General features: G+C 69.7%; 44 protein-coding genes, 1 pseudogene and 1 riboswitch (1 of these 46 running past the window's edge). Of the genes and pseudogenes, 28 read left to right on the top strand and 17 right to left on the bottom strand.

Annotated elements, in window-relative coordinates; all coding sequences use genetic code 11:
* From LBC97_04765 to LBC97_04755, 3 genes are all read right to left on the bottom strand, one after another.
* Window positions 1–707 carry the 5' portion of a hypothetical protein gene (locus LBC97_04765; protein ID MDR2565364.1) on the bottom strand. The gene continues 487 nt to the left of window position 1, outside the view, so the window shows 707 of its 1194 coding nt (coding positions 1–707); it begins with the start codon at window positions 705–707; its stop codon lies off the left edge, out of view.
* A gap of 2 nt (window positions 708–709) precedes the next feature.
* Window positions 710–1774 carry a trypsin-like peptidase domain-containing protein gene (locus LBC97_04760; GenBank protein ID MDR2565363.1) on the bottom strand — a complete coding sequence of 355 codons (1065 nt, stop codon included), beginning with the start codon at window positions 1772–1774 and terminating at the stop codon, window positions 710–712.
* Window positions 1775–1959: 185 nt separating this feature from the next.
* Entirely contained in the window at window positions 1960–2649 is a 690-nt protein-coding gene (locus tag LBC97_04755; GenBank protein MDR2565362.1) for a hypothetical protein, read from the bottom strand.
* 152 nt (window positions 2650–2801) lie between these two features.
* Between LBC97_04755 and LBC97_04750 the strand changes: the two genes are divergently transcribed.
* Both LBC97_04750 and LBC97_04745 read left to right on the top strand, forming a co-directional pair.
* The gene (locus tag LBC97_04750; GenBank protein ID MDR2565361.1) at window positions 2802–3269 is read left to right on the top strand and encodes a DUF2975 domain-containing protein; all 468 of its coding nucleotides are present in this window, start codon (window positions 2802–2804) and stop codon (window positions 3267–3269) included.
* Window positions 3269–3481, top strand: a complete 213-nt coding sequence (locus LBC97_04745; protein ID MDR2565360.1) for a helix-turn-helix transcriptional regulator — start codon at window positions 3269–3271, stop codon at window positions 3479–3481. Before LBC97_04750 ends, LBC97_04745 begins: the two co-directional genes overlap by 1 nt.
* Window positions 3482–3522: 41 nt before the next feature.
* Here LBC97_04745 and LBC97_04740 read toward each other — a convergent pair whose 3' ends face one another.
* Window positions 3523–4071 carry a pyridoxamine 5'-phosphate oxidase family protein gene (locus LBC97_04740; protein MDR2565359.1) on the bottom strand — a complete coding sequence of 183 codons (549 nt, stop codon included), beginning with the start codon at window positions 4069–4071 and terminating at the stop codon, window positions 3523–3525.
* A gap of 386 nt (window positions 4072–4457) precedes the next feature.
* Window positions 4458–4599: riboswitch (cobalamin riboswitch) on the top strand.
* Between the two features lie 119 nt (window positions 4600–4718).
* Between LBC97_04740 and LBC97_04735 the strand changes: the two genes are divergently transcribed.
* From LBC97_04735 to nrdF, 4 genes are all read left to right on the top strand, one after another.
* Window positions 4719–5009 carry a glutaredoxin family protein gene (locus tag LBC97_04735; protein ID MDR2565358.1) on the top strand — a complete coding sequence of 97 codons (291 nt, stop codon included), beginning with the start codon at window positions 4719–4721 and terminating at the stop codon, window positions 5007–5009.
* A gap of 307 nt (window positions 5010–5316) precedes the next feature.
* On the top strand, window positions 5317–5727 hold the full coding sequence (nrdI, locus tag LBC97_04730) for a class Ib ribonucleoside-diphosphate reductase assembly flavoprotein NrdI (protein ID MDR2565357.1): 411 nt from the start codon (window positions 5317–5319) through the stop codon (window positions 5725–5727).
* Window positions 5724–7886 carry a class 1b ribonucleoside-diphosphate reductase subunit alpha gene (gene nrdE, locus LBC97_04725; GenBank protein ID MDR2565356.1) on the top strand — a complete coding sequence of 721 codons (2163 nt, stop codon included), beginning with the start codon at window positions 5724–5726 and terminating at the stop codon, window positions 7884–7886. The genes nrdI and nrdE overlap by 4 nt, the downstream gene beginning before the upstream one ends.
* A 30-nt stretch (window positions 7887–7916) precedes the next feature.
* The gene (gene nrdF / locus LBC97_04720) at window positions 7917–8909 is read left to right on the top strand and encodes a class 1b ribonucleoside-diphosphate reductase subunit beta (GenBank protein MDR2565355.1); all 993 of its coding nucleotides are present in this window, start codon (window positions 7917–7919) and stop codon (window positions 8907–8909) included.
* A 100-nt stretch (window positions 8910–9009) separates the two neighbouring features.
* Here the strand turns inward: nrdF and LBC97_04715 are convergent, their stop codons facing one another.
* The 8 genes from LBC97_04715 to LBC97_04680 all read right to left on the bottom strand — a co-directional run bounded on the left by LBC97_04715 (window position 9010) and on the right by LBC97_04680 (window position 15960).
* Window positions 9010–9414 carry a PIN domain-containing protein gene (locus LBC97_04715; protein ID MDR2565354.1) on the bottom strand — a complete coding sequence of 135 codons (405 nt, stop codon included), beginning with the start codon at window positions 9412–9414 and terminating at the stop codon, window positions 9010–9012.
* Window positions 9411–9656, bottom strand: coding sequence for a ribbon-helix-helix domain-containing protein (locus LBC97_04710; GenBank protein ID MDR2565353.1), 246 nt, complete (start codon window positions 9654–9656; stop codon window positions 9411–9413). The genes LBC97_04715 and LBC97_04710 overlap by 4 nt, the downstream gene beginning before the upstream one ends.
* A gap of 535 nt (window positions 9657–10191) precedes the next feature.
* Window positions 10192–11505: a YibE/F family protein gene (locus LBC97_04705; protein MDR2565352.1), complete on the bottom strand. Its 1314-nt coding sequence runs from the start codon at window positions 11503–11505 to the stop codon at window positions 10192–10194.
* Between the two features lie 10 nt (window positions 11506–11515).
* On the bottom strand, window positions 11516–12061 hold the full coding sequence (locus LBC97_04700; protein ID MDR2565351.1) for a DNA-3-methyladenine glycosylase: 546 nt from the start codon (window positions 12059–12061) through the stop codon (window positions 11516–11518).
* A 492-nt stretch (window positions 12062–12553) separates the two neighbouring features.
* Complete coding sequence (locus LBC97_04695; GenBank protein MDR2565350.1) at window positions 12554–12793, bottom strand: hypothetical protein; 240 nt, start codon at window positions 12791–12793, stop codon at window positions 12554–12556.
* Window positions 12794–12910: 117 nt separating this feature from the next.
* The gene (locus LBC97_04690) at window positions 12911–14152 is read right to left on the bottom strand and encodes an FAD-dependent oxidoreductase (protein ID MDR2565349.1); all 1242 of its coding nucleotides are present in this window, start codon (window positions 14150–14152) and stop codon (window positions 12911–12913) included.
* A complete protein-coding gene (locus LBC97_04685; protein ID MDR2565348.1) occupies window positions 14109–15086 on the bottom strand; it encodes an ABC transporter ATP-binding protein in 978 nt (325 codons plus the stop codon). Before LBC97_04685 ends, LBC97_04690 begins: the two co-directional genes overlap by 44 nt.
* Window positions 15073–15960 (bottom strand): ABC transporter permease, encoded by an 888-nt coding sequence (locus tag LBC97_04680; GenBank protein ID MDR2565347.1) that lies wholly within the window; start codon window positions 15958–15960, stop codon window positions 15073–15075. Before LBC97_04680 ends, LBC97_04685 begins: the two co-directional genes overlap by 14 nt.
* A 55-nt stretch (window positions 15961–16015) precedes the next feature.
* Here LBC97_04680 and manA point away from each other — a divergent pair, with 55 nt between their 5' ends.
* The 4 genes and pseudogenes from manA (at window position 16016) to LBC97_04660 (ending at window position 22618) form a co-directional block, all read left to right on the top strand.
* Complete coding sequence (gene manA / locus LBC97_04675) at window positions 16016–17233, top strand: mannose-6-phosphate isomerase, class I (protein ID MDR2565346.1); 1218 nt, start codon at window positions 16016–16018, stop codon at window positions 17231–17233.
* A gap of 119 nt (window positions 17234–17352) precedes the next feature.
* The gene (locus LBC97_04670; GenBank protein ID MDR2565345.1) at window positions 17353–17610 is read left to right on the top strand and encodes a WhiB family transcriptional regulator; all 258 of its coding nucleotides are present in this window, start codon (window positions 17353–17355) and stop codon (window positions 17608–17610) included.
* Between the two features lie 47 nt (window positions 17611–17657).
* Window positions 17658–18344 (top strand): annotated as a pseudogene (locus tag LBC97_04665) (glycosyltransferase).
* A gap of 2756 nt (window positions 18345–21100) precedes the next feature.
* Window positions 21101–22618 (top strand): DUF5719 family protein, encoded by a 1518-nt coding sequence (locus LBC97_04660; protein ID MDR2565344.1) that lies wholly within the window; start codon window positions 21101–21103, stop codon window positions 22616–22618.
* A 44-nt stretch (window positions 22619–22662) separates the two neighbouring features.
* Here LBC97_04660 and LBC97_04655 read toward each other — a convergent pair whose 3' ends face one another.
* The 3 genes from LBC97_04655 to LBC97_04645 all read right to left on the bottom strand — a co-directional run bounded on the left by LBC97_04655 (window position 22663) and on the right by LBC97_04645 (window position 26245).
* Window positions 22663–24909: a beta-propeller domain-containing protein gene (locus LBC97_04655; protein MDR2565343.1), complete on the bottom strand. Its 2247-nt coding sequence runs from the start codon at window positions 24907–24909 to the stop codon at window positions 22663–22665.
* Window positions 24902–25597 carry a sigma-70 family RNA polymerase sigma factor gene (locus tag LBC97_04650; GenBank protein ID MDR2565342.1) on the bottom strand — a complete coding sequence of 232 codons (696 nt, stop codon included), beginning with the start codon at window positions 25595–25597 and terminating at the stop codon, window positions 24902–24904. The genes LBC97_04655 and LBC97_04650 overlap by 8 nt, the downstream gene beginning before the upstream one ends.
* Before the next feature lie 165 nt (window positions 25598–25762).
* On the bottom strand, window positions 25763–26245 hold the full coding sequence (locus LBC97_04645) for a metallopeptidase family protein (protein MDR2565341.1): 483 nt from the start codon (window positions 26243–26245) through the stop codon (window positions 25763–25765).
* A gap of 81 nt (window positions 26246–26326) precedes the next feature.
* On the opposite strand from LBC97_04645, the gene LBC97_04640 reads away from it, so the two are divergent.
* The 4 genes from LBC97_04640 to ahcY all read left to right on the top strand — a co-directional run bounded on the left by LBC97_04640 (window position 26327) and on the right by ahcY (window position 29993).
* On the top strand, window positions 26327–26683 hold the full coding sequence (locus LBC97_04640; protein MDR2565340.1) for a DUF3499 domain-containing protein: 357 nt from the start codon (window positions 26327–26329) through the stop codon (window positions 26681–26683).
* A gap of 122 nt (window positions 26684–26805) precedes the next feature.
* Window positions 26806–28215 carry a hypothetical protein gene (locus LBC97_04635; protein MDR2565339.1) on the top strand — a complete coding sequence of 470 codons (1410 nt, stop codon included), beginning with the start codon at window positions 26806–26808 and terminating at the stop codon, window positions 28213–28215.
* Between the two features lie 60 nt (window positions 28216–28275).
* Entirely contained in the window at window positions 28276–28443 is a 168-nt protein-coding gene (locus tag LBC97_04630) for a Trm112 family protein (protein ID MDR2565338.1), read from the top strand.
* Window positions 28440–29993: an adenosylhomocysteinase gene (ahcY, locus tag LBC97_04625; GenBank protein MDR2565337.1), complete on the top strand. Its 1554-nt coding sequence runs from the start codon at window positions 28440–28442 to the stop codon at window positions 29991–29993. The genes LBC97_04630 and ahcY overlap by 4 nt, the downstream gene beginning before the upstream one ends.
* Before the next feature lie 254 nt (window positions 29994–30247).
* Here the strand turns inward: ahcY and LBC97_04620 are convergent, their stop codons facing one another.
* Window positions 30248–30577 carry a hypothetical protein gene (locus LBC97_04620; GenBank protein ID MDR2565336.1) on the bottom strand — a complete coding sequence of 110 codons (330 nt, stop codon included), beginning with the start codon at window positions 30575–30577 and terminating at the stop codon, window positions 30248–30250.
* A 1916-nt stretch (window positions 30578–32493) separates the two neighbouring features.
* On the opposite strand from LBC97_04620, the gene LBC97_04615 reads away from it, so the two are divergent.
* From LBC97_04615 to raiA, 11 genes are all read left to right on the top strand, one after another.
* Window positions 32494–32895 (top strand): hypothetical protein, encoded by a 402-nt coding sequence (locus tag LBC97_04615; GenBank protein MDR2565335.1) that lies wholly within the window; start codon window positions 32494–32496, stop codon window positions 32893–32895.
* A gap of 53 nt (window positions 32896–32948) precedes the next feature.
* Window positions 32949–39182, top strand: a complete 6234-nt coding sequence (locus LBC97_04610; protein ID MDR2565334.1) for a hypothetical protein — start codon at window positions 32949–32951, stop codon at window positions 39180–39182.
* 9 nt (window positions 39183–39191) lie between these two features.
* Complete coding sequence (locus LBC97_04605; GenBank protein MDR2565333.1) at window positions 39192–40175, top strand: MoxR family ATPase; 984 nt, start codon at window positions 39192–39194, stop codon at window positions 40173–40175.
* Window positions 40176–40190: 15 nt separating this feature from the next.
* The gene (locus tag LBC97_04600) at window positions 40191–41447 is read left to right on the top strand and encodes a DUF58 domain-containing protein (protein ID MDR2565332.1); all 1257 of its coding nucleotides are present in this window, start codon (window positions 40191–40193) and stop codon (window positions 41445–41447) included.
* A complete protein-coding gene (locus LBC97_04595; protein MDR2565331.1) occupies window positions 41444–41620 on the top strand; it encodes a hypothetical protein in 177 nt (58 codons plus the stop codon). Before LBC97_04600 ends, LBC97_04595 begins: the two co-directional genes overlap by 4 nt.
* Complete coding sequence (locus LBC97_04590; protein ID MDR2565330.1) at window positions 41617–44298, top strand: hypothetical protein; 2682 nt, start codon at window positions 41617–41619, stop codon at window positions 44296–44298. Before LBC97_04595 ends, LBC97_04590 begins: the two co-directional genes overlap by 4 nt.
* 304 nt (window positions 44299–44602) lie before the next feature.
* Window positions 44603–45292 carry a response regulator transcription factor gene (locus LBC97_04585; GenBank protein ID MDR2565329.1) on the top strand — a complete coding sequence of 230 codons (690 nt, stop codon included), beginning with the start codon at window positions 44603–44605 and terminating at the stop codon, window positions 45290–45292.
* The gene (locus LBC97_04580) at window positions 45289–46863 is read left to right on the top strand and encodes a HAMP domain-containing histidine kinase (GenBank protein MDR2565328.1); all 1575 of its coding nucleotides are present in this window, start codon (window positions 45289–45291) and stop codon (window positions 46861–46863) included. The genes LBC97_04585 and LBC97_04580 overlap by 4 nt, the downstream gene beginning before the upstream one ends.
* The gene (locus tag LBC97_04575; protein ID MDR2565327.1) at window positions 46860–48572 is read left to right on the top strand and encodes an LpqB family beta-propeller domain-containing protein; all 1713 of its coding nucleotides are present in this window, start codon (window positions 46860–46862) and stop codon (window positions 48570–48572) included. The genes LBC97_04580 and LBC97_04575 overlap by 4 nt, the downstream gene beginning before the upstream one ends.
* Complete coding sequence (locus LBC97_04570) at window positions 48569–49285, top strand: hypothetical protein (protein MDR2565326.1); 717 nt, start codon at window positions 48569–48571, stop codon at window positions 49283–49285. The genes LBC97_04575 and LBC97_04570 overlap by 4 nt, the downstream gene beginning before the upstream one ends.
* 569 nt (window positions 49286–49854) lie before the next feature.
* Window positions 49855–50547: a ribosome-associated translation inhibitor RaiA gene (gene raiA / locus LBC97_04565; protein ID MDR2565325.1), complete on the top strand. Its 693-nt coding sequence runs from the start codon at window positions 49855–49857 to the stop codon at window positions 50545–50547.
* A gap of 226 nt (window positions 50548–50773) precedes the next feature.
* Here raiA and LBC97_04560 read toward each other — a convergent pair whose 3' ends face one another.
* A complete protein-coding gene (locus LBC97_04560) occupies window positions 50774–52774 on the bottom strand; it encodes a DUF222 domain-containing protein (protein ID MDR2565324.1) in 2001 nt (666 codons plus the stop codon).
* A 738-nt stretch (window positions 52775–53512) separates the two neighbouring features.
* Here LBC97_04560 and LBC97_04555 point away from each other — a divergent pair.
* The 3 genes from LBC97_04555 to LBC97_04545 all read left to right on the top strand — a co-directional run bounded on the left by LBC97_04555 (window position 53513) and on the right by LBC97_04545 (window position 57368).
* The gene (locus LBC97_04555) at window positions 53513–55393 is read left to right on the top strand and encodes a hypothetical protein (GenBank protein ID MDR2565323.1); all 1881 of its coding nucleotides are present in this window, start codon (window positions 53513–53515) and stop codon (window positions 55391–55393) included.
* Window positions 55394–55572: 179 nt separating this feature from the next.
* Window positions 55573–56409, top strand: a complete 837-nt coding sequence (locus LBC97_04550; protein ID MDR2565322.1) for a SipW-dependent-type signal peptide-containing protein — start codon at window positions 55573–55575, stop codon at window positions 56407–56409.
* A 113-nt stretch (window positions 56410–56522) separates the two neighbouring features.
* The gene (locus LBC97_04545) at window positions 56523–57368 is read left to right on the top strand and encodes a hypothetical protein (GenBank protein ID MDR2565321.1); all 846 of its coding nucleotides are present in this window, start codon (window positions 56523–56525) and stop codon (window positions 57366–57368) included.
* Window positions 57369–57671 lie beyond the last annotated feature (303 nt).

The raw sequence follows: 57671 nt of genomic DNA, 5'->3' as shown, positions 1-57671 counted from the left end.
TGCTCGGAGCCCCCCGCGGCCTCTTCCAAGTTCGCGTTCAGCAACGCCCAGAAGATGGTGCCGCGGACGCCGCACAGCAAGGCGTAGGAGGACGCCGCGCAGAATGGCATCCCATACGGTTCGCGGTCGGCGTCTTGATCGGTCGGCAGGTCGTAGTAGAGGGCGGGCTCGGCGACCCAGGGCGTCGGCGCGAGGTCCCGTAGCTGCTCGCCCAGAAGGTTGTAGTCAAAATCAGACCCCGCCGGATGGAAGGTGAACAGTGTGGAGCCTTCGATCCCGTTGTCCGGTTGCATTGCCACTTCGGCCGGGTTGCCCCTCATCGCCAGTTTCGCCATCACCCCGCTGGCCGGTTCGCCGTTGACGGTCACCAGCGTGTACATGTTTGAGGCGACGGACCACTCGCCTCCCAGCATCCAGTTGTGGTCCGCCATGAACGCGTCGAGCGCCGCCAGCCGCTCGTGGACGCGCTCACCTTCCACGCGGAGCTGGCCTTGGCCGTCCGCGAACCCGTCCGCCTGGGCCGTCAGCGCGCATCCGCCAGCCATGGCGACGGCCAACAGACCGGCGACCGCTTTGGGCCACTTCCAAGCGCCCGATGCCGCCGCCGCAGCCCCCGAATCACCGCACTTGGCACCCGCTCGCTTCGCCGCGGATCCGGTCAGCGTCCCTAGCGCGGGGCCCCTGAGCCAACTCCGGAACCAGCCCATGGTCAGCCGCCTCCCTCGAACAGCCCGTCGTTGACGGCGCCCGCGTACTCGTACAGCTCCAAAGCGGCGGAGCCCAACGCGTTGGCGTTGAGAGACCAACTGTCGCCGGTGGAGGAGACGCCCACCAGGTAGCCGGCACCCCGGTCCGGGTCCCACCTGGTGAACCATCCCCCGCCGGAGCAGCCTGGGGTCATGGTGCAGTCGATGGAATAGCCGCCCATCTGGTAGCGGAACCAGCTGGAGGCGGCGCAGAACCTCTCGCTCCGGCCGTCGAATGGCGCGGCGGTGGGATAGCCAATCACCACCAAGGTTTCGGTTGGCACGCCGAATGCGATGCCCTGGGCGCCCACAACGTCTTGGATTTTCGCGCCTTCGCTGTTCGGGGCCAGGCGGACGAACGCGTAGTCGTAAGCCCATCCTTCGCCCCACACGCCGTCATCCCCCGAAAACGCGCCGTCGGAGAATTCTGTGCGCAAGAACACCTCTGCGGCGGTCCAAGTTCCGTACGGGGCGACCTCGGCGTTGCCCTCGTCGCCGGGGATGAAAATCATGTGTTCCATCAGGCCCCCGTTCTCTGTGTCCCAAACGCAGTGACCGGCGGTGGCGATGATGTCGTGGGTGGCGGAGGAGACAACTGTGGCTGAGCACACCCCGTAGCGATGCCAGGTGTTGTCGTGACTTAGGTAGAGGCGCCCGGTGGTGCCGTGGTTCATGCCAGTCTGCGGAGCCAGTCCGCCGGAATCATCGTCGCCCAGGCCAACCCCGTCCTCGCCCAAGATGGGCCCCAGCCCGTCGGTGGGCAAAGCGAACGCGCCTGTGGCCGCGTCGTTGGGCGCCTCGTAGCCGGGGTTGATGTCTCCGCCCCAAGGATCCTCCAAGGATCCTCGCTCCTGCCAATGGTCGTTGGCCGCCTCCGGGTCCAACTCGAACTTCGCCATCAGGTCCACCCTGGGCGACTGGGACGGCCTGGGGACGAGCACCGGCGCTGCCGTGTTGGCCGTTCCTTCGGCGTTCACAGTTGTCGCGCAAGCGGCCAGGGAGACCGTGGCGGCCAGCGCGAACCCCACTGCCGCAAAGCCTCGGCGGCGTGGTGCGGACATATCGCCTTTCGGGGCCGGAAACAGTTCACCCGTGTTAGCGGGCTGTCACCACAAACTCTACCTTGTGGTGGAACTACTGGGCTCTTGCCTGTGCGAAAGCGTTGCCAGCCGCCTTTCGGGCGACGGCGGTTTGCGCCCCCGGACCGGGACCCTCAGACGTTGATTCTGAGTGAGTCGAGGATGGTCTCATAGACCGGGCTGAACGCGTCCGACCAATACCCGAAAACGGCGATGCTTGTGATCGGCTCGCCCTCCAATGAGAACTGGCCTTCGGGAATGAACAGCACGTAGAAGCGCATTGGCAGCCCGTAGAGAACCTCCACGGTGGCGGTGATGGCGTCGAAACCGTCGATCTTGGTGTGCTCGCTGGCTGCAAGAACGCCGACGTCGCCGCTGGTGAACAAGTCCATCCACTCTTCTTCGGTGTCCGGAGACGAGGAGACGCCAATCGTGACGGCGGTCAGAGAATCCCCAGACGGGGAGTTGACCACCGTGAAGCAGTTGCGCGATTTCTCCTCGAGCTCATAACCGCTGGGCAACCGGTACGCGAAGCACTCGGACCGCACCGTCCGGCCATCAGATTCGGCTTTGGTGCCGTCGATCGGGACGCCTAACGTCTCGGCCGCCCCAGCGCCCGATGCCGTCCGGTCGCCTCCCGCTTCAACCCGCCCGCCCGCGGTTCGGCTGGCCACGTCACGGCGCGGCTCGGCCTGGTCTTCGACGCCCGTTCGCTGGGCGCATGACGCGGTGGCGAGCAGACTGGCGGCCATGGCGGCGGCGGAGACGCTGGCGAGGAACCTGCGGCGCAATGATCTGGCGCCGGTTGGGGTTGAGGAAGTCATCGGGCCAACATAGGCGCCGGTCAAGGTCATTCCAGCGCCCGTCCCCCCAAACCTGTGGATAACCATTGCGTGGGGGGCGGCATCGGCGGACGCTAACATATCGATAAACGGTGGTAAACTGTCGAAAAACGATACGGAAGCGAGGGACCTCTATGCGAACGCGGCTGCTGCTATTTCTGATCGGCCTGTTGGCGGTGATTCTGGCGCCCATCCAGGTTCTGGCTCTGCCCTGGATGGCCGCGGTAGTCGCCGAATCCGCCCCGGAGTTCGCCGCGCTCCGTTGGCCCTTGCTGGCGCTGGCCGAGTTCATGCTGATAATCGCCGACTTGTTCCTCTTGGCGCTCGGACGACTGGTGGCCATGGCGGGACGCGGCGTGGTCTTCTCCAGGCGGGCCGCCTTTTGGGTGAATCAACTGATCGCCTGCCTCTGGGTGGAGACCGCCGCGATCATCCCCTGGCTGGCGGTCCTGGGCCTGGTCACGCATGGGCCGCCCGGGGCGAGCGCGGTCTGCGTGGTCGGCCTGATCGCCGGCACCGCGGCCGCGCTGGTCGTCAGCGTGATGAAAGCGCTGCTCGTTCAGGCCACCGAGCAAGCCGACGAACTGGCGGAGATCGTCTGATGGCGATCGCCGTCAACCTGGACGTGATGATGGCGCGCCGCAAAGTGGGCGTGGCCGAATTGGCCGAGCGGATCGGCATCACGCCCGCCAACCTGTCGATCCTGAAGAACGGCCGCGCCAGGGCCGTCCGCTTCTCGACGCTGGACGCCCTATGCCGGGCGCTTGACTGCCAACCCGGCGACCTTCTGGTGCGGGAGCCGGACGGCGCCTGACGGCGCGTGACCGCTCCGGCGGCCCCTCCGGTGAAGACGCGTCAGGGGGCCAATCGCTGCTTCGCGGTGACCTGGTCCAGGACCATGCGCAGCACGGTCACCAGTTTGACGTCGCGCTCCGTCAACTCGTGCGAGCGCCCGGGCGCGTACTTGTCCAGCAGCGCGACCAGCCCGGCGTGGGCCAGGCCCGGGTCGTCGCAGGCCGCGAGCCGTCCCCAGCCGATGACCGATTCGAAAGCCGCGCCGATCCGGCACGCCTTCGCGTTGTCGACCAGCGCGATCCGGCGGTCGGCCTCGAAGCAAGCCCGCACGCCGTTGCCGATCGCCTCGATTTTGCGGCCCTCGCCGGTGCCGTGGAAGTAGACCTCCAGCCCGGCCTCGACGCGCCGGTGGGCGAAGTGCAGCGGCAGCACATATGGCTCGCCCCGCGAATACAAGCCCAGCCGGCCGATCTCGCAACGACCGAGGATCGCGTCCACCTCCGCCGGGTCGGCGATCTCGCGGTCGTGCCGGCGCATGCCCTGGCTCTGATCTTGGTCGAGGGCCGGGCCATTGCCGCCGCCTGGCGTCTCACGCTCGGTTTCGCTCATTGGGCAACCATAACGCCCCGCGCGGGCCTGGCCGGCCAGGCGCGAAGTGGACGGTCCTTGACCACCAGGTCGCCGGCCTCCGCGCGGAGGTTCCACAGCGCTCGCGGACGGACGCCTGGATCAGCTTCCGGCCGACTGCGTGGACAGCCCGGCCGCCGCAGAAAACGGTACCGTCCCCGCTTTTGCCGCTGAAGGCGTGTGCGGGGAGGGGCGTTGGGCGGTGCCCAAGCACACGGCCGTTGGTCCCATTTGAGACGCTATGTAGTGGCTTGGCGTAGATTCGCCACAAGATGTAGTAACGTGGCTGCATTGCTGGTCGCTCGCAAGAGCGGCGGGAGGGCAGTCCCAAGGTCGCAGCCGGTGGCCACAGGGCGGCGCTCCCGCACGGGAACCCGGTGCGAATCCGGGACTGCCCCGCAGCGGTGAGTGGGAACGACGGTGACATTGACGCACTGGGCCGCACGGCCCGGGAAGCAGTCGCCAGGTAGGAACCGGGGCCCGCCCCGAACGCCCGCGAGTCCGAAGACCTGCCGGCATGCACGGGCAAAGGCCCGTGGGGGAGACGCCGGCCCGAGGGGGCCCGCCTCGCGGACGGCCGTCCGCCGCGTCCGGGCGTTTCCCATGACAGACCTTTGGAGACAAGCGCCGTGACCGTCACCGTCTATTCCAAGCCCGCCTGCCCGCAGTGCCGCGCCACCCAGCGCGCCCTGGACCGAGCCCAACTCGAATACCAGGTGGTGGACCTCAGCCAGGACGACCAAGCCCTCGCCGAGGTGCTCGCCATGGGCCACCGCCAAGCCCCCGTGGTGGTGGCGGGCGAACAGCACTGGTCCGGCTACCGCCCGGACCGGATCGCCGCCGTGGCGGCTTTGGCCCACGCCGCCGAACACGACGCCGCCGATGCCGTCCGCTTCAGCGCCGTCCGCCGGGCCGCCTGACGTGCCCGCCGTCTTGCCAGGCCGGCGCCCGGCGCCGAGCCAAGATCGAGAACGGCCGCAGGCTGCGGCGTGCCGGGAGGCGCCCGCCGATTCGCGCCTGGCCGGACTCGGAGCGGCGGACGGACGGACCATGGGGTCGGCGCCGGGCCAGGACCGGGAACGGCCGCAGGCCGCCGCGCCGGACAGGCCGCGGGCCTCGGCGGCGTGGCGGGGGACGCGGGCCGGCTTGCGGCTGGCCGGGTTCGGCCCGGCGGGCGAACAGGCCGAACGCCCGGCGCCGGTGGACGGCGGGGGGCGGCCGCTCGGCATCGTCTACTTCTCATCCGCGTCCGGCAACACCGCGCGCTTCGTCGAAAAGCTGGGCTGGCCGGCCGAGCGGATTCCGCTGCACCGGCCTCAGGGCGCGGCCAAAGACGACCCGGGGCTTGTCGCGTCCGGGCCGTTTGTGCTGGTGGTGCCCACGTACGGCGGCGGGCAAGAGCGCATGGCGGTCCCGCCGCAGGTGATCCGATTCCTGAACGAGCCGGCCAACCGGACGTGGCTCAGAGGCGTGATCGCGGCGGGGAACACGAACTTCGGGACCGCGTACGGAATAGCGGGGGACGTCGTCGCCGCGAAATGCCAAGTGCCGTGCCTGGCGAAATTCGAGTTGATGGGGACGCCGGCCGACTTGGCGCGGATCCGCGACGGGCTGACAGATTGGTGGGGGAACCAATGACGGGACAATTGTTGCAAACGGCGCCGGAGGGCGGCGCCCAAACGGCCGACGATTACCGCTCGCTCAACGCGATGCTGAACATCTACGGCCCTGACGGACGCATTCAATTCGAAGCGGACCGCGCGGCGGTGCGCGAATACTTCCGCCGCCATGTTGTCCCGAACACGGTCCAATTCGACTCGCTCGGAGTCAAACTGCGCCACCTGGTGGAAAACGACTACTACGAGCCGGAGACGTTCGAACCGTACACAACCGAATTTGTCGAGCGGCTGTTCGCCCAGGCGGCGGCTTATCGGTTCCGGTTCCCCACTTTCATGGGCGCGTACAAGTTCTACCAGTCCTACGCGCTGAAAACCTTCGACGGGAAACGGTACCTGGAAGGCTTCGAGGACCGGGTCTGCATGGTGGCGCTGACCCTGGCGCGCGGCGACGAGGCGTTGGCGACCGGCCTGGTCGAGGAAATCATCACCGGCCGTTTCCAGCCCGCCACGCCCACCTTTCTGAACGCGGGCAAGAGGCAGCGCGGCGAATCAGTCTCCTGCTTCCTGATCCGCTTGGAAGACACCATGGAGTCGATCGCGCGCGGCATCAACGCCGCGCTCCAACTCTCCAAACGCGGCGGGGGAGTCTCCCTGCTGCTCTCCAACCTGCGGGAAGCCGGGGCTCCGATCAAGAAGATCGAGAACCAGTCGTCCGGGGTGGTGCCGGTGATGAAACTGCTGGAGGACTCCTTCTCCTACGCCAACCAACTGGGCGCGCGCCAAGGGGCGGGCGCGGTCTACCTGTCCGCGCACCACCCGGACATCATGCGCTTCCTGGACACCAAGCGGGAAAACGCGGACGAGAAGATCCGCATCAAAACCCTTTCCCTGGGCGTGGTCATCCCGGACGTCACCTTCGAATTGGCCAAGCGGAACCAGCCCATGTTCCTCTTCTCGCCGTATGACGTGGAGCGGGTCTACGGGCGGCCGTTCGCGGACGTCGGCGTGACCGAACACTATGAGGAAATGGCGGCCGACCCGCGCATCCGGAAAACCCAGATCGACGCGCGCGGGTTCTTCCAGACCCTGGCCGAAATCCAATTCGAGTCGGGTTATCCGTACCTCCTTTTCGAGGACACCGCGACCCGCGCGAATCCGCTGCCCGGCCGCATCACGCATTCCAACCTGTGCTCGGAGATCCTCCAAATCTCGACCCCGTCCAGCTACAACGAGGACCTTTCCTACCGCGAGGTCGGGAAAGACATTTGCTGCAACCTGGGCTCGTTGAACATCGCGGCGGCGGTCGACTCGCCGGATTTGGGCCGGACCGTCGAAATCGCCGTGCGGGCGCTGACCGCCGTGTCGGAAGGCGCCCAAATCGGCTCCGTGCCCTCGGTGGAGCGGGGCAACCGGGCGTCGCACGGCATCGGGCTTGGGCAAATGAACCTCCACGGCTTCCTGGGCCGCGAGCGGATCCACTACGGCTCCCCGGAGGCGATCGACTTCACCGACGTGTACTTCGGCGCCGTCGCGTACCACGCCCTGCGGGCGTCCAACCGGCTGGCGATCGAGCGCGGCGCCGCCTTTGAGGACTTCGCCTCCTCCTCCTACGCGACCGGGCGGTTCTTCGACCAATACGTGGACGGTCCCGTCGCCGCCGTCCCGGCCACCCCTCGCGTCGCGGAGTTGCTGGCCGTCAAGTCCTGGCGGCCGCCCACGCGGGAAGACTGGCTGGACCTGCGGGAATCGGTGATGAGGCACGGCCTTTTCAACGCGTACCTCCAGGCCGTGCCGCCAACCGGGTCGATCTCCTACATCAACAACTCGACCGCGTCCATCCACCCCGTCGCGGCGCGGATCGAGATCCGCAAGGAGGGGAAGATCGGGCGCGTCTACTATCCGGCGCCGCACATGGACCACTCGAACCTGGAGTACTTCGAGGACGCCTACGCGATCGGCCCGGAGAAGATCATCGACACGTACGCGGCCGCCTCGCGGCACGTCGACCAGGGGTTGTCGTTGACGTTGTTCTTCCCGGCGGACGCCACCACCAGGGATATCAACAGGGCGCAAATCTACGCCTGGAGCAAGGGAATCAAGACCATCTACTACGTCCGCCTGCGCCAGGAGGCGCTGGAGGGCACCGAGGTCGAAGGCTGCGTGTCCTGCGCGCTGTGAGGCCTGTTCGCGTTGGGAAAGGAAATGAAAATGTCTGTTGTGGAGCCCGCGCCGGCCACGGGCGGCCTGGGCCGCCCCGTCGAGGCCGTCGACTGGAACCGGATCGAAGACGAAGTCGACCTGGCGGTCTGGGAGCGTCTGACCGGGAACTTTTGGCTGCCGGAGAAGGTGCCGTTGTCCAACGATCTGCCGTCCTGGCAGACGCTGAGCCCTGCGGAGCGGGAGTTGACGAACCGGGTGTTCGCGGGGTTGACGCTGCTTGACACCATCCAGGGGACGGTCGGGGCGGTCTCCCTGATCGGGGACTCGCTGACCCCGCATGAGGCGGCCGTGTACACGAACATCGCGTTCATGGAGTCGGTCCACGCCAAGTCGTATTCCTCGATCTTCTCCACGCTTTGCTCCACCCCTGAGATCGATCAGGCGTTCGCGTGGTCGCGGGAGAACGTGTTTCTGCAGCGCAAGGCGTCGATCGTACTGGGGCGGTACAACGGGGACGACCCGCTGGCGAGGAAGGTCGCCTCGACCCTGCTCGAGTCGTTCCTCTTCTACTCCGGGTTCTACCTGCCTTTGTATTGGTCCTCGCGGGCCAAGCTGACCAACACGGCGGACGTGATCCGGCTGATCATCCGGGACGAGGCGGTCCACGGCTACTACATCGGCTACAAGTTCCAGCGGGGTCTGGCCCTGGCGGGCGAGGGCCGGCGCGCGGAATTGACCGACCTCGCGTTCGACCTGCTGGCGGACCTCTACGACAACGAGGTGGATTACACCACCGACCTCTACGGCCGGGTGGGGCTGGTCGAGGACGTCACCCGATTCTTGCGCTACAACGCCAACAAGGCGTTGATGAACCTGGGCTTCGAGGCGCTCTTCCCGGCCGACGAGACCCGTGCCGACCCGGCTGTCTTGTCGGCCTTGGCCCCCGGCGCGGACGAGAACCACGACTTCTTCTCCGGCTCCGGCTCCTCCTACGTCATCGGCCGCACAGTCCCCACTGAAGACTCCGACTGGTCCTTCTGACCGCTTCGGTCCTTGCGGGCCGGGCTGGACGGCGTTCACCGCCTCGGGGCCGAGAGCTAGCCGATCCGAGTTGCGGCGGGCCGCCCGTTCGGCGCCGCGGTCACACCGGGATGATCTTGGCGGGTCGCGCTTGGGTGAGCAGGCACATGTCGCCTGGGTCTCCGGTGAGGATTATGGCCGGCGCCAGGTCGTAGGCAGTCGAGGCGACGATGGCGTCGACGGTCAAGTCGCGCTTCTTGCGGCGCGCCCGGGCCGCGGCGGTTCTGAGCTCGCCGGCCCGGGCGGCAATGCGGGCGGTGGTGTCGCAGACGGTCATGCCTTTGAGAGCCCGCCAGTAAACGGCGTCTTCCGCCCGCCCGCTGATCGTCTCCGCCAAGACGACAGCCGGCACCGCGATCCTTTGCCCATTCAATTCGGCGGCGGCCAGCAGGCGCGCACCTCGGTCGGTGGGCCGCGCTAGGGCGGCGAAGCCGTGCGAGTCGAGGACCAGGACGGGCGGCGTCACGCGGAGGCCAGCTCCTGGGCCAACGCCGCCACCTCTTCGGCTGGGACCAGTCCGTGTTCGGCCTCGTATTCGGCCAGAATCTCGCGGCGGTGATGCGACTGGACGGCCTGCCGCAAGGCGTCCGAGACGAACGCGGACAGATTCCCGCCGCCGACAATCTGGTCCACGTCTTCCAGCAGGTCGGTCGGCACGGTGATGGTCTTGTGCGTGAAGCGTTGAGCGTTCGGCGGTGCGGTGGCCACGGCTCCAATGCTACCAGCGATGGCATTGGAGCGACGGGGGCCCGGCCGGGCGCGGCGAACACCCCCGACCGCGCCGGCAAGCAAAACCAGCGCCGCCAGGGGCCAAATCATCACGGGGGCGGGGTCTGGAAACAGGGGCCGTGACCATTTCCAGGTCGGGGCCGGCGGGCGGGTCCCGCAGGCGAATGCAGAATTCTGTCTGGGCTTTTCCGCCGAATGTGAGATTTTATCTGGGTTCGGCGTCCGAATGTCAGATTTCATCTAGCCCGAATTCACCTGCGAGCCTGTGACCAGGCAAGACGGGAAACACTCAAAGATATAGACCTACACTGGGCGGTCCGGGGCAGATATGAGGTTACACTCGCCGCCGAGAGCAAGATAAGAAACAACACTGGGCGCGCGCCGCAGACAAGAAATGACATTCGGCGCCGCTTTCACGATGGGATGGCTTTGACGGGTCTCGCTTGGGCGGGCGGGCGCAGGTGGCCTGGGTCTCCGGTGGGGATTGGCGCGTGCCACAGGCCGCCGAGGCGCTTCAGCGAGTTGGCCGTGCGTTGGGTGTCGCGGAACCCCGACCCGGTTCCTCTCGCCCCGCCGGCCCGGCCTCGACATCTTCGCCGTCAAGCGGGGCGTCATCGGGCGGCGCCCCATCTAGCGGCCCGTCATTCGGCGGCCCGCCGTCAGCCGATGGCGTCTGCGAAGGCGGCGAGGCCAACGCCGCCCCGATCGCCGTCGTCAAAGGGATGGCCAGGACCAGCCCGATCGAGGCGACCAGCGTGCGGACCAACTCCTCCGCGACCTCCTCGAAGGTCAGCACGTCGCCGGGCGTGTGGTCGTAGAGGTTGACCAGCACCAACAGCGCCAAGGCCGTGCCGACATACGCGAAGGCGATTGTGTAGACCGTGGAGGCGATGTGGTCACGCCCAATCCTCATGCCGCGCGCAAAGACGCGGCGGCGACTGGCCGCGGGTTCGGCCGCGCGGAGCTCCCACACCGCCGAGGCCTGCGTGATCGTGACGTCGTTGAGGACCCCGACCCCGGCGAGCACCATGCCGCACAGGAGCACGCCGCGCAGGTCCACCGCCGGGGCGATGGACGCCATCTGGCTCATGCCCTCATGCGTGCGGGGTGTCAGGTGCGCGGCCGGGATGGCCCACCAGGCGAGGGTCGCCACCACGGCGATCCCCGCGAAGGTGCCCAGCAGGGCCGTGGTCGTCTTAACGGAGATCCCGTGCGCCAGGTACACCACGATGAACATCACGGCGCTCGCGGTCACCAGGCCCGCGAGCAGCGGGTTTTTCCCCACGATCAGGGCGGGCAAGAGGAACTGCCAGATCACCAGCAGCGACAACACCAGGCCGGCAATGGCGGCCAGCCCCTTCCAGCGCGCCACCGCGAACACCAACAGGGCGAACACGCCGGCCAGGATGGCCATCGGCCAGTTTCGCACAAAGTCCGCGAAGACGTACGGGGAGCCGTTTTGCTCTGCGGCGGGCAGGCGCATCAGCTTGACGCGGTCGCCGGGGGAGAAGTCCTCCGGGGGCACCTCGGGGTTGAGGTGGATCGGCTGCGGCTCGGGCTCGCCCGGCAGCTCGACGAAGACGGCCGCCGGCTCCCCGTCCTCGACCATCGGCGCCGGGTCCGGATCCACTTTCACCACGGTTCCATAGGCCCACGATGCCGTCTCGTACAAATACGCTATCCGCTCCGGCAGGGCGCCCCGGTCCGGCCACAGCCAGGCGAGCCCGGCTCCGGTGGCCGCCACCAGCACGCCCATGACCACCCCGAGCGCGATCCGCACCGACCGGGGCGAACGGACTGAAAGGCTGGTCGGGCTGTGCACGTGCATGAAGTGAATGCTACGGCCGCGGTTCCCCGGCCCGGCTTAGGCTCGCGGCCAGAAAACGCCAGGGGCGGGCCTGGTCGGCGGGGGAGGCGTAGCCAATCCCGACACGGGGCAGCGCCTCAAAGCGGGGAGGCGGCGCTCCGGGCTCCAGCCAGAGGCCGCTCTCCGGCTCCAGGAGCAGCCCGTTTAGCGTCAGGTCTATGCCCATGGCCCCGGTGGCCCTGCCGGGCCCTGAAGCGCCCTCCAAGCCCCGGACAAGGGCGGCCTGCGGCTCGCCGACCCCGCCGGTGACAACGTTCAGCAGATGGTGGATGCCGTAGCAAAGGTAAACGTACGCGTGCCCGCCCGGTCCGTACATGACCGCCGTCCGCTTGGTCCGCCCGGCCCGGGCGTGGCAGGCGGTGTCCTCCTCGCCCCGGTAGGCCTCGACCTCGGTGATGCGGCGCCGTTCGACCCGGCCGTCCGGCCTGCGCCGGCAGAGTTTCGCCCCGAGCAGACCCGGCGCGACGTCCAAGACGTCGCGGGTGAAGAAGTCGGTGCTCAAGAACTGATCCGCCATGGTGGTCTACCAGCCTAATGACGGGAAGGCCCCGGCGAGGCGTCCCGGCGAGCGCGGACCGGCCGGCCAGGTGGCCGGGATCGGCGCGAGCCGGGGAACGGGACACGGAAAAAAGAACAGCGGCCCCCGCCCGCCCCGGCGGGGGCCGCCTCTCCAGGGCTGCGCAAGTCGCAACGCCACAAAGGCGGCAAGACTCGGCAACTCCCTAGAGAAGGTCGGCCCCGCCCGCCCCGGCAGGACCGACCGTGCCAGCCAGGTTAGCCCGCCACCGGGCTGGCGTCATTGTCAACGCTACCCACGACCTAGGTATTCCCACTCAGGACTTTTTATTTTTAACGGCCGTCGTGCTCAGGTTGGTTGGCCAGTTCGGCAAACCTGTGGCCTGCGCCATGAGGGCAGGCCACAGCGGCAGGCCGCAAGGCCGGGCGAAGAGGGCGGGCGGCAAAGGGCAAGCCCGGACGCCGTGACGGCGCCCAGGCCCGCAAGGCGTTCTCAAATGTCTTCGATCCGGATCTGTTCCGGGGCCACCCCGGCGGCTTGGGCCGCCCAGGCCTGAAGCTCTTCGGTGATGACGAACCGGGGGAACACCCACCCGTCGTCCATTTGGTCCTCCCACGGGACCGGGCCCGGGGTGGGGCCGTGCTTCGAGATGATCTGCTCGCCGACCTCTTTGGCGCCAGCGCCTTCGTAGACTTCGGGCCAGCCGGGTGCTTCCACCGTTAACCGAATCATGCGCTATTTCCTTTCCGCGGGTAGTCCAAGCCTACCGGCGCTGGTCAAGCCCCTGCACGCGCCACGCTGGCCGGGTGCGCCCCGGCGGGACAAGCACGGCGGGGCGGGCCCTGGTGGCTAGAGTTTCGCGGTCAGCGTGATGGCCGCGGCCACCGCCATGTCCATGTCCAGGTATTGGTAACGGCCCAGCCGGCCTCCGAACCAGACTCCCGGCGTCTGGTCCGCCAGCGCGCGGTAGCGCTCCAGGCGGGAGCGGTCCTGGGGCGTGTTGATCGGGTAATACGGTTCGTCGCCCGCCTGGGCCAGGCGCGAATACTCGCGCGCGATGACCGTCTTGTCCGCCGGGTAGTCCCGTTCGGGGTGGAAATGCCGGAACTCGATGATCCGCGTCCAAGGGTCGCCCAGGTCCGCGTAGTTCATCACGGAGCAGCCTTGGAAGTCGCCCGTCGCGGGGTGGCGCCAGTCGAAGTCCAGAGTCCGCCAGCCCAGCGGCCCGGCCGCGTAGTCGAAGTAGCGGTCGATCGGCCCGGTGAACACGACGGGCACCTGGCCAACGCAAGCGGCGCGGCTGAGGCCCGGCACGGGATCGGCGGCGGGGTCTAGGAAGTCCCGCCCCAGCACCACGTCGATCGCCGGGTGGTCCGCGAGGCGCTCCCACAGCGCCGTGTAGCCGTCCACGGGCAGGCCTTGGTGCGGGTCGGAGAAGTAGCGCGAGTCGTAGTTGTACCGCACCGGCAGCCGGTTGATGACCGAGGCCGGCAACTGCTCCGCCGGCGTCTGCCACTGTTTGGCGGTGTAGTCCTGGATGAAGGCCTCGTAGAGCGGCCGCCCGATCAGCGAGATGCCTTTGTCCCGAAGCGATTTGCCCGATGCCGTCCGCTCGCCCCCAGCACCCTCCGCACCCCCGCCGCCGGCCGGGTCGCCGCCGGTCCCGCCGTCCGCGCCCCCCGCGCCCGCCTGCTCGGCGATCAGTTGGCGCGCCTCGTCCGGGGTGAGTGCGGACCTGAAGAACTGGTTGATGGTCCCCAAGTTGATCGGCAGCGGGTAGACCTCGCCCCGGTGGCGGGTGAAGACCCGGTGTTCGTAGCCGGTCCAGGCGGTGAAGCGGCCCAGGAACTCCCAGACGCGCTCGTTGGCGGTGTGGAAGATGTGGGCCCCGTAGTTGTGGATCTCAATGCCGGTGTTCGGGTCCGGCGAGGAATAGGCGTTGCCGCCAATGTGGTCGCGGCGGTCCACCACCGCGACGTGGCGGCCGCGTTCCGCCATCAGCCGGGCGACCGTCAGCCCGAACGGTCCGGCGCCAACCACCACCAGGTCACTCATTGCCAGCCTCCTCGTTTGCCGTGACGTCTTCCGCAGCCTCCGCCGCCGGCGGCCGGCCGGCCTTGTAGGCGTCCAACACCTCGCCCACCGGTCCATCCATGACGAGTTCCCCCTTCTCCAGCCAGAGCGCCCGCTCGCACATCGCCTCGACCGCTTTCGCGGAGTGCGACACCAGGAACACGGTGCCCGCTTGGTCCTTGACCTCCAAGATCTTGTCGCGGGAGCGGCGCTGGAACTCGGCGTCGCCGGTGGACAGGGCCTCGTCGATCATCAAGATGTCCGGCACCTTCGAGGTCGAGATCGCAAAGCGCAGCCGGGAAGCCATGCCGGAAGAATAAGCGTTCATGGGCAGATGAACGAATTCCCCAATGCCGGCGAACTCGACAATCGAGTCGAAGCGCTCGCGCACCTGGGCCCTGGTCAACCCCAACGCCAGCCCGCCCAGCATGATGTTCCTCTCCCCGGTCAGGGCGGTCAGCAGGGCCGCGTTGACGCCCAACAGGGCGCATTGGCCGCCGGCGTAGACCGCGCCGTCCGAGTAGGGCATGAGCCCCGCGATCGCCCGCAGCAGCGTGGTTTTGCCGGCGCCGTTGCGGCCCACAATGCCGATCGACTCGCCCTCGTGGGCCACAAACGAGACGCCCCTCACGGCGTGGATCTCGCTGACCGAGCCGACGGCGCCCGCCGCGCGGTTGAACAGCCGCCGGTACAACGAGGGCTTGTAGCCGGTCGAGGCGCCCAGTTTGCGGCCGCCGAAGACCCGGTAGCGCACATGGACCCGGTCCACCACCATGGTGGGGACGCCGATGCCGTCCGCCCCAGCGCCGTACTCGCCGCCACCGTCCGCGCCGGTACCGCCAGAGCCAGGCCGGTGCCCCCGCCGCGCGCCCGCCCGCCCGCTTCCCGCCGGCAAGCCGCCCGCGAAGGCGTCCTGGTCCAGCGAGAAGTCAATGTCGTCAGTCCCGGCCATAGCGCGCCTCCGCCAACCAGAAGAAGACGTATCCGGAGATCAGGGCCGCGGCCGAATAGGCCAGGCCCAGTCCCCAGTCGAGCGGCCCGGCCGTCACGTCCGGGAGGATCGCCGAACGGGCCAACCGCAGGTAGAGGGCGAACGGCTCGTAGACGGCGATCAGGCCGAGCACGCCGAAACCGGCCGCCAAGACCTCCAAGGAGAAGAACACGCCCGCCACGTAGCGGGCCAATTGGGTGAGGATCGGCACCAGGTTGCCGAGGTCCGGAGTCGCCGAGACGACCCGGGCCAGGAAGAAGCCGCAACCCAACACGAACATGTAGATCAGGGCCACCGCGGGCGCCAGCATGAGCCACGACCAGGCCGGCGCGTGGCCTTTGGCCGTCACTATGACCAGCATGATGGCGAGGGCCGGCCACATCATGATCATCTCGGTCAGGGTCACCGAGATGGGCAGGACCGCGCGCGGGAACTCCAGCGCCCGGACCAGCTTGACCTTGGAGGCGATTGCCCGCCCGCCGTTGTTCAGCCCGGATGCCATGAACTCGAACAGGAAGGTGCCTATCACCAGGTAGGAGAGGAAGTCCTCCACGCCGCGGGACGCCTCGGGGATCATCATCCCGAAAACAACGTAGAAAACGCCGACCTGCAGAAGCGGCTTCAGCACGCCCCACAACTGCCCCAGGTAGGAGCCCTGGTTCTTGCCGTAGGCGTCCGACCGGGCCAACTCCCAGGTGAAGTCGCGGCGCCGCCAGATGGACGCGGTGTACGCGCCCAAACGCGGCCGGGCGCCCAACTTGCGCAAGCCGTAACGCGAGGCCAGCGCGGCGGCATCGGCGGTAGACAACGGCGCCGGCCGCGAAGGTGAGTCCACGCCACCAGGTTATCGCGCCGCTCCGTGCGGCGATTTGCGCTTACGCTTGTCTACCGTGTTGCGATTGGACCACGTTGTGCGCGACTACGCCTGGGGTTCGGTGGACCAAGTGCCGCGCCTGTTGGGGTTCGCGCCGTCCGGCAAACCGGTGGCGGAAGTTTGGCTCGGGGCGCACGCAACCGCCTCCGCTCTGGTGGGGCGCGGGGAGGACGACGCGGGCGTGGCCCTGCGGGACGTGATCGCCCGCAACCCCAAGGCGTGCGTGGGGCCAGACGGCGGCGAATTGCCATTTCTGCTCAAGATCCTGGGGGTGGCCCAGGCGCTGTCCCTGCAGGTTCATCCCGGCGGGGAGCAGGCGCGGGCCGGGTTCGCCCGCGAGGAGGCCGCCGGCATCCCCATCGGCGCGCCGAACCGCACCTACAAGGATCCGAACCCCAAGCCGGAGATGGTTTACGCGCTGGCGTCTTTCGAGCTGCTGGCCGGCTTTCGCCGGCCGGAGGACATCCGGGCCTCGCTTGAGCCGCTGGCCGCGACCTCGGCGTTGGCGCGGGCGTTGGCCCAGGCCCTGGCGCCGGGTCGCACGGGCGGATTGCGCCGGGCCGTCGAAATCGCGTTGACCGGCGAAGACGCGGGACCCGAGGCGGTTGAGGAGTTCACCGCCGCGTGCCGGCGCCAACTCGCGGCGCCGGGGGACGACCCGGGCCCCTACGCTTTGCCGGTCGCGCTGTCCAAGGGTTACCCCGGCGACCGCGGGCTGGCGGTGGTCATGATGATGACCCATGTCTCGCTGGCCCCCGGCGAGGCGCTGTACGTGCCCCCCGGAACCCTGCACGCCTACCTGCGGGGCGTGGCGGTGGAGATCATGGGGCCCTCGGACAACGTGCTGCGGGCCGGATTGACGACCAAGTACGCCGACCCGGCGCGAGTGGCGACCACCATCGACTGGGATTCGGCCGGGCCGACCCGGCCGGCCGTCACCCGCCAAGGCGCGGTCCGGCTGCTGCGGCCGCCGCTGCGGTTGTTCCAACTGGCGGACATCCGGGTGTCCGGCGCCACGGAGGTGCCGCTTGCCGGGCCCCGGATCGCCCTGGCCCTGGAGGGGGATGTGACGGCGTTCACCGACTTGGGCTCGCTGCACTTGGCGCGCGGACAGTCCCTGTTCGCCATGGCCTCAGAGGGGACCATGACTTTGCGGGGCAAGAGCCGGGTCATTTTGGCGGCTCCCGGAATGGGACCTGCGACCTGGGGACTTGCGAAGATGACAAACCTGTAATTTCATTGGTGCAACCTTTCTTGATTGGGCAGCTGGCTGCGAGGAGACGACACGTGTGGAATGTACTGGGCGATGGCGCTCTCACCCTTGAGTCCGGCGTGATCGATCCGCGGTCGAACGTGCCGGAGTTGTTCGGCGGCCGCGAGGATTCGGGGCCGCTGGGCTGGCAGCAGCGCGCGCTCTGCCCCCAAACCGACCCGGAGGCTTTCTTCCCCGAAAAGGGCGGCTCAACCAGGGAGGCCAAGCGGATCTGCGCGGCTTGCGAAGTGCGGGCCGAATGCCTTGACTACGCCTTGGCCAACGACGAACGGTTCGGCATTTGGGGAGGCTACTCAGAGCGCGAGCGGCGCCGCCTGAAACAGCGTCGAGCCTTGTGACGGCGCCGATCCGATTCGGGCCTGACCGCGCGCCAGCGGCCGCCGCGATGGCGGGTCTTGGCGCCGAAGTGGTGGCCGTGGTAGTCACCCGCGGTCGCTCTGACTATTTGCCGCGCGCTTTGGTGGCTCTGGCGGCGCAGACCCTCTCGCCCGCCGCCGTGATTGTGGCGGACGCGGGGGGGCGCTCCGATCCGGCAATCGCGGAGATGGCCATCCGGTGCGGCATACCGCGCGAGGCCCTGACGGTGGTGCACGCGGTCCGAGCCAAGAACTTCGGCCAGGCGGTGGCGGCGGGGCTGTTCGGACGCCCGCCGGCGCCCCTCATGTGGCTGCTCCACGACGACTGCTACCCCGCCCCGGATTGTCTGGCCAATCTGGTCGCCCGCGTCGAGATGTCGCCCTCGGTGGCGGTGGCCGGGCCGAAGCAAGTCCAAGCCGAGGCCCCGACCCGCCTGGGGGAGGTCGGCGTCACCACCACGCCGCTGGGCCGCCGCGTGCCCTACGGGGTCAACGGCGAACTGGACCAGGGCCAATACGACCGGCTCGAAGACGTGTTGGCGGTCGGCAGCGCGGGCATGTTGGTTCGCGGCGAGGTTTGGCAGGCGTTGGGCGGATTCGCCCCCGCCCTGGGGCCATTCCGGGACGGCCTTGAGTTTTGCCGCCGGGCGCGTTTGGCCGGCCACCGGGTCGTGGTGGAGCCGAGCGCCGTCCTGGAGCACGAGCAGGCCGCCTATAGGGGCTTGAGGGACGCCGACCGGCGCCACCCGGAGCCGTCGACCGCCCGCTCCTACGGCGCGCGGCGGCGCGCCTTCATCTTCACCCAGCTGGTGGACGCGCCCTTGTGGGCCACCATTCCGGTGGCCGTCGCGGCCGTCGTGGCCGGGATGGCCCGCTTCTTCTGGCGGATCGCCGCCAAGGACTTCCGGTTGGCCGCCGACGAGGTTTGGGCACCCATCGCTGTCTTGACCAGGTTCGATGCTGTGGCGCGGGCCCGCTATGTGGCGCGCCGCACCCGCCGGTCGCCCAGGCGGCGGCTGGCGCCGCTGCAGCTCAGCGCGGCCGAGGCCCGCCAGGCCCGCCGCGACCGGCGGATCACCGAGGCCGAACTGCGCCGCCAGGCGCTGGAGCCGACCGAAATCGAGATGGCGGAGCAGCGCGAACTGGCGTCCCGGCGCCGGCGGATGCTGACGGCTGTGATGCTCGTGGCGGCGGCCGTGACCGGCGCCGCGTTGTACCGGCTGATTGGGCCCGGTTTCATCACCGGTGGCGGCCTGGGACCGCAGGACGCCTCGTTCGGCGATCTGGCGCGGCAGGCCGCTGGCGGCTGGCTGCCGCAGGGCTTGGGCGAGTCCGGTCCGGGCGATCCGTTCAACGCGGTCATCGCCCTGATGACCCTGCTCTGCCTGGGGGACGGCGCCACCGCCGTCAAACTCGTGCTGTTGGCGGCCCCGCTGGTGGCCTGCCTGGGGGGCTGGTTCGCCGCCGGCGCCGCCGCCCGGTCGGTTTGGCTGCGCGCCAGCGTGGCGTTGTGCTACTTGGGGGCGCCGTCGTTCTGGGCGGCCGTGTCAGACGGCCGCCTCGGCGCGGTGGCGGCCCACGCCGCCCTGCCCTGGGCCATGCTGGGGGTGGCCAGGGCGATCGGCGTCAACCGGCTGGACGTTCGCCCGGCGGTGGTGGGAGCCGCGGGAGCTGAAAGCGAGCCGGGGACGGCCGCGGCCCAGAGCGCGGCGGTCGCCAATCCCGGGGCGGCCGGGGAGGGGCCGGTGGCGGATTCGGCGCCGGCTCCGGCGCGAACCGGCGGCCGAGCGGACCCTCAGACGGGCGGCGCGCGGGCGGGACGGCCGGTCGGCGATTCGCGCGGAGTTGGCGCCGACCAGGCGGCGCCGGGTTTGGCCCGGACCGGTTCGGTGGCGGCCGCGGCCTTCGCCGGCCTGGCCTTCGCGGTCGTGGCGGCGGGCAGCCCGTCCCTGCTGGCGCCCGGGCTCGCGGCGGTCTTGGTTGTGTTCATCCTGGCCGGGCGCAGACGGCGGGCCCGCCTGGTCTGGGTCGCCCTGCCAGCGCTGGCGTTGTTCGCGCCCCTGGTGTGGAGAGCAGCCACGGGCGGGGGCTGGCGGGCGGTGCTGGCCGATCCGGGACGCGCGCTGGACTACGATCCGGCGCCCTTTTGGCTCCAGTTGCTGGGTTGGCCCAGCGACCCGGTCCTGCCCGCAGTGGTGCCAACCGCTTGGGCCGGTGTGGCGGCGGCGCTGGTCACCGGGGTTGCTGTGGTGGCCGCGGCCCTGGCTTTGTGGCGGACGGGGCCGCGTTGCCGGGCGGTTCGGTTTGGGTGGTTGCTGGCGCTTTGCGGAGGCGCGGCCGTCTGGGGGCTCAATCGCCTAGCCGTGACGGTGGCTGGCTTGGAGCCCGTGCCGGCCTGGACTGGCGGCGCCTGCGGACTGATTCTCAGCGGCTGGCTGTTGGCGGTGGCGGCCGGTTTTGGCGGCGCCGTAGGGGAGCGGGACGGCCGGCGCCACAGCTTCAAAGCGGGCCTGGCCGCTGTGGGCGTGGCGGCGTTGCTGGCCGGACCCGTCGCCGGAGCGGCGCTGGGCGTCTGGCAACGCCAGGATCACTCCGACCTGCGCCGCGCGGCGGGCAACCCCATGCCGCCGATCGTCGCGGCCGAGGCGGGCGGGCGGATGGCCAGTTACGCGCTGGCCGTGGGCACCGTCGGCGCCGGCGCGGAAGCCACCCTGACCTGGGACGTTGTGCGGGGGGTGGGTCATCAGACGTCCGAATCATGGGGGATTGCCGGATCGCGCCGCCTGGAGGGCCTGCCGGGCCGGGTCTTGGAGCCGGACGCGGCCGAAGACGCCGTCAGCGAGGTGTTGGCGGGAATCGCGGCGAGGAATCCCGGAGACGCGGCCGCGCGTTTGGCGACCTACGGGATCGGTTTTGTGCTGGTCGACTCGGGCGAGGCGGCGTTGGCGGGCGCCATGGACGCCACCCCCGGGCTGACACGCGTCCGCGAAAGCGGCGAAGGTTCGGTGGTTTGGCAGGTCGCGCCCGCCGGGATTGACTTTGGCGGCGCCACCGTGGACGCGGCGGCGCGGCTGCATGTGGTCAGCCCGGATGGGGCGGCCACGGCCTTGGGGGCCGGACCCGGAACCGAGCTGCGCGTCGACCTGCCGGACGGCCCAGCCGGCCGGCGCCTGATCCTGGCCGAACGGGCCGACCCCAACTGGCGGGCCAGCCTTGACGGCGCGCCGCTCACGGCCGTCTCCGGCCCTCCTGCGGCCAGCGGCGAGGACGCGGATTCGGGAGCTGCTGATTCGAGCAGCGGCGAGTCAGACGCCTGGTACCAGGCGTTCGAGTTGCCCGCCGGAACAGGGCGGCTGCGCGTCTGGTACGCGGCGCCGCCCGCGTTCGCCGTGGGCCAGGGGGTCGTGGCGGCCCTGGCCGTGCTCTTGGCCCTGCCGATCCGCCGCACGGCGAGCGCGCGGGAGGACGACTGATGTTCGTGGTCAGGCGAATCGCGGCCATCTTGGCGGCTTTGCTGGTGGTGGCCGGGGCGGTCGGAATGGTCGCGGCGGACCGCGCGTGGCCGCCCGAGGCAGGCGTCGCCGGGTCGCCCGGCGTGGTCGAGGTCCCTCCCGGAAACGCCCAGGTGGTTTGCGCGGGCAGTCTCAAATTGCCCGGCGACGGGGCGGGCGAGATCGCCTATGACCAGCGCTTTGACCCAAACCCGACCGGGGTCGACTCGATCAACCGCGGGCTGGTGGCCGGGCGGGGAGGCGGGGAATCCCAAGTTCTGGACGAGCAGTCGGCCGCCATCCCGCTGGGGGCGCAGGCCGGCCGGGTTCGCATCGCCAACGAGCCGGTGGGGGACGCCCCGATCCGTTTGACGGCCTTCGTGGGCCAAGACGACTCGGCCGCGGCCCCGCCGGCGGCGGCGGGGGCGGTTTTCCAGCACCTAGCCGACGGCGACCTGCGCGGCGTGGCCGCCGCGCCTTGCATCCCAGCCAGCTCGGAGGCCTGGGTCGTGGCCGGGTCGACGGAGACGGGGTCCTCGGCTCGGCTCTTGCTGACCAACGGGGGTCTGACGAACGTCCGGGCGGACCTGACGCTTTGGGACGGTGCCGGACTGGTCCAGGCGGTCGGTCTGACAGGGCTGACGGTGCCGCCGCTGTCGCAGCGGGCGGTGCTGCTGGAGGCCTACGTGGGCGACGCGCGCCGATTGGCGGTCAAGGTCACCGCCACCGGCGGCGACTTGGCCGTTTTCTTGCAGCACTCGCGCCTGCAAGGTCTGATTCAAGGGGGCGTGGAACTGGCCACGCCGGGCGCGGGGCCGTCCCAAGAGGCGATCGTGCCGGCGCTCAGCGTCACCGAGTCGACCTTCGACTCCACCAGGACCTCCGCCATCAGGGTCTTGAACCCCGGCGACCAACCCGCCACCGTGAGCGTCGAACTGTGGGGGCCGGACGGCCCCACCACCTTGCCGGGACTCGAGGAGGCCTTGGTCAACCCGGGCGTGGTGACGGACTTGTCGCTCGGGGGCCTTCCCGCCGGGACGTATGCGGCCCTGATCCGTTCCGACCAGCCGATCGTGGCCGCGGGCCTGTCGCTGCGGGCCGGGGCCGAAGACCAGCCGGAGGAATTCGCGTGGACCCCCACGGCGGCATCGTCGGCTCAAGGCTACGTGGTCCTGCCGGGCGCGGACCTGGACGCGCTGCTGGTGGTCGCGGCGCCCGCCGACACGACCTTGGAGTTGACGCCGATCGACCAGGCGGGCGGCGCGGGAGCGCCGCAGACCATCCAGGTCGCGGCCCTGACCAGCCAAGCGTTGACTCTGGCGGAGTCTGGCGCCGACCTCGACTCGGCGGCGCTGCAGTTCCATTGGGAGGGCCCCGAGGGCGTCCTGGCCTTGGTGGTCACGGCGGCCGATCCGACGGGTGAGATGATCTCCGCCGCGGTGCCGACGGCCCTGGTCGTGGACGCCAAGCCGGTCCGGGTATACCCGGACCGGCTGTAACCCACGCCCGGCCCAAGGCCGGTTGTCCCGCCGCGGCCCGGCCGTCAGCCGGTGAACGCCACTTCCTGCAGCTGGTTCAGCGACGTGCCGTCCCAAACCACGACCCCGCTTCCGCTCACCACATAGAGGTCGGAGCCGATCCGCAGGCCACGGATCGGGTAACCCATGTTGGACCAAAGCTCGGGCAGTGTGAGGGAGGCGCGCAGTTCGAAGCCCGAAGCCTCGGAGTGGGCGTAGAGCAAGTAGTACAGCGCGGGCATCCCGCTCTGGTAGTCCCAAGAACGCGCCGGGAAGCCGATCGTGTCCTTGGCGGGGTCCGCCATGACGGCGCGGTGGTCCCACAGCGCGTCCGAATCGAGGTAGGACTCCCCGCTGCTGAGGCCGGAGTCAGCCGGGGGGTTCACGTCCAGGGCGGAGCGGACGCTGACGTCGAACGGATCCGAGGTGTCGAACAGGACCAGTTGGAGCCCTCCGGTCAGACCCTGCTCGTTCCCGGCGTAGCCCAGACCGATCAACTCGTCCTCGCCCCACGGATGCAGGTAGGCGCTGAACCCGGTGATCTTCAGCGCGCTCATGACCTTGGGGCTCGCCGGGTCCGCCAGGTCGAGGGCGAACAGCGGGTCGGTTTGGCGGAACGTCACCACGTAGCCCGTGGGGCCGGTGAAACGCACCGACTGGATCGTCTCGTCGCGCATCAGCTCCGGGATTTTCCCGATCACCGTCAGGTCGGGGGACAGCACGAACAGGGCCGCGCGAACCGGCTCCACGCCGTCGACCGAGGCGATGGTGGTCGCGATCCGCAGGTTCGACTCGTATTCGTCGAGCGCGAACTGGTCAACCACCACGCCCGGCACCGTGCCCTCGGCGGCCACGGTCAACTCGTCGGTGTCCAGGGAGACCCGGACCACCTGCGTGACGGGCGCCGTCGAGCCGACGCCAATCCCGAACTGGGACAAGAACGCGCCCAGCCCCTCGGGACGCCACTGGCTGGCGGCCAGGTACAGGTTGCCGTGGCTCATGTAGACCGTGTCGCCTCCGCCCAAGACAGCGCGCTGGCCCACCCGCTCGGCGCTGGCCAGGTCGATCACGGAGAGCACCACGTACTGGGTTCCGGTCGGCTCCTTCCAGACGGTGAGGTCTGCCGGCTCCATCACGGCGGCGCGGCCGTCGCGGGTGACGCAGGGCGTGAAGGTGGCCGGATCGGCCGGGTCCACCTGGTCCTGGCCGGGCACCCAGTAGTCCGACACCAGATAAAGCTTGCCGTCCGCCAGCCGCGACGTCCGGTATGAGCCGTCCTGGCCCAGGCTGGTCAGGAACTGCGGCTTGGCCGGGTTGGACACGTCGTAGAGCAGGGCCACGGCCGAGACGTTCTCGGTCCAGCCCCCGTAGTAAATGTCTTCCTCGCTGGTCGCCTCCGGCAGCGCCACCTGCGTGAACCAGTGCGTCACCACGGCCAACACGTCCCCGTCGAGCAGCAGGTCCCCGACGGTGGGCACGGCCCCAACGGTCGCGGCGTCTTCCGCCGCGTCCGCCACTTCGGCGGCCTTGGCGGCGATGTCGATCCGGGCCACCTCGGCCGTGTCAGAGCCCGCGGCCTTGACCAACCGGACCTCGTTGTTTGATCCGATGAAGATGGTCCGCCCGTCAGTCTTGACGATGTCGCCCTCGTCGATCCCCTCGACTTGGACGTTCGTGCCGGTGTATTCGCCCGGTCCGGTCATGGCCGGCACGGGGGCCGAGTCCTCCGCCGCGAGCGACCTGTCCCCGGCGCTTTCCAGCGAGACGGCATCGTCACCCTGGGCCGCGCCCCAGCCCAGTCGGCCGCCCTCTTGCGCCCGCCAGCCCTTCTCCAGGGCCGCGTAGACCGCGTCGTAGTCGGCGGGGCTCGCCACCACGGCGGGCACGGGTTCGCCGGCGCGCGGCTCCGCCGTCAGCTTGGGCCCCCGAGCCGTGGCGTACACCACGGTCCCGACCAGGGCGACGGCCGCGACGGCCGCGGTGGCCAGCAGCGGCACGCTGGGCCGTCGGCGCCGGTGCGCGTCGCCGCCCCGCCCGGGACCGCGACTGCCCGCGCCGCCACCGCCGCTATTGCCATTGGGCGCAGCCCCTCGCCGCGTTTGCGCCGACGGCGTGTGGCCCGCTCCGGGCGTCGCCGGCTCAGCCGCATTGGCCGATGCCGTCGCGCCCGCACCAGCCCCCGGTTCCGCCTCAAGGCGGTAGCTCAAGCGCCCGAGCAGCTCTGGGCTTGGGCGCATTTGGTCGCGCATCGCGCGGAAGATCGGGTCATTCATTGAAAAGCTCCTCCCGAAGTTGGTCTCGCATTTGCGCCCGGCCTCGGCTCAGGCGCATCTTGACCGCCGCCGGCTCCAAGTCGAGCAAGACGGCGATTTCGTTGATTGGCAGGTCCTCGAAGTAGAACAGGTAAAGGGCCGTGCGGTTGCCCTCCGGCAACTGCGCCAACGCCCTGAAGATGGCGTCTTGGCGCTCGGTGGCGAAGGTGAAACTGGCGGCGGCGGGCGCGGGCGGGTCGTCCACGGTCAAAGGGACCACGCGGGTCCGCCAGGACGAGGCGGCGACGCGCCGGGATATGTTCAAGGCGGTCCTGAGGAGCCAGGCCTTGCGGTGCTCCTCGTCGCGGCAGCGCGGCTGCGCGCGGTGGTACGCCAGGAACACCTCCTGGAACACGTCCTCGGCGTCCCCCCGGCAGGCGGTGTGGGTCACGGCCACGCCGTGGACCATGGCGCCGTAGCGTCCGATCACCGCTTCGGTGCGGGCGAGAGCTTCCGGTGGAGGCGGCGCAGCGGTCCCGACCGGCCCGGCCGGGTCCGGCCTCGGCTGGAAGGCGGGCCAGGCTGGGGCCGCGCCGGACGGGATCGGCGGCGTGGCCGGCGCCCCGCCAGGCTGGAAGGCGGGCCAGGCTGGCGCCGGGCCCGGCGGCCCGCCAAACGAACCCGCCGCGAATTGCTCACTTGGTCGCACTGCGCCCTCCTTTGCTCGGCCCCGATTAATCCCCATCCTGCTCAATAACTCCGCCGGGCCGCCCAAAAGGTAACCGTCAGCCCGTCAACAAGTCAGTTCAGGCCTGTCCCCGACGCTCAAACCGGGGACGGCGATCTGTTCTGGCAGCGGGGACACGCGTCGGCGCTATGCCCAGGGAGGGTCGCCGAAACCCGGGTCGACATCTTCGGGCGGCATGCGCCACAGGTGGGCCAACTGCTCCACCAGCACGTCCAGGATCAGCAAGCCCAAATCGCGGGAGTCGGCCGCACGGGCCTCGATGGGGCGGCGGTAAAGGACAACGCGGTCCGGCAGGCCCTCGGCCGCCGGAAACGAGCGGGCCAGCGGGACACCGCTCTCCCAAGAGGGCCCGTCGGACGGGGGCACGGGTTCGACGGCGACTTGGAGCCGGGCGAGGCGCCTTTCCCAGCGGTGTTGAAGGCGATGGAGGGCGGCGCGGGTGTGCTCGTCAAACCGGTCGGAGCGGGTCAGCGCCCCCGGCAGCCCCGGCGGCAGGAGCGGCCCCCGCAGACCCCGGCCGCGACGGTCTCGCCGGCGCCCCTGGTCCCGCGGCGGCAGCTTGGCGGGCGCCGTCAATTCCGTGCTGGGTTGGCGCTGGCGGCGGGACACGTTCCCAGATTACCGGTTCTGCCTGGTCGCGGCCCGGCGTGGCACCGCCGCAAGGCCCCCTGGGCGCGTTACCCTGCCAACGTGGTTGAGATTCGGCGCCGTTGCAAGCACGTCGGTTGTCCCGACGAGCCCGTGGCAACTATGACCTACGCCTACCGGGACGCGACAGCGGTGCTCGGACCCCTGTCGGCAGTGGCCGACCCGCACGGCTACGACCTGTGCTCGCGGCACGCGGAGCAAGTCGTGCCGCCGCGCGGCTGGGAAGTCATTCGTCTGGCCCCGCAGATGCAGCCAGCCGGGCGAACTCAAGACGAACTGGCCGCTCTGGCCGAATCAGTCCGCGAACGGGGCCGCCAGCCCCAAGGCGGTGGCTATCCCACCGCAGTCGCGGTCAGCGGATCGCGGCACGGCCACCTCCGGCTGATCCCCGGCTCCTGATCCCCGGCTGGCGATCCCCGGCTCGCAGAGGTCGGCGCCCGGCGGGTCCGGGAGCATGATCTTTGCCACATTCGGCACGTCCTGGCCTGGTCTTTGGCTGGCGACCACATATGCTTGATCAAATGCGACCCCTCTCAACGATCCTCAAAGCCAACGACTTGCGCGGCGCCGTGCCAGAGCAATGGGGGTCGGAAGAGGCCAGGGTTCTGGGCGCGGCGATCGCCCACGCGTTCGCCGACGCGCCCGCCTTGTTGGTTGGCCACGACATGCGGGTCAGCGGCCCCGAGTTGGCGGAGGCGTTGACGCAGGGCGCCACGCGGGCGGGGCTGAACGTGGTCAGCCTGGGCCAGATTTCGACCGACACCATGTACTACGCGAGCGGCGCCAGGTCGCTGCCGGGGGCCATGTTGACGGCATCGCACAACCCGGGTGGTGACAACGGGCTCAAGCTGATGCGTCCCGGCGCCAAGCCGATCGGGCTGGAGACCGGCCTGAAAGAGATCGTGGCCTGGGCGGACGCCCATCCCGACCCGCCGCCGGCCGACCAGCCGGGCGCCCTCGAATTGGCCGACGCGCTGCCGGACTTCGCCCGCTTCCTGCGCCGCGCCGTCGACTTGAGCGGGATCCGTCCGCTGACCGTGGGGGTGGACGCGGGCAACGGCATGGGCGGCGTGGTGACGGACGCGGCCCTGGGAACGGCCGCGGGACTCCCCGCCCTCCCGATTCGCCTGGTTCCGCTCTTCTTCGAGCCGGACGGCACCTTCCCCAACCACGTCGCCAACCCCCTCGACCCGAAGAACCTGGTCGATCTGCGCCGGGCCGTGCTGGATTCCCACGCCGACTTGGGTTTGGCCTTCGACGGCGATGCCGACCGCTGCTTCGTGGTCGACGAGACCGGCGAGGTGGTCACCCCGTCGGTCATCGGCGTGATCATCGCCTTGCGCGAAGTCGCCCGCGAACAGTCCCAGGGCCGCAACGCGGTGATCATCCACAACGCGATCACATCCCAGGTGCTCCCCGAGTTGGTGCGGGCGTCCGGCGCGGAACCGGTCCGCACCCGGGTGGGCCACAGCGTGATCAAGCCGGCCATGGCGGAGCGCGATGCCGTGTTCGGCGCCGAGCATTCCGGCCACTTCTACTTTCGCGACTTCTTTTACGCCGACTCCGGGATTCTCTCCGCGATGCACGTCCTGGCCGCGCTCGGCGCCCAGAACCTGCCGCTCAGCCAGTTGGCGGACATGTACAGCCCGTACGTCGCCTCCGGCGAGGTCAACTTCCGCGTGGATGATCCGGTCCATTCGATCCAAAAGGTCCAGGCCGCCTACGCGGGGGACGCCGCCAGGGGCACGGTGACGCTCGACTCGCTGGACGGCCTGACCGTCAACCACTGGGGCGCCCTGCCCCGCTGGTGGGCGAACGTCCGCCCGTCCAACACGGAGGCGCTGCTGCGCCTGAACGTCGAGGCGGAAGACCGGGACGTAATGACCAAGGTCCGCGACGGCTTGGCCGGGCTGGTGTCGGAGCCGCACTGACCGAAGGCGCCCTGAGGGCGCGGCCGGCGGCGGCCAACCAAGGGTGAAGGAGGAAAACCGATGGAGGAGTGGGTGCGCCAAGCCCTGCGCTGCCCGGGTTGCAAGGGCGAGTTGACCGATCAGTCGGGGCATCTGGTCTGCGGGGCCTGTCGGCTCGCCTACCCCGTCCGCGACGGCATCCCCTCAATGCTGGCCGGCCGGGCCGTCGACCTGGGGGAACTGCCGTGACGGCGGCGCCGGTCCCACCCGAGATCGACCACCTGCCCGGCCGCCACGCCGTCCGCGACTTGGGCCTGGCCGCGTCCGGGCGGGACCAGATTCGGCTGGCGGAACAGCAGATGCCGGGCCTGATGGCGCTGCGCGCGGAGTTCGGCGCCGCGCGCCCGCTGGCGGGCGCCAAGATCACCGGTTCGCTGCACATGACCGTGCAGACGGCGGTTCTGATCGAAACGCTGGTGGCCCTGGGGGCGCGGGTTCGTTGGGCTTCCTGCAACATCTATTCGACCCAGGACGAGGCGGCCGCCGCCGTGGTGGTGGGCCCGGCCGGCACGCCGGCCAATCCGCAGGGGCCGCCGGTGTTCGCCTGGAAGGGCGAGTCGCTGGACGCCTACTGGTGGTGCACCCGGCAGGCGCTGGCGTGGCCGGACGGGGGCGACGGCATCGGCGGCGTTGGCGGTTCCGGCGGGCCTGGCGGTGGCGGCGTTGGCGGAACCGGCGGTGTTGGCGGACCCGACCTGATTGTGGACGACGGCGCGGACGCCTCGACCCTGGTGGCGGCCGGGCGCGACTACGAGGCGGCGGGGGAGGGCTCGCCGTCCTATGAGGCTCTTGGCGGTACGGCGGAGGGGCGCCTGGTGCAGGGGCTGATCCGACGCGTGGCCGGGGAACGGCCCGGCGCGTGGACGCGGATGGCCGGCGGCCTCAAAGGCGTCAGCGAGGAGACCACCACCGGGGTGCACCGGCTGACCGCCTTGCACCATGCCGGCCGGCTGGGTTTCCCCGTGATCGACGTCAACGATTCGGTCACCAAGTCGAAGTTCGACAACATCTACGGCATTCGGCACTCGCTCCCGGACGGGCTGGACCGGGCCACCGACGTGCTGATCGGTGGGAAGGTCGCGGTGGTGGCCGGCTACGGGGACGTGGGCAAGGGGGCGGCGCAGGCCCTGAGGGGCCAGGGCGCGCGGGTGATCGTCACGGAGATCGACCCGATCTGCGCACTTCAGGCCGCCATGGACGGGTTCCAGGTGGCGCGGATGGAGGACGTGGCGGCGCTGGGCGACTTCTTCATCACCGCTACCGGGGACTGCGGGGTGGTCACCGTGGAGCACATGGCGGCGATGAAGGACAAGGCCGTCGTGGGGAACATAGGGCACTTCGACAACGAGATCGACATGGCCGGGCTGGCCGCCCACCCGGGCGTGGAGCGGCGGCGCGTCAAGGACCAGGTGGACGAATGGGTGTTCCCTGACGGCCACTCGATCCTGATGCTGTCCGAGGGCCGCCTCCTGAACCTGGGCAACGCCACCGGGCATCCGAGCTTCGTGATGTCCTGCTCCTTCGCCAACCAGGTCTTGGCGCAGCTAGAACTGTGGCGGGCGGAGGCCGGACAATACCCGCCGGACGTGTACCGCCTGCCGAAGGCCCTGGATGAAAAGGTCGCGCGCCTGCACCTGCCCGCCCTGGGGGTCGACTTGACCACCTTGACGGAAACCCAGGCGGCTTACCTGGGCGTCCCGGTCGAGGGCCCGTACAAGCCGGACTTCTACCGCTACTGACCGCCTGCGCCACGGCGCCGAAACCGCAGGTCGCGCCGACGCCCCAGAATGGGTGGTCTAGGCTGCCCAGTCCGGCAATCCGGTCTGACGGCCGTCGCGTCCGTGTAGCGAACCGGCCCGTCCGCGCGCCGCGCCCCGCCTTGGGACAATGCCGTGCGGTGGGGCGACGGCATCGGCGCCGCTTGTCCGGAACTCCCGCCGACGGGGGAGGAAGGGACGGGGCGTCGCGGGGAAGCGGTCGGCACTTGGGGCCCTCAGGTGGTCGGCTTGTCGCCTCCGGAGCCCTTCCAGCCGTGGGCCTGCAGCCACCGGGACCAAGGAGACTTCTTGGGCGGGGTGCCCCGGTCTTCGGTGGTGCCCCGGTATTCGGCGGTCACGTCTTCCGTCAGTTCGAAGCGACCCGGGGCGAAGTACGTCTTGTAGACCGAACCGCAACCGGGACATGTCACGACGGTGCCTTTGAAACCCTCCTCTCGGGATTTGTCGGCCCCCTGCTGGAAGGAGAAGACCGTGCCGCACCTGAGGCAGGCTGTCCTCTGCCTGATCATCATTTCGGCGAATCCGTCAGGGTCGGAGATAAGCATCTTTTCGCTCCCTTTCGTAGTTGTGCTGTTATAGGCGTGCCCTGTGGGCAGAACGCTATTGGGGCGTTCGCCGGCGGGGGTCTGCTTGGAGCAGACAATTGGTCGGCGGGTGGCCGCGGTTGTCCACAGGCCTTTTGTTTTCTGGCTTGGCGGGCGGCCGCCCGCGCCTAGCCTGGGTTGCCTTACGAGGGCTCGGCGGCGGGCCTCGCGGCGAAAGGATGACGGTGGCTGTGGCATTGGGGGTTTCAAGGCTTGCCGTGCCACCCGTGGTGCCGGTTGCCGCCGCGCCATGCGTTTCGCCTGATGGTGCTGCTGAAACGGCGCCGCCCATGCCGGTTGCCCATGTGGTTGAGCCGCCCGCCGCCGTGTCGCGCGCTGAGGCGTGGCCGCCCGGCGGTGTGCCGCCGTTGCCGGGTTTGGTCGGCTGGGAACACCTGGGCGGCGCGGTCGGCCGCGTCCAGTCATTTCGGTGTGTCGATTCGGTGACCGGAGCAGCGCGCTTGGTCAGAGTGGGCCCGGCGGGGGTGATCGACCGCGAGGCGGGGATCCGCGGGAAGCTGGGCGGAATTGCCGGGATTGCGCAAATGGTGGAGCGGCGGGATGCCGGGGACGGGTGGGCCGCCGTCGTGGCCGAGTTCATTGAAGGGCCGACGCTTGAGCAAGTCGTCCAGGCGGGGCCGAACGCTTGGGACCCAACGCTTCGGACCATGCTCGCGCTGGCCAAAATCCTGGGAGCGGTCCACGCCCGGGGAGTTGTCCACGGCGGCGTGCGCCCCGCACATCTTGTGCTTGGCTACCAGGGGCCGGCGGTGATCGGCTTTGGCGAGGCGGCTAAGTGCGGCGAAGACTGGCGCCCAACTGATCGCCAGGCGAAATGGGTGCCGCCAGAATGGGCCCCGCAGGGGGCCGCCGCCACTCCGGGATGCGACGTGTGGGGCCTTGCTGGCGTGGCCGTGGCCATGCTCACGGGGCGGGATGCCGGTTCGGCCAGAGCGCCGGTAGCGCTTTGCGAATCGTTGCCCACCGGCGTGCCCAGGGCTTTGGCAGAGGCGATCGCGGCAGCGTTTTCGCCGCGGCCCGAGGAACGTTACCGAACCATGTCCGAGTTCTCGGCCGCGCTCGCGGCGGTGATGGCCGGGGGACCGGATACTGGGTCGCAGGCCGCCCGCCCGCAGTCTGCCGGGGACACGGGTAGATCGGCGTTGGGATCGCCACCTACGGACAGGCCGCGCCCTGTTGCGTCTTCGCCGAGCAAACCGGCCGCGCTTGCGGTGGTTCTCCCGCCTTTGTCTTCGCCGCTGGCTGCCGTCCTGCCGCCTTTGGCTTCGCCGCCGGCTGGTCCGTCGATTGTTCCGCCCCAGGTTGTTCTTCCGGCGGTTCCGCCGCCTGTTAGCTCTTTGCCTTTGCCGGCCGCCGGGGTTCTCCCGGCCGCCGGGCGCGCGGCGGTTCCGCCGTCCGTTGGTCCCTTGGCGCTGCCGCCCTCGGAAGGCCTCCCTGGGGCCGTGCCGCCCTCGGAAGGCCGTCCAGAGACCGTGTCGTCGGCTGGTCCGTCAATTGTTTCTTTCCCGGCAGTTCCAAGACCGCCAGCAGGCGCTTTGCCCCCGGCAGCCGGGCGGGCGGCGGCCGTGAGCGGGTCGCGGCCGCCGCCACGGCTGGCGGCTCCACCGGTTGGCGGAACTGTTCTTCCGCGACCGGCTGTCCGTGCGCGACCAGTCAGGCCGTCCGGCCGGGAGGCGGTGCCGGTCCCGGGCAAGTCGGCGCCGACCACGGGCAGACGGGTGCCGATCCCGGACAAGCGGGTGCCTAGCCGGTCAGAACGGGCCAAGGGGGCGGTTCGGGCGAAGCCGAAAACGGTTGGGCGGCGCGTCCCCGGCCCGGGCAGGGCGGGAGGCCGCCGAACGCGGAAGGCCAGTCGCATGACCGTCGGAGCGGCAGCCGTGTTGGTGACCGTGGTGACGATGGCCGTGTGGTGGTTCGGGCGGTCGGACATTCCGCCAGCGGGGGCGGCGGCGGACGCGGTCGGATCGGCCAGCCTGGTGGTCGAACCCGACCCGCCGCTGCCGGTGCTGGAAAGTGGAACGGTCACGGTCGACGCGCAGCAAGACCCGTTCTTCGCCTGGACCAATCCCTCGCCCAAACAAGGCGACCAGTACCGCTGGTGGCTTCTGGCGTCGCCGGACCAGACCCGGCTGACGGGCCAGGTTCAGGTGGCGGTGCCCCGAGCGGAGTTCGACGGCGGCCCGGTCTGCATCGAGGTCCGTTTGATTCGCGGCGACAAGACCAGTCGCCAGCCGCTTCGCATCTGCGAGGGCCAATGAACGCCGGACTGCGGAACGCTAGGCCGACGGGCGGTTCCAGCCCCCGCAGGTGGTTGAAACGGATCGTGTGGGCGGCGCTGCCAACAATGGTGGTGGGCCTGGCGGTGACGCGACCTGGTTACCCGACAGAAGCGGTCGACTTGAACGATTCTTCTGTCTGGGTCACCAACCTCGCGGCCGGCCAGCGCAAGGTGGCCCGCTATAACGCGCCGATCGAGGAGCTGACCGGCGGTTTTGCCCTCTCGGAGGAGTCCGGGCAGTTCGACGTGGTCCAGACCGGTCGGAATGTGGTGATCGCCGAGGCAACCGACTTCAGAGTGATCGACCCGGCGGCGCTCAAACTGGGGGAGCCGACCCAATACCCGCAACAGGAATACCCGCAACAGGATGGCGAGGCGGCCTCTGAGGGAGCGCCCGGCCGGGGGCGTGTCGCCGTGGGCGGCGCGGCCGCGCTGGTGGTGAGCGCCGACGGCCAACGGGCCTGGCTCAGACCATTCGAAAGCCTTGGCGGGATCGACAAAGCCGCGGGCCAACCCGACATTGATCTCGCGGACGGCGCCGCTGAAGGCGCGGGCGCGTCTCCCGGCGCCGCGAAAGGCTGCGTGAGCGGCGGCTCTGAGGGCGGCGGCAAGGGGCAGGGGTGTCCGGGGAGCATAGTGATGGCCCCCGACGGCAGCGTCTTCGCAGTGGCGGGCGACGGCCGGGTGGCCAGGGTGTGGCTGGGCCCGGCCGGCTCGGCCGGGCGGGTCCGCACCCGGGAGCTTGGCCGCATCGGGCTGGCCGCAGGCGGCGCGGCGGCGCCGAATGGCGGTCAATTGGGTGAGACGCGGATCAGCGCTGTCACAGCGGTCGGGGACCGGGTTTACGCGCTGGTCGGCACCACCTTGGCCTGGGACGGCGGCGAGGTCGACCTGGGGGCGTTCGGCGCGGCGGAAGAACTCAAACTCCAGGCGCCGGCCGCGTCCGGCACCAAGGTCGCAGTGGCGGCGCCCCAGGGCCTCCTGTTGATCGGCACCAACGGACAGGTGGACGAATGGAGGACCGGCAATCGGGGCGAACCGGCTGTGCCCGCAAGCGTGGGCGACTGCGTCCACGCCGCTTGGGCCGCGAGTCCCGAACGGGGCGACAATTACGCGGTGAGCTGCGGCGGCCGAAAAACCGCCAGTCGGGCGCTCGAGGCGCTGACCGAGGGCTCGCGCATCGTCTTCCGGGTCAACCGCCAGACAATCATTCTGAACGACGTGCAAGACGGGCGCATTTGGATGCCCGCCCAAGACAGTCGCGTCCGCGACGCCCTGAACTGGGATCAGATTGACCCCAAGCCGGCGGACGCGGCTGGGTCAACGGCGGGCGCCACCGGGGCGGCCCAAGTCGACTGCGATGATCAAGCGGCCAAGCCCCAGGCTCAGGACGACGAATTGGGCGCGCGCCCGGCCACGAGCACGGTCTTGATGGTGCTCGGCAATGACGCGGCCACGGGCTGCGGAGCGTTGGCGATCGACCGGATTGACGGGCTGGATCCGGCGAGCGGGCACGCGGAACCGGTGTTGTCCGGACGGGCGGTCCAGTTCACCCCGGCCGCGGGCGTGACGGCCGCCCGCTTCACGTACACGGTCTCAGACGCCGGCGGCCAGACCGATTCGGCAAACGTGGCCATCACCGTGTCAGACACTGCGAACGCGCCCCCGCGCGCCCCGGATCAGCCGCCCGAGTTGGCCATGGAACTCGGCGCGACCGCGACCCACCGCGCCTTGGCCGGCTTCACCGACCCGGATGGCGACCCGCTCGCGTTGCTCGCGGCCACCTCCAATGACCCCGACCTGGGGGTTTCCCACCGGCCCGACGGGATGCTGACGATCAAGGCCGTTGGCGGGTCGCCACGCCGGGCGGTTATCACCTTGACGGTGGCGGACAGCCGAGGCGCGGTCGCCAGCCCGGCCGAGTTGCGCGTTGACCTCCGGTCGGCGGGGACCCTGGCCCCGGCCGCCGATGCCGTCAAGGCCGACACGGCAGTCGGCCAGACCGTTTCGCTCCCTCTGCGCGACTTCTTGCGAACGCATCACGCCGTGGCGCCCGTTTTCGCCTTGGACGTCCAGTCCGATCCGCTGACCCAGGTCGGGCTCGACTCCGCCACCGGCCAACTGTCATTCAGCGCCCAAGCGGCGAACACCTACCTGCTCGATGTGAGGGTGGCGGCGGGCGCCAACACCGGGCGCCTGTCGGTCAGGATCGACGTCCGCGAAGCGGGGACGTCCGCGCTGGTGGCGGTGCAAGACACCGTCTACGTTCGGCCCGGCCGCCCGGCGTTGGTCGACCCGCTGGCGAACGATTTGATCCCAGAGGCGGCGGTTCCCGTGCTGCAAGACTTCGAGTTGCCGGACGGGGCCCGCGTCGCGGCCGTCCCGCTGGGGCACCAGTACCTGGAGGTCTCGGACAGCGGTGGCGGCGGCGCGGAAGACGTCGTCTACACGGTGGCGGCGGGCGGGGCGACCGCCAGCGGGGTCATCCGAGTGGTCCACGCCGAGGCGGGCGCGGGCCAAGACCCCATCGTCACCCCGAAAACGGTCACGGTGCGAGCCGGGGGAGTCGTCACCATTCCCGCGTTGGAGCAGGCCTTCGACCCGGACGGGGACGCGCTCTCGGTCGCCGCCGGGCGGCCGATCGAACCGAGTCCGAGCTGCGGCACCGTGTACGTCTCCGCGCGCTCGGTTCGCTACCAGGCTCCGGAGGAACCCTGCCCGAAGCCCGTGGCGGTGGCGGTGCCGGTGGTGGACGATTCGGGCGGCTCGGCGCTGGGCCTGTTCACAGTCGAGGTGCATGAATCGCGCGGAGGTTCGAAACCGCCGCCCACGCCGCTTGACTTGACCGCTCGCGTGCTGCAAGGCCAAGAGGTCACCATTCCGGTGCCGCTCACGGGGATTGACGTGGACGGCGATGGCGTGGCTCTCCAGCAGGGCCTCGACGTCTACCCGCGATCAGGTTCGGTCACGGAGATCGGCCCCGACTACATCAAGTACCGGGCGGGCGCGGATCAACCGCCGGGGACGGACACCTTCACCTACGCGGTGGAGGATTGGGCGGCCAACCGGGCGACGGCATCGGTCACGGTTGGCGTGGCGGCGCCGGGCGCGGGCGCGACCGGAGTGGTCGCGCGGGACGACAAGGCCGCCGCCCGCCCCGGCAAGGTGCTTGAAATCCCGGTCCTGGTCAACGACGTGGACCTGGCGAGCCAAGACCCGCTGAAGTTCTGCGACGGACAGGAATTGGGACTGTCCAGCGCCCTGGTACAGGCACGGGCGGACTTGTCGACGGGCCGGATCGAGGTGGCCCTGCCGGAAGAACCGGGCCAATACCAGGTGGTTTACCACGCCTGCGGGGCTGGCGGCAACCGGGACTCGGCCGCCGTCAACTTGACGGTCGACCCGGCCGCGCCGCCTGCGCCGCCCAGGGCGAAAGACATCGTGTCGCCGCCGCAGGAGACCATCGACAAGGTCTCGGTCGACATCGACGTCCTGCGCACCGCCTACAACCCGTCCGGCCCCACCAGCGACTTGGAGTTGTTTCTGCCGGACGGATCGGGGACCCACGCGGCCCTGAAGAGCGCCCAGGAGATCACGGTCAACCTGCAGCAGGACCTGCCCACGATCGTCTTCTACGGGTTGCGGAATGGGGCGGCCGAGGCAGACGGCGCCACCGCGTACGGCTCGATCACGGTGCCGCCCATCGCGCGGCCGCCGTACCTTCGCCCCGGGATAGCCCCGATCCGCGCGGAGGCGGGGCGGGAGACCATTGTCAATCTGGACGAATTCGTGGCGGTGGCGCGAGGCCGGGAGGGCGCGTTCTTGTTCGACCCGGCCGGAAGCCCGGCGGCTGGTGGCGTGGGGGACGGCCCGGCCGGGGCGGGATTGACGGCGGCCCACGGCCGGGCGGTGCCCGCCAAGGGCGGCCGGGCGATCGCCTACACACCGGACCGCGACCACGCCGGGCCGGACCGGATCGAGTTCTGGGTGGCTGACGGCCCCGGCCCCTCCAAGACCGCGGATGCGAATGGGGCTCCGGACGCGGGCGGAACCCTGGACGGCGACGCCGCGTCCGAACCGGGGCTGAAAACGTCGAGGCTCTGGTTGGACGTCTCAGTCGGCGCGCCCGGACGAAGCCAGTTGACTTTCCAGGATCCCGCGCCCCAAGTGGAGCGGGGCGGCGGTTCGCGCACCGTCGACCTGGCGGATTTCCTCCGCGTGGACGGGCAGGCGCCGCCAAATCGGTCCAAGGTGGCGGCAGAAGTCGGGCCGGTGTCGCTCCAGGGTGTGCGGGTTCGCCGCGCGGAAACCGTGCTCACCATTGAAGTGGGGCCGGAGGCGGCGGTCGGCGATCGCGCCACCGTCCCGTTGACCTTGGCTTATGCCGACGGACCGGCTCAGGCGGGCTTCGCGTTGACGGTCACGGTGGTCGAGACGAGGCAACCGGCGGTCAAGCCCAACGTCCCAGGCGAGGTCAAGGCCGTGCGCGGCGAACCCGTGACGGTCCCGGTGCTGGCGGGCGTCTTCGACCCGTGGGCGAAGGAGAGGCCAGCGCGTCTGGAGGCGGTGGCGGTGGTGGGGGATGCCAGCGCCGGCGCGGCGGGCCAGTCGATCACGGTGACGCCCCATTCGGCCGGAGGGCCGTCCGGGCGCGGCGCGGTCGCCGTGAGCTTTGCGGTGGTCGATGCCGTCGGGAGGCGCCAGTCGGGCAGTTTCACGGTGATAGTTCGCGACCGGCCCGACCCTCCGGCCGTGGTGACGGCGGTGACCAGCGGTCGGGGCGAGGCCCAGGTCAGTTGGGCGCCGGTGGTCGGCGCGGCGGCCGGGGGCGAGCCGGTCGAGTCCTACCGGGTCACGTTGGCCGGGGCCTTGTGCGACGACGCGTCGCGTGGCGCCACGTCTTCCCGCTGCTTGATGAATGACCTGGCCCTTGGCGCCCAGTACCGGGTCGAGGTCCGGGCGCGCAACGCCGTCGGCGAGTCGGACCGGCCGGGGATCGGGTTGCTCGACTACGACCTGGCGCCCGATCCGCCGGTGGCGGGCCAGGCGCTGGCGGGCAAGAACCGGATCGACTTGAGTTGGTCTCCGCCGCCGGCCAGCGGCGGAACGGTCGACCATTACGCGGTCGCGTGCAACGGGACGGCTGTGGACGTGGACGTCAGGTCCACCAGTGTGACCGTGGGCGGCCTGCGGGCGGGTGCCGTCCACATTTGCTCGGTCGCAGCGGTGGGTCGCAAGGGGGCAAGCGTCGCAGCCGGGTTCGGACCGGTCACCCCATACGGCGAGCCGGAGGCGCCGGGGGCGCCGCGGGTGGTTTGGGCGGGCGCCGCCGCTGTCAGCGTCGCCTGGGATCCGGTGCCTCAGACCGGGGCGGACGTTCACTATGAGCTTCTGGTGGACGGCCGTCCCCAGGCTGGCTGCGGGGCCTTCGACTGCATGGTCGGCTTGAACCCCGGAGACGCGGCGACTTTTCAGGTCAAGGCCGTCAGCGAGCGGGCGGACGCGGGGTGGAAGACGTCGGAGCCCACCGGGCCCCTGCGTCAAAGCCCCGCGAGCGTGGAGACGTTGCCGGTACCGGTTCTGACGCCGTCCGTGGCCAGCCCGGCGGGGGCGGCCTGGGTGGAGGTCGCCTGGCCGGCCGCGCCGGTTCAGGCGGGGTTCGAGGCCGTCGGCTCATGGTGGTTCGACGGCGGCCGGATCTCCGCGCCGAATGGGCGCTTCGAAGGGCTGACCGCCGGCGTCCACACCGCGCGGGCCGTTTACTGCCTCAGTTCTGGGGGAGGCGTGCCGCTGGTGCCGGGCTCGCCGGCTGACGGCCTCTGCGCCGAGTCGTTGGAGGCCCGCGTCGAGGTCGCGACCCTGCCGGGGCCGCCGCGCGACTGTTCGTCCCAGCGGGTCGACCGCTGGACCGTGGCCGTTTGGTGCGCCAACCCGTCCGACCTGGGCGGCCTGCCGGCGAGTTGGCGAGCGTCGGTGAACGGCGGCGCGGCTCGGGCGCAGGGTTCGGGGATGTTTGAGGTGGACGCGCCCGGCGGCGCGGCGGCCGGCGGCCAGGTCGAAGTGTGGCTGGTCAACGACCTGGGGCGCTCGCCCAGGATCGCAATCGACTACCCGGCCTGGCAGGGCGGTCCTTCCCCCGGTTCCAGCGAGGACGCCGTCGCCGGCCCGGACGCCATCGCCGGCCCAGAGATGGGCGCCGGCCCGGAGACGAGCGTCGGGCGGGACGCGGGGGCCAGCCGGACTGTCAACGTCAACCGACGGACTTGAGGGAGAGCAATGGACAGGCAGGTGGCTGAGGGGTTCGCGCGCGCGTTCGCCGCCATCAGGGCGGCGGTGGCGGACGCGATAGTCGGCAAGGCCGGGGTTGTCGACCTGGTGTTGACAGCCATGCTGGCGGGCGGACATGTGCTCATCGAAGACGTGCCGGGCACGGGCAAGACCTCGCTCGCCAAGGCGCTGGCGGCGGCCGTCGCGGGAAGTCACGGCCGGGTTCAGTTCACGCCGGACTTGCTGCCTTCCGACTTGATCGGGGCGTCGATCTACGACCAGGCCAGCGGCCGTTTTGAGTTCCGTCCGGGACCGGTCTTTTGCTCGGTGCTGCTCGCGGACGAGGTCAACCGGGCCAGCCCCAAGACCCAATCGGCGTTGCTCGAGGTGATGGAGGAGCGGCAGGTCACGCTCGACGGGACCAGCCATTGCGTTCCCCGCCCGTTCGTGGTCATCGCCACCCAGAATCCGGTCGAGCAGTTGGGCACCTACCCGCTGCCGGAAGCACAGTTGGACCGCTTCCTGGTCCGGACCAGGCTCGGTTATCCCGATCATGCGACAGCGGTCAGGCTCGTGACGGAGAGTGCGCGGGTGGACCGCACGGCCGGGGTCAGGCCGGTCGCGTCGGCCGGTCAGATCGCGGGGCTTGGTCAACTGGCCGCGCAGGCGCACCTTGCGCCCCTGGTCGCTGACTACATTGTGGCGTTGGTTGAGGCGACGCGCGCCGACCAGCGGTGCGAGTTGGGCGCGTCGATGCGGGGCGGCCTGGCGTTGGCCCGGTGCGCCAAGGTCTACGCGCTGGCCCAGGGCCGTCCATACGTCACGCCAGATGACATCAAGGCCTTGGCCCCCGCGGTCCTGGCGCATCGGCTGATCATCGAGCCGGACGCCCAGATGGAGGGCGTCAAGGCGGATGGCGTGGTCGCGGACGTGCTTGGCCGGGTGCCTGCCCCGGCGGTCGGCGGTGCCGAACTGGCCCGGGCGCTGGCGTAGATTGGCGCGCCGGTCATGTCAGAGCGAAGCGACCTGCGGACCCAGCCTTGGGGGGCGGCGGCGTTGGCGGCGGGCTTGGTCAGCCTGGCGGTTGGCTGGTGGCTCGGCTGGCCGGAACTGGCGGTGCCCGGCGGAGTGGCGACGGGGGTTTTCCTCGCGGGCCTGGCGGCGTCGCTGGGCCGGCCCGGTCTGGGCGTGACCCTCGCGGCGGAACACCGCCGAGTGCCGGTTGGCGGCGACCCGGGCCTGACGTTGACCCTTGTGAACACGGGTCGGCGGCGGGTGTGGCCGGGAAACCTGGCGGTGCCGGTCCGCCCGCAAACGCCTCGGGGCCCCGCAGCGGCCGGCCCCGAACGTCTGCTCGCCATCCGCTGGCCCCGTCTCGCGGCGCGCGCTCGGCCGCTCGGGCGGCCCGCCCGGTCGTCCGGCTTGGCGCCGGGGCAGTCGTTGGTGGTCTGTGCCGCCGCCCCGACCAAACGCCGAGGCCTCTTTCTAATTGGGCCGGTGCGGGCGGTCCGGGGCGATCCGTTTGGCCTGGTGGCCCGAGGTTTCGCGGTTGGCCGGCCGCTCGAGATCGCAGTTTGTCCGCCAATCGCAACCCTGCGGTTTGGGCCTGCGGGGATGATCAAGGACCTTGAGGGCAGGCCGACGGGCCAGGCCGCCGAGCCGGACGCGTCATTCCACGCCCTGCGGCCGTACCAGGCGGGCGACGACGTGCGGGCCATTCATTGGCGGTCGTCGGCCCGGCTGGGCCGGGCGATGGTGCGGCAGTCCGAGGACACGCGCCGCGCCCAAGTGGCCGCGGCGATCTCGACCAACCCGGCCGAGTACGGGACGCCTGAGGATTTCGAACTGGCGGTCGCAGTCTGCGCTTCCATCGGCCTGGCCGCCTTGGCGCAGGCGGGAGACGTGACCATTGTGGCGGGCCAGGAGGTTCGGCGCTTTGGCCAGCCTGATCGCGGCCGGTTACTGGACGCCGCCGCCGCAATGACCCTCGACGAGCGAGGCGGCGGCCGTCTGGCGGCCGCAGTCGCCCGGATCAGGGGAACGGCGCCACGAACCACGCTGGCGGTCTTGGTAGCCGGGGCCGGCCTGACCGCCGGCGAGCTGAGCCGGGCCGCCGGCCTGCTGCCGCGCCATGCGAGCGTGGTCGCGGTGCGGTCCGGGGTTGGCGGCCGGGCGACGGTTGGCCGGGTGGGCCGGCTGCGCCTGGTCGGAATTGGCGAACTCGGGCAGTTGCCGGAACTGGTGCGGCGTTGGGAACGGGTGTGAGTGAGGCGGCGCGGGCTGTGGCATCGGCCGTGGCGCGGGGCGGCATCGGCGGATTGGGGCGTTCGGCGGAACTGGTGCGGCCTTGGGAACGCCTGCGGCGCATGGCGTGGGCTGGCGGCATCGGCGGGTTGGCGCGTTTGGCGGAACTGGTGCGGCGTTGGGACCGGGTGTGAAGAGCGCCCCGCCTGAATCGGCGCCGGGCGTGGCCGCGCGCCGCTGGGCGGATGGGGGAATCATCGCCGGGCTGGTTGGTCTGGCGCTCGCGCCGCTGGTACCGGTGTTTTGCGAGTTGGACTCGGCGGCGGGGCTGTCGCTTGGGTCCGCCTTCACCCGGCCGGCGCTGGGGGGCCTGTTGCTGGGCGCGGCGGTGGCCGGGGTGGGGGCCTGGCGGCGATGGCCGCCCTTGGAAACGGTGGCCGCCCTGCTGGGCGCGTACTTCTTGGTCGGGCCTAGTCTGGCCGTGCCGGAGTGGGCCGCAGGCGGGTTATGGCCATCCTGGGCCGCCGAACGGTGGTTGGCGACGGGCGTGACGGGGGTCTGGCGGCGATTGCTGACGGTCCCTGTGCCGGTCGGCGGGGGAGGCGGCTTTGGCCTGGCGCCGTTCGCGTTGGCTTTGGCGGGCGCGGCGGCCGGGGTGTCGGTCGCCACCAGGCTGAGCCGGGGACGAGCCGTCTGGGCGGGTCTCGCCCCGCTCGTGGTGGCGGGCGCGGCGGTCGCCTTGGGGACGAGCGCCAGCGCGGCGGCCCTTCCACTGGGACTGGTCACAGGCTTGGGGGTGCTCGCATGGGGGGCTTGGCGCAGGCAATGCCTGGCGTCGCGGCGGATCCTCGCCATCCTGGTCACAGTGGCGGTGGCGGTGGTCGGCGGGGCTGGCGGCGGGGAACTCGCCCACCACCGCGACCGGTTGGTGATCCGGGAGCATGTCGAACCGCCGTTCGACCCGGGCGACTATCCCAGTCCGCTCAGCGCCTACCGGCGGTACCTCAGAGGCGACCTCCGGTCCCAAGTGATCTTGAAGGTGCGCGGCCTGCCGGCCGGCGGCGTGGTCAAACTGGCGGTCATGGACCGCTTTGACGGCGTGGTCTGGAACGTCACGGGTGGCGGGCGAGGTGAGGCCTCGGGCAACTTCACACGGCTTCCGCAAGGGGCGGCGGTTCCCCAGGCGACAGGGTTCGCTGAGGAGCTTGGGCCTGCCCAAAGCGCAGAGCCTGCCCAAAACGCGGGGACTGGCCAAGGCGGAGGGACTGGCCAAGGCGCGGGGACTGGCCAAGGCGCAGGGACTGGCCAAGGCGCAGGGCGCGCTGAGGGCGCGGGGTTCGCCGAAGCGCGCGCGCCTGCGCGAAGCGCGGGGCCATCTTCAGGCGCGGCGGCGGTTGCGATCCGCCTCACAAGCTGCGCAATCGAGTTCGAGGACCACGACATCGACTCGGTCTGGCTGTATTCGGTCGGGAATCCCAGAGCGATCACTTTTGCGGGCGACCAGGCGGCAATGAGGCAGGAGTTGGTCCGGTTCGCTCCGGCCACCGGCGCTTTGGCGCTTCCGGCCGCCTCGGCCGCGTCGGGTGCCTCCGCACTCCCGGCCGCCTCCGCACCCGCGTCCTCACCCTCAGGCCCGGTGGTGTACGCCCTGGAAACGGACTGCCGGCCCTACCGGCCCGCAGACGCGGTGATCGCCGCCGCCCAAGCGGCACCGACTGTCGGGCCCGCCTCTGCACGGGTTCCGGCAGCCGACTTGGCGGCGGCAGCCGCGACTGGGCGGGCCACCACCGCCGGTGCCAAGGCCCTGGCCTTGGAGCGGTTCCTTCAGGGCGGCTACTACTCGGACGGCCAGATTGGGCCGGGCGAGGGAGCGGACCGCGTGGAGGCGCTCGCCGGGCATGGCGGGGAACGCATAGCTGAGCTTCTGACGGCCGATCTCATGGTGGGGAACGCGGAGCAATACGCGGCCGCGATGGCCTTGATGGCGAGTTCCTTGGGCATGCCGGCCAGAGTCGTGATGGGCTTTGCCCCCGGTTACGGTGAGCCGCCGGGTCCGGGCCAAGTTGAGGTTCCGCCGGGCGGCCTGAGCGGAGAGGAAGCGAACCCTCCGGACGCCACCGCCACCGCCGCCGCCGCCGCAGCGGACGCGGATGGCCGGGGGTCCGTCCAGGCGTTCACAGGTTTGGACATGACGGCCTGGGTGGAGATCAACCTGGACGGGCTTGGTTGGGTTGGCTTCTTTCCCACGCCGAACCGCCAGGACTCGCCCGAGCAGGCTGCCCAGGAACCCAAACCCCAGCCCAAGCCGCAGGTCGCCCAACCGCCGCCGCCGGAGGCGAAGCCCTCGAATCCGCCCGAGGAAGACCTGCAGCCGGTGCCGATCGGGTCCGCCAGGCCGGTGGCCCCGCAGCTGCCAGCCGCCCCGCCAAGTGCGCTGGCCCTGATCGGCGCAGGCCTGACGGGTGTCGTCTTGCTGCTCGCGATGATCGTTGCCGCCCTCGGCTTCGCCAGGGCGCGGCGGCGGCGCCGCCGCGAGAGGCGGGGTCCGCCGCCGCAGCGGATCGTGGCGGGCTGGGCGGAACTGACTGATCGGTTGCGGGACCTGCGCTTGCTGCCGCCGCCCGACCGCGCCGCCACCCGCTTGGAGGTGGCCGGCAAAGCGCCGGCCCGGATGCGCCCATTGATCATTCAACTCGCACGGGAGGCCGATGGCGCCGCCTTCGGCGCCGGGCTCGCCCCAGGGCGATCCGCCAGGTCCTATTGGCGGGATGTGGCCGCAGTCGAAGACCGCGCCAAACACGGCCTCACGCGGTGGCGGCGCCTGCGCGCCCACTTGGCCGTTCACCGCCCAAGAAGCGTTCGGTCGACTTGAAGGGCCGTTTCCGGGCGGCCTGGCGATTCGCCGCCGCGAAGCGGGCCGAGGCGGCACATCACGCCACGGGGACCGGTCGAGCCGCAACGTTCACGGCCGCAGGGTTCACGGCCGCAAGGCTCATGGCCGCAACGTTCACGGCCGCAGCGTTCACGGCCGCAACGTTTGGGGACGCGGCGTTTGGGGTGCCCGCGTCCTGGGCAACTCTGCCCGTCGGCGCCCGGACGGGCCTCGGCACGGATAGTGCGGGCCGTCATAGCATGGAAAGCGTGCTCGCGTGGCCAGGCTCTGGCACGATAGGAAGATGACGGGCCGAATCATGGTTGTGGACGACGATGTCGCGTTGGCGGAGATGATCGGAATTGTGCTCACGTCGGAGGGTTATCTCCCCGATTACTGCACTGATGGCACCCAGGCGTTGACGCTGATCAGGCAAACCAGGCCGGACCTGGTGCTGCTGGACTTGATGCTGCCGGGGATGGACGGGATCGAAGTCTGCCGGGAACTGCGCAAAGAATCGGGCGTGCCGGTCATCATGGTGACGGCGAAATCGGACACCAAGGACATTGTCGAGGGCCTGGAGGTCGGGGCTGACGACTACATCCTCAAACCGTTCAAGCCGGCCGAGCTGGTCGCCCGAGTCAAAGCGAGGCTCAGACGCAGTCCGACCCGCGAGCCGGAGGACGGGGAGCGCCTGCGGGTCGGCGACATTGAGATCAACGTGCCGGGGCACGAGGTCCGCAAGGCGGGCCGACTGATCTCGCTAACGCCGCTCGAATTCGACATCCTGGAGACTCTCGCCTCAAAGCCGTGGCAGGTCTTCACCCGCGAAATGCTGCTGGAGCGCGTTTGGGGTTACAAAGAGGCCGCCGACACGCGACTGGTCAACGTCCACGTCCAGCGTTTGCGGACCAAGGTTGAGAGCGACCCGGAGAACCCCAAAGTGGTGTTGACGGTTCGCGGCGTGGGCTACAGGGCGGGCAGCCCGCAATGACCCAGCCCGACAGGGCTAAGCGGGGCCTGATCGGGCTGGTGCGGCGTTCGCTCCAGGCCAGGGTCATGGTGACGGTCATCGTGGTGTCCTCGGTCGCGTTGACGGCGGTCGGGATCGCGCTGACCGGGCAGGTCAGGTCCGGCATCTTCAACGCCAGAGTGAACGACGTGCTGCGGGAGGCGCAGCGCCTGGCCGCGACCGCCCAAGACATCTTTGACGCCTCGACCGCCGCCTCGCCCATCACGGCGGAGACCATGGCCCGCGACACGATCGGCCAGATTTCCTCGGTCGGCTCCTCGGCCCGGGCCGTTTCGCTTCTGCCGCCGGATGACCCCGGCGCCGGCGCCATTTCAGCCATCTTCACGGACCCCCAGCTTTGGGACGTCGCCTCGGACGCGTTGCGCGATGCCGCCCGGTCCGGCGGGCAGCAGGTCTGGCAGTCGGTCCCGTTGCCGACAGAGCCCGGCCAGCCGACCAATCCGGGGGTGGCGGTGGCCCAGGCGGTCACGTTGATGGCGACCACCTACGTGCTGGTAATGGTCTACGACTTGGGGCCGGAGCAAGCCACGATGAGCTTGATCGCGCAGGTCCTGGCGGGTTCGGCGGTCGCGGTGGTCGTGATCGTGGTCCTGGTGACTTGGATCGCCACCCTTCAGGCGGTCCGCCCGGTGCGCCAAGCGGCGCAGGTGGCGGCGAAACTCGCGGACGGGGCGCTGGGGGAGCGCATTCCGGTCAAAGGCCACAACGAGATGGCGACTCTGGCGGCATCCTTCAACGAGATGGCGGCGGCCATCCAACGGCACATCGGCCAACTGGAGGATCTGTCCAAGCTGCAGCGGCGCTTCGTGTCTGATGTCTCGCACGAGTTGCGCACCCCGCTGGCGACGATCCGCATGGCGGGCGACCTGATCTACGCGGCGCGGGACCGGTTCCCGCCGGACGTGGCGCGGTCGGCGGAGTTGCTGGCCAACCAACTGGACCGTTTTGACGCGCTGCTGTCCGATTTGCTGGAGATTTCCCGCTTCGACGCGGGCGCCGCGCAGCTTGACACGGAACGGGTGGATCTCAGAGCGCTGGTCGGCTGGGAGCTGGACGCGGTGGCGCCGCTCGCGGCGGACCACCGCATCGCCGTCACCAGCCGCATGCCGAACAGCCCGGCCCAGGCCGAAGTGGACTCGAAACGGATCTCCCGGATCATCAGGAACTTGGTGGTCAACGCGATTGAGCACGCCTCGAGCCGGGTCTTGGTGGAGCTCGCCATGAGCGACCAGGCGATCGCCATTGTCGTGGCGGACGACGGGGTGGGTCTCAGCGAAGAGCAGTTGGAGCGGGTCTTCGACCGGTTTTGGCGGGCCGACCCGGCGCGCGCCCGCACCACCGGGGGAACGGGGCTCGGCCTGGCGATCGCGTTGGAGGACACCAACCTGCACGGCGGCAACTTGGACGTGTGGGGCAGGCAGGGGGTCGGCGCGGTCTTCCGGCTGGTGGTCCCGCGCAGGGCGGGGGGCCAGGTCGGCGAACCGCCGCTGGAGTTGGGTCCGGCGCCGTCAATCCAGGAGGTTGCCCAATGAACCCAGAGCGGCGGTCGGGGAAGGCTGGGAGGCGGCCGGTCGGCATCGTGCTCCTGGTTGTCACCGCGATGGCGGCGGGCTGCGCCACGCTGCCCCAGTCGGGGCCGGTCCAGCAGGGCCAGCCGGACGAGGGGCGGGAAGAGCTGTACGTCCAGGGGTTGGCGGCGCCGCCTGTGAAGGACGCGAACCTCGACCAGATTGTCCAGGGTTTTCTGCAGGCGATGCTGGCGGGGAGCTCGGACGATTTCAAGGTCGCCCGCTCCTATCTGACGGCTGAGGCGGCGGCGGTGTGGAACCCGTTCGCCTCGGTGCGGGTCTACCAGTCGGGCGCCGAGCCGGTGCTGGCGGAGACGGGCACCCAGTTGGGGCGGGTGGCTTTGACCGTCAAGGAGGTGGGCGTGGTCGACGAGTCGGGCCGCTACACCATGCGGGAACCGGAGGCGTGGAGCGAAACCCTGTCGTTGAGCCAGGACGAGGATTCGCAGTGGCGGATTTCGGACCTGCCGGACGGGATTGTCATCCCGGCGGACGTGTTCTGGGGCGACTATGTGGCGACCAGGATCTACTTCCCTTCGGCCGATGGCCAGTTTTTGGTGCCTGACCAGCGCATGTTCACCCGCGCCAGGGCGGCCACGGCGGCGGTCAAGGAGTTCCTGAACGGGCCGCCGCCGTATTTGACGGGCGCGGTCAGCGCGGTGGTGCCGTCCGGCACGCGCTTGATGACGGAGACGGTCAAAGTGACCAACCGGGTGGCGGTGGTGAACCTGTCGAGCGCCATTTCGCGGGCTTCGGAAACGGCCCGCGCCACGGTGTTGGCTTGTCTCAAATCTTCGTTGACGGCCCTCCCGACGGTCGATTCGGTCGAACTGCAGGTCGAGTCGGTGCGTTTGGACGTGGGTCAGGCGGCCGGCCTGGAGATCAACCCGGTCGGCGTGGAGGGCCCGTTCTACCTGGGCGAGGCGGGCGTTTGGCGGTACCACGACCGACAGGCGAACCTGATCGAGGGAACCGAGGCGGCGGCCGGGTGGGAGTCGCTGACCGTCGATCACTCGCTCGGCCGGATGGCCGGCCTGGTCGAGGGGCGGATAGACCTGATCGACAGGATCGGCGAGCCGCCGCGCGCTTTGGCCCCGCCTGAGAGCGTGGGGCAGTTCACCGCCCCGCCCGTGTTCGACCGTTTGGGCTGGATTTGGGCCGCCGCCGCCGATGCTGTGGTGGCCTTTAGCGCCGAGGGGGAACCGTTCCGCTTGGGGGCGCCTTGGCTGGACGGCCTTCGGGTGGTGGCTTTGGCGCCGGCGCGCGACGGCGCCCGGTTGGCGCTGGCCGTGGCGGTAGGGGACCGGATCGAAGTGCGGATCAGCGGCATTGTCCGGCAGGAGCGGGCGGTGCCTTGGCGTTTGACCGGGCCGTTGACGGTGGCCTCGTTCGCCACCGGCGTGCAGTCTTTGACCTGGGCTGACGACGTGTCGCTGGCCTTCTTGACCGCTCCGGTGGTTCCGGAGGAACTGGTGCCGGCGGTATTCACCGTGGGGGGAGACATCACCTATCTGAAGTCTTCGACCGATCCGCCGGTCGCCCTGGCGGCGGGGCGCGGGCCGACTGAGCTGTACGTCTCGGGGCGTTCGGGCGGGTTGTTCGCGTATTCGCCGCAGCGCCGGATCTGGGAGCCCCTGGCTTCTGGGGCCAGCGCGGTGGCGCTGGCGCCGTGAAGGCCCTCAAAGCGGCGGCGGACCTGGTCTGGCCCGCCGCTTGCGCCGGCTGCGGGCGGGAGTTGGCGGGCCCGCTTTGCCCGCGTTGCCGCCTCGCCCTGTTGGGCCCAGTCGAACGTCGGGAGGCGGGGGCGCCCCGCCTGGTCCCGGCGAACGGCGGCCCGGCGCTGCCCGTGTGGTCGGCGGCCTGGTACTCCGGCGAGGTGCGGCACGCCATCGTCGCCTGGAAACGCCATGGCAGGGGAGAACTGGAGCTGGAGCTGCGGCGGGCGATCGCCCGCACCGCCGAGGCCGCAGCTCGGGTTCTGGCACGGGTCGCCCCGGCGGTGACGGTGGTGCCGGTGCCCTCCAGGGTGGTGCGCCGCCTCGCGCGGCCGTCCGGCGGGACCGCCCAACTGGCGCTCGCGGCGGCAGAGGCCTTGGCGGGGGCGGGCCTTGAGGCCGGCTGCGCTGACGTGCTGCGGCGGCGGACCCTCAGCCGCGAGCAGGCTGGCCGGTCTTTGCGCGAGCGCGCCTCCGGCCGGGAAGGAACCACCCTGGTCAAGCGGGTGCCGGCGGCGCCGTGTCTCTTGGTTGACGACGTGCTCACCACCGGGGCCACGCTGCTTGACGCCGAGCGGGCGCTTGCCCGTGCGGGCGGCCAAACCCTGGGCGCCGTGGTGCTCGCGGTCAGCCCGGCCGATTCACGGGGCGCGCGTTCGAGGCTGCGCTGACCGCCGGTCGCGGGCCCGGTTCGGACGGAAATGGGGACGGTACCTATTTCTGGAAGGTCGGCGCGGGTTCAAGGCTGCGCAGACCGCCGGTCGTGGGCCCCGTTCAGATGGGTGCGTTGGACGCGGCCCTCGCCCGGCGCGACCCGGCCCGGGCCACCCCTCGGCGGACGCGACCCCGAATCGGCGCGGCATCCGCCCGGCGCGGCACTGCCCGGCGGTACCGCCGCCCGGAGGTACCACCGCCCGGCGCGGCGGCAGTGGCGGAGCCCGCGCGTCTCGGCTGATGGGTCGGGTTTGCCGGGTCAGTCCGAAAGAACCGACCGGGTGGCAGGCAACCCCGTGGCGTACCGCTAAGACCCCAGGCGAATGAGCTAACGTAGGTAGAAGAACAAGCGGTCCCAACTGGGCCGCAGTGGCCGTTCCGGTCTACCTCGGGGTGTTCCCAGTGGCGGGCCTGAACCCGAACCGCTAAGGAGGTCGTTTCTTCCCCGGCAGCATTCAAACGCTGTTCAGCCCATCACCCGAGGGTGGTTCCGCCACCCCGCACACCAATTGGAAGGCCAAGGAAAATGGAGATTGTCGTAGCCGGCCGTCATGTTGAAATACCCGATCGTTTCCGCGAGTTCGCCACTGGAAAGCTGACCAAAGTCGCCCAGTACGATTCCCAGGCGCAGTTGGTGCAGGTCGAAGTTGTCCACGAGAACAATCCGCGCCAGGCTGAGACCGCTGAGACGGTGGAGATCACCGTCCGCGGCAAGGGCCCGGTGATCCGGGCGGAGGCCTCGGCGGCGGACATGTTCTCCGCTTTTGACGTGGCCATGGGCAAGTTGATGCAGCAGGAGCGCCGGGCCAAGGACCGCCGCAAGTCGAAGCACAAGATGACGCGCCGTCAGGCGCAGAGCTTTGACCAGTCGCTTTTCGCCCGCGATCCGGGGCCGACCGACGCCCCGGCCGATTTGGCGCCGCCCAAGCCGGCGCCGGTGGCTGTGGCCGAGGTGGTTGACGAGGACGATCAGCCCGCCAAGAAGCCCGCCACCCCGCCGGTCAAGGAGTCGACCTTGGCGGACTCCCCGGTGGTCATCCGCGAGAAAGTCCATCAGGCCAAGCCCATGAACGTGGAGGAGGCGATCTACGAGATGGAGCTGGTGGGCCACCCGTTCTTCTTGTTCGTCGACTCTGAATCCGGCTTGCCGTCGGTCCTCTATCACCGCCACGGCTGGACCTACGGCGTCCTGCGTTTGGAGACCAGTTCCTCCTCCTGAAGCGTTTCTCCCGAAGTCATCCTCCTGGTGGCTTCTCACGTCCTCCTGCTGTGAGCCGCCGGGCTTCGCCTGAGGACCGAGATCCAGGGGATCGGCGCAGTTCGTGCGCCTGCGTCGGTCGTTGGAGTCTCCCCTCTTGTCGCCCTGTTGCCGCCGCTGGCGACTAGCTGTGAAGGTCAGGAGAATGCCATTGTCGCCGCTGTCGCCCCTGTCGCCGCTTGTCGGCTCAGCACGAGTCGGGGCGGTTGTCGCCATCGTTGGGTGCCGGAGCTTCGCCGTTGAGCGGGCTGGGTTTGCCCGCAGCCGGTTTGACCGCGGTGGGTTCGACTGGACTGGGTTTGGCTCCCTGGAGGGTGAAGCGCTGGTGGAGGATGGGGCGTTGTCGGGGGTCCAGGGTTGCGGGTGGCGTGTACTCGGGGATCTGGTCTTCGGGCCGGATGCGGACTTCCCAGTCCGGGGGTCCGTTCCTGGGCGGTTCGACCAGCGCGTGATGGTGGGGGCATAAGAGGGTGAGGTTTCCCAGGTCGGTGGGTCCGCCGTCGTACCACGGTTTGATGTGGTGGGCTTCGGTCGATCCGACGGGGCGGTCGCAGGATGGGAAGGTGCAGCCTTGGTCTCTGAGTTCCAGGGCTGCCCGGATCGGCCCGGTGACCAAGCGGTGTTCCCGGCCCACCTCAAGGATTTCGGATTTGGAACCGAGAACGGTTGGGATCAGGTCGGCGTCACACAGCATGGTCCTGAGCTTCCCGGCTGGTATGGACTGGCCTGGTCCGCGCGGTCCGAACAGCTTGGCGGAGCGGGCTTTGTCCAAGAGTTGCTGGTAGGTGATGACGACTTGCACGCGGGGCCTGTCGCCACCCAGTTTCGGGGCCACCCCGTGGCGGTTGGCTTCCGCGAAGACCGCCAGCAACCCGTCCATCCGCCGCACGGCCGCTGCCAGCGCCTCGGTCTTGCGGTCGGCTTTGTGGTCGGTGGCGTGGTCGGCTTTGCGGTTGTGCTGGGTGGTGCGGCGTTGTTGTTCGGCGTAGGCGTCGATCAGCCGTTTGAGGGGTTCGGCGTCAATGGTGGGCATGGTGGCTTGCAGGAGGGTTGAACCGTCGGCCCGGTCGACCCACCATAACGCCCGGTTGCGGTGGGCTTGGCGGTATTCGCGTTCCGCGCGTTCTTCGTCACGTTGTTGCGCCAATTCGGGGGCGACGTGCTCCAGCAACACCCGCCCGGCTTTGGCCAGCCCGGCGGAGTCGATTGTCTTGGCAAACGAAACCAGCAACTCCTCCGCTTGTGAGACCTGAGCGCTGGTCAGCACATCCTGGGGCAGCTGCTTCAGCGCCTGTGCCGCCGCGGACACTTGGTGGGGATTGGCGTCGCCAGTCAAACCTGCCTGGTCCAGCAGAGGCATCTGGGTGGTGTCTTTGGCCCGCAAGACGATCTTCGCGGCTTGGCCTTGGGTCAACCGGTTCTTCCTGGACAACCAAGTGGTTGAACCCACCCCGCCGGACAGTTTTCGATGCCGGTCGGCCAGGTGAGCCAACCGGCCCGTCATGATCTCCGACCGACCCGCAGCGGTCAACAGCGCCGAGGCGAACTCCAGCAGTTCCATCCGGCCGAACGACCCCATCACTCCCTGATCGGTGATCCGCTCGGCCAGCCGGTCTAACACCCAGCCTTGGACAGCCACCAGTTCGTCCACGCTCAACCCGTCCACCAAGCCAGCCAGTTGCCGCACCCGCGGGCTTAACAAACGTTCAACCGGTTCGCCGATCGGCGCGCCCAAGCCGGGAGCCGCCCAACCACCAGTGTCCGGAATGGCGTCACCCGATGCCGTGCCCCCGTCCCCGACAGCAACGCCCGGTGTCGATCCTTGGTCGCCGGCGCTGGGCATACCCACGCCCGGCGCGGCCCAGCCACCCGCCTCTGGGACCGAGCCGCTCGATGCCGTGCCTCCGTCACCGACGCAATCCCCCGCGTCAGATATGGGAGCACCAAGGCCGGGCATGTTCACGCCCGGCGCGGCCCAGCCACCCGCCTCCGTGGCGGCGCGCCCCGATGCCGTGCCGCCGTTCTCGGCCGCGTCGTCCGCAGCGGATCCCGTGGCGCCAACACCGGGCATATCCACGCCAGGTGCGGCCCAATCGCCCGGCGCGCCCCCGGCGGGAAAGCCCTCTGGGTTCGCGCCAAACCCACCCGACGCGTCGTCGCGGCCGACCGGATTGGGGACGTTCCTCATACTTCAAGTGTACTCAGTACAGTCTGTTATGGCAAACATTTGTTTGCAACAAATTGCGAAGATTCCGGAGTTGGGACCGGTACCAGGCGCGCCGTCTCTCGCTGCGGGCCGAACCAGGTTCGGGAGACTGCGGATCATCCGCCGGTTCGCCTGGAGGCGGCCGGCACCGGGGCCGGGCCGCCGCCCGACTGGCGGCCAAAAGCAAGTCTGCCAAACGGGTCTGACAGCGTAGGGTGAGGGCACGGCATCGGAGGGCTGGGCGAAACGCCGACGGACTGCCAGTCCGAGCGGCCGGCCGTTCGCCAGGAGGAGGCGGGGGTGGCGGCTCGGCGCAGAAGACCATGGGCGGTCGATCAGTCGGCACCACGTTGACGAGGCGGGCGGTGCGCCGCCTGTGGCGTGACGGCCGGCGCAACGCGGGAGGTTTTCTGCCAGGCGAAGCCTCGGGTTCGGCGCAATGATTTCCAGCGTTGAGTATTTTGGCTAGTATTCTTCCCTAATCGGGCGAATCGTAAGGATCGGGTGCGATAGTCTCAAACACAGATTGGCTCGCTCAAAGCGAAGAACCGTGGGCTGTGGCCGGTCGGGAGTTTGTTACCCGGCCCCACAGGATCTGGGCCCGGCAGCGGTTCGCCCGCCTGCGGACTCGTCGCCCCAACTGAATCCGACAGCGCGAGGTGCCCGCCCCGCGCCGAAGCCTCTTCCCCAAGATCCCCACAGATTGGAGGCAAACTAACTGTGAGGTCTAGAACCACCGCCGCGCTGGCTGCATTAGCAGGCCTGGCACTGCTGGCTGTCCTTGCGACGCCTCCAGGCATTTCGCAGGCCAACACGCCGGCCCCAGACGTTGGCATTGGCACAAACCCCTACCTGGGAATAGTCGTCAATGCGCAAGAGGTTCCGGCAGCGCAGAAAGGGGCGGCGGGGGCCGAGGCGCTGGATGGACAGGCGCTGTTTGGTGTCGATTGGTTCCATATCACCGGTCGTCCGTGCGCGAATCCGCGCTTCCCCATCGACGCCGTAGAGAAGGCCTCGTCCACAGTGTTCGATTTCTGCCCTGGCTTGCAGGATTACGTTGGTGGCATTGTCGAGACACGTGAATCGGTCGCCAACCTGTTGACGCGGCAATTGGATTGGGAAAACCTCGCCACGGTGAAGGGCTACGACGGCTCTGGCAACTACCGTGATTACACAGGCGTCTACTTGGTGCCGAACGGACCCTTGAACTTCGAGTGGCCTGACACGGCCGTCGGAGACTGGATCACCGGGGACGGCAACAGGACCCCGCCCGGCCATTCCGAGCCCACGTCTACCGAGACCGTTGCGTGGGACACCGTCGGCAAGGAGACGTACGCAGCCGGTGCCTTCTATCTGCCCGCATCGTTTCAGCAGGGCATACCTCCCGCAGGTTCGGCGCCAATCACCGGGAGCGATCCCGGGGGATTCAAACTGACCGCCAACGGAGCTCCCATAGGTGGGGGTGACCGCACGTTGCGGTTCCAAGCCGGCGTTTACGCGGCCAAAGCAAGCGTCACTATTCAAACCAGCGCAGGCTTGCCAGTGCCCTTCTACCCCACCGCCTACTCGAACGGCAGCATGGTTGAGCAGGACCCTGCGAACCCTCTCTTCCTGCTTTTCACCGTGATCATCCCGGAGGGCGTGGATTTGGAGATAACGTTCTCAATTGACGAGGTCTATCGGGAAGACGGGCATGTCTCACTGGCTGCCGCCAGCCTGGTGGAAGGCGCTGTTTGGCTTGGCGTGGGGGCCACGGGCGGCGCGGCCGCGGGCATCGGATGGGAAAGCTGCACACCCGTCGCGCAGCAGGCGTCTGTGTCAACCCTTTGGCGGCGGATTCTGTATTACGACACGAACACAGTGGCCTTGTGGTACACGGATGCCCTCGCCACAGCCCCCTACTTTCAACAATTCCAACTCCGCGGCGAGTATGACAGATGGGTGATTACGGACGGACGCAGCACCAACGCTGGACGGTGGGCTCGCGTGGCCGCAGCCTATTGCGAAGCATACTGGTGGAGCGCGGACGCCATGAGCCACCCAGTGCAAAACGGATACGGAGCCAGCAATGGTGTGCCGGACGGGTGGAATTATCCGCCGCAACCTTTCGAGAAAGACGAGTTGGACCAGTCGGATATTGAGCAGCCGATGGCCGAGTTCTCGAAACGCGCCTTTGCGTGCGAGGACGGGACCGTCCCCGCCACCTTGAGCGACGGGTCGACCGATCCAGCGGATTTGCTCAACCGCGCCGAGGATCCGGACGACCAAAGTTGTTGGGAAGTGCCGCCAAAGCCGAATCCCGTGGCGCAGCTCGACGCGGGCACAACGGTGTACTGGATCTACACGGTCACCAATGTTGCGTATTTCGGCACTTTGCGAAACGGGCCTACCGGTGCTCAGCCAATCGAGGTCTTTGACGCGGAACTCAACGACACGTGTGCCGCCAAGGTCCGGATCCTGCCGGCTGAGAACCAACTCGCCCCAAGCGGCCGTACCGCGGCGGTGACGACCGACTACAAGATTTACCCCGAAGAACCAACGGGGTCCGTGATCCAGAACCAGCACCAGCTTCACTGCGTCATGTCGGGGACGGTGCAGTGATGGGGCTTCTGCGGCGGTACGCTCACGGGTCCCCAGCGCGGGACACCGTCTCGGCCAAGCTGAGCCGGGCGTGGGCGCGGCGGGCTGGCCGCCTTGCGCGGGCGGGCGTGGTGGGGAGGCTGGCGCCACGGCATCGTGCGATTGAACCGCCTCGGCACGCGGCGCGGGCGCACGGGCGGATGGAGCGGCTCCCCGGCGGACGCAACACCATTTGGGCGGCGGGGGCTGGTGCCCTAACCCTGGCGGTGTCGCTGCCGCTCTGGGGTTTGCTCAGCGGCGGCGCTGGGACTTACGCGCTGTGGCACGATTCGGACAGCGTGACCGGGCAGAAGATCATTGCCGGAGACCTCGAAATCACCTCCTCCGCCTGGGAATGGCAGCAGGTGAACTCGGTGGGAGAGCCGCTCCCCGGGGGAACCATTCCCAGCGGCCAGCATGGCAAGTGCTTGACCCCAGAGCCCGCAAGCGGGACCACATGCTCCGATGGATCGCTGCCGCTGAGCAAGTTTGTGGCGATGCCCGGCGATGTGATCAAAATCACTGGCGCGTTCAGCACCAGGCTTGAAGGGGACAACATTGCCGCGAGGCTCCAGATCGGGTGGGGAACCAACGCCTCAGGCTGGGGCATTGGCACCTATACGGTCTCCGGCTTTGAGGCGGGTGCCTCCCCGCCAGCGTGGAAAGTGCTGCTGGGCGGTTCGACACCCATACCCGTGGGCACCGACGCAGAAATCGTGACCGCGACGAACGCCACCCAACTCAGCCTGTGGGGAGGACCGAACGGCGTGGTGCTCAATCCCGGCATTCACACTGACGGCCAACTCGATTTCCAGATTGGGCTGACTTTGGAAGCCAAAGACAGTTCGGACGCCACGGCGCCTTACCCGTATGTGGGTGTCGACCCGCGCGTCTCCCCGGTCATTGACTCTCCGGGCGGCAATTACGTGTTTCCCGACCTCACCATCACGCTGGACCAGATCCGCGCGGGCGAAAAGTTCGGGGTGAGCGCGCCATGACGATCCTGTGGCGGCGGCCGCCGACCTCTTCGCGCGGCGAGCGCCCGGCTCCGGGGGCGCCCGCTAGACACGGCGCCGGGATTCGACGCAGGCGGCCAGGCAGGCGGCAAGTCTTGGTCCTGGCGGCCGCGGCTGCGGGCCTGGCCCTTGGACTGCCGGCGGCCAACGCGCTCTGGTCGCAGCAGGTCGAAGCGCAAATCACGGTGAATTACGGCGTGGTTGGGTTCGCTGCAGACCGGATGGATTTGACGGATCCCACCGCCAGGGCGCTGAAGAGCACCTGCGACCTGAACAGGAGGGCCTCCTGCACAGACGGATACACCGAGTGGGACCCGGCCTGGTCGGGTGACGCCAAACTGGCCAAGAGCACCGCGAACGGCAGGGGGGTCAGCGCGCAACTGCTGGAGGCTGACGCGGTCGCGCTGCAGTCGAACAACCCGACCTTGAGCAGCCCGAACACTTTGTACATCCCGTACACGGTGACATCGCTGGCGCGCGGCAACTCGAGGCTGTATTACGTGGGACAACTGGACTGGACCGATTCTGACGGCAATTCCCTGAGCGGGGTGACCAGCGGCGCGACCGCCGTGTTGGCGCTGTTGACAGGCAGCGAAGAGTGCACTGCCGCCAACGCCCCCGACCTCAGCGACAACCCGGTCAGGGCGGTGTATGACCCCGCCGACCCCACCGCCACCATCCCCGTCAGCAAAACAGCCAACGGGGCTGATTACGGGGACCAGGTCGCGGTGGAGCAAGAGTGGTGCCTCAAGCTGACCTACCCGGGCACGTCCGGCAGCTACGAAAACCTAGCCTCAACCACCGTCGACACGCCGGTGGGTCCGCGCGGGCCAGACCAGCTAAACGACACGTGGTCGGTTGACCTGCTTTACAGCACCGATGCCGTCGATCAGCTAATCGTCAGTTTCCATCCCCAGGTTTCGAGGTGGGACAAACCATGATGACGCAGCTGACGGCCCAAAGACGTGGGAGCGGAGGCCTTGGGGCCGGCCGCTCCCGGGAACCCGCCGCCCCGCCGGTGGCCAGGGTCCCCCGACTCGGCCGCCAGGCCGGGCCAACCCCGGCGGTGGTTCCCAACCGCTTTTTCCAGCCGCGACTAGCCCAGTCGTGGTTCCACAGCGCGGCTCTTGAGCCGCGCGCCCCCCGAAAGGAAAACCAATGAGAACAGAAGTAACTCGAGCCCGCAGAGTGAAAGGGCTGATCGCCGGCGCCGCCGGTGCCGCGTTGCTGCTCGCTGGCGGCAC

It is taken from the genome of Bifidobacteriaceae bacterium (genome assembly GCA_031281585.1).
GTDB lineage: Bacteria > Actinomycetota > Actinomycetes > Actinomycetales > WQXJ01 > JAIRTF01.
This window is presented reverse-complemented; position numbering and strand designations above follow the sequence as displayed.

Coding starts and splice junctions, on each gene's coding strand:
- LBC97_04755 (MDR2565362.1), bottom strand. CDS start 2,649: ATGACTTCCTCAACCCCAACCGGCGCCAGATCATTGCGCCGCAGGTTC.
- LBC97_04750 (MDR2565361.1), top strand. CDS start 2,802: ATGCGAACGCGGCTGCTGCTATTTCTGATCGGCCTGTTGGCGGTGATT.
- LBC97_04745 (MDR2565360.1), top strand. CDS start 3,269: ATGGCGATCGCCGTCAACCTGGACGTGATGATGGCGCGCCGCAAAGTG.
- LBC97_04740 (MDR2565359.1), bottom strand. CDS start 4,071: ATGAGCGAAACCGAGCGTGAGACGCCAGGCGGCGGCAATGGCCCGGCC.
- nrdE (MDR2565356.1), top strand. CDS start 5,724: ATGACGGGACAATTGTTGCAAACGGCGCCGGAGGGCGGCGCCCAAACG.
- nrdF (MDR2565355.1), top strand. CDS start 7,917: ATGTCTGTTGTGGAGCCCGCGCCGGCCACGGGCGGCCTGGGCCGCCCC.
- LBC97_04705 (MDR2565352.1), bottom strand. CDS start 11,505: ATGCACGTGCACAGCCCGACCAGCCTTTCAGTCCGTTCGCCCCGGTCG.
- LBC97_04700 (MDR2565351.1), bottom strand. CDS start 12,061: ATGGCGGATCAGTTCTTGAGCACCGACTTCTTCACCCGCGACGTCTTG.
- LBC97_04695 (MDR2565350.1), bottom strand. CDS start 12,793: ATGATTCGGTTAACGGTGGAAGCACCCGGCTGGCCCGAAGTCTACGAA.
- LBC97_04685 (MDR2565348.1), bottom strand. CDS start 15,086: ATGGCCGGGACTGACGACATTGACTTCTCGCTGGACCAGGACGCCTTC.
- LBC97_04660 (MDR2565344.1), top strand. CDS start 21,101: ATGTTCGTGGTCAGGCGAATCGCGGCCATCTTGGCGGCTTTGCTGGTG.
- LBC97_04655 (MDR2565343.1), bottom strand. CDS start 24,909: ATGAATGACCCGATCTTCCGCGCGATGCGCGACCAAATGCGCCCAAGC.
- LBC97_04635 (MDR2565339.1), top strand. CDS start 26,806: ATGCGACCCCTCTCAACGATCCTCAAAGCCAACGACTTGCGCGGCGCC.
- LBC97_04630 (MDR2565338.1), top strand. CDS start 28,276: ATGGAGGAGTGGGTGCGCCAAGCCCTGCGCTGCCCGGGTTGCAAGGGC.
- LBC97_04620 (MDR2565336.1), bottom strand. CDS start 30,577: ATGCTTATCTCCGACCCTGACGGATTCGCCGAAATGATGATCAGGCAG.
- LBC97_04615 (MDR2565335.1), top strand. CDS start 32,494: ATGACCGTCGGAGCGGCAGCCGTGTTGGTGACCGTGGTGACGATGGCC.
- LBC97_04605 (MDR2565333.1), top strand. CDS start 39,192: ATGGACAGGCAGGTGGCTGAGGGGTTCGCGCGCGCGTTCGCCGCCATC.
- LBC97_04600 (MDR2565332.1), top strand. CDS start 40,191: ATGTCAGAGCGAAGCGACCTGCGGACCCAGCCTTGGGGGGCGGCGGCG.
- LBC97_04585 (MDR2565329.1), top strand. CDS start 44,603: ATGACGGGCCGAATCATGGTTGTGGACGACGATGTCGCGTTGGCGGAG.
- LBC97_04580 (MDR2565328.1), top strand. CDS start 45,289: ATGACCCAGCCCGACAGGGCTAAGCGGGGCCTGATCGGGCTGGTGCGG.
- LBC97_04575 (MDR2565327.1), top strand. CDS start 46,860: ATGAACCCAGAGCGGCGGTCGGGGAAGGCTGGGAGGCGGCCGGTCGGC.
- raiA (MDR2565325.1), top strand. CDS start 49,855: ATGGAGATTGTCGTAGCCGGCCGTCATGTTGAAATACCCGATCGTTTC.
- LBC97_04560 (MDR2565324.1), bottom strand. CDS start 52,774: ATGAGGAACGTCCCCAATCCGGTCGGCCGCGACGACGCGTCGGGTGGG.
- LBC97_04550 (MDR2565322.1), top strand. CDS start 55,573: ATGGAGCGGCTCCCCGGCGGACGCAACACCATTTGGGCGGCGGGGGCT.